A 57,671-nucleotide genomic window follows, 5' to 3' on the forward strand; every position below is an offset into this window, starting at 1 on the left:
CCTCGCTCAATTCCGCTTCCCTAGCTTCCGTACGCGATGTGGGTGCCACTGCTCCGTGGATCGGGTTCGACGTCGACGACGTCTATCCGGTCGGCCAACTGTCAGTCCTAAGTGTCAGGTTGAACGGGGCTGACCGGACCGATGCCGGGGCACGGATCAGCGTGCGCGGACCTGGCGACATGGACTTCGGGGATGCCGTGGCGATGGAACCCGACGAGGACGGATGGAGCGTCAGAGTCGCTCCGCCAGAAGAGGGCTGCTACTCCGTGAAGGTCCAGGTAGATTATGGACGCAACCGCCAGATCATCACGGCATACGATTCCTACGGCGCCTATGCAGTGTGAGTTCGGCGTCGATGAGGATCCGAAGACGCTGGAGCAACATGCGTTCAGTCGATTCAGGTGCCGGGCCACGCCTTCTGCATCCGAGCGCGGCGGCGGTGACCGGGCCACGACGAATACGGTGAGCATCCGTTGACCTGGGCCGCCGACGAGGCCGAGGCAGCCGTCGCGCTGCGCGCGGCGCGTCTCGAACGGGCCGCAGTGATTCTGCGGGGCAGCGTGACCGACGCCCGCTCACGTCGCAATACTGCGACTCAGGTACGCGCGCTTTGCGCCCTCACCGAGGTACTGATTCGCACCGGTGAGCTTCCTGCTGCGAAACAAAGCGCTGGTTGCGCCTATTCGCTTTCCCGAGCACACGACCACCGGGCGGGGATCGGCATGGCCCGCAATACTCTAGCGGTGTTCGAATTGCGCGCCGGAAGGATCCATCAGGCGCGCGACCTCGTCGACGCGGCAATCGCCGACGTCGGTCCCGACGACGTCCCCACGGCACTGCCACGCTTCCTGTTCACCTCTGCGCTCATCCACCGCCGCGACGGAGATCTTCGACTCGCTCATACGTCCTATGAACGGGCACTCGCATTATCGATCCGATATGGCGATCACGCCCGGGTCGCCCGCTGCCACAAGGGATTGGCGGATCTGACCCTCCGGTTTGGGGACCCAACACTTGCCACTGAGCTCTACGAGCAAGCCGTCGAGGGTTCGCGTCGCGTCGGTGATCTACTCGGGGAGGCACATGCCTTGCGATGCATTGCCGAACAAGCCATGAGGGCATCCAACCTGAATGCTGCCACCGAACGATTCGAGTTGGCCGCCGTCGCCTACGAGCGGGCGCGCGACAGGCTAGGGCTGGCCTACACCTGCGTGGGTCGCGGTGAACTCGCGGCTTTGCGTGGGGATCCCAGCACGGCGCTGGCATCGTTTTCCATGGCGATCGAGCATGGCCGGGCGGTCGGCGATCGACTCGCTCAGGCCAACGCACACTTCGAACGCGGAGAGGCCCGGCGCATCCACGGTGACCTCGAGAATGCGGCTCGCGACTACACCATCGCGTTGCGCAGTTATCGAGAGTTGGGCGATGCCTTGGGCCGGGCGAATACGATGCGGGCCCTAGGCGATCTCGCGCTGAGCACTAACGCGCCTGGGCGGTCGGAGCCGCGCTACTACACGGCGTTGGCGGTTTACAAGCACCTCGACGCGCCCAACTCCACCGGCAACGCCGAGTACGGGCTGGGGTCGCGTTTCGCTGCCGAGAACGACGACGCCCGGGCCATCCGCCACTTCGAACGTGCGCTGCGCTGCTACGAGAAAGCACAGAACCTGCTGGGACAAGCGCGGACTCGGGAAGCGCTGGCAGGGCTTCAAGCGTCGCAGCACAAGCAGGCCGCAATCGCGACACTGATTACGGCGCTGGAGCTTTACGAACAGATCGGCGCGCCGTATGAGTACCTTCGGTGCGCTGAACGGCACGCCCAACTGGTCGGCGGCCACGACCGCGAACGTGAGCTAAAGGTGCTGGCCCATGTGCACCGACGCGGTCGCCAGATGGGCCGTTGGATCAGCAGCCCCGAGGGGCGCACGGCGTACGCCCGACGGCTCGATCGAGTACAGCGCGCTGCGCTGGAGTTGACGGTGCAACTGGATCGCAGCAGCGCAGCGGCGCAAATCATCGAGGACGGCACCTCGAGCACGTTGGCAGCCCTGCACGCCTTGTCGCAGGCAGAACATTCCCCCGACGACGACGTCGCCGCCACGCTGCGCGAGCGGATCCGTTCACTCGTCATCCAGCTGATGCAAGTGGAGGGCGCCGAGGTGATCACCGACAACCGGGGCGACGCCGGGCTGTCAGGAGTGCGGTCCCGCTGGAGGGCGCCGCTCAGCGGGCCCGCTTACACCCACCAGGACTTGGCCGCCCGGCGCGCCGAACGCGACCGGCTGCTGGCCCAACTCGAAGGGCTTGTGCAACGCGACGTCCGAGCTGTTCTTGAGCCACCCACCATTGATGTGGCAGAACAACTTCGGCTCGTCGCCGCTCGGCATCCGGTGATCCAACTCGCCTGCCCTGCAGGCCTGCTCGGCGGCGCACCGCTGTTCACCGTGTACACCAGCGTCGACGGTACTACTACCATCGACCGCGCCGTGATCGACGCCCACTCCGCTGCGGCGCTGGCGGCGATGACGCCGTCCGAGCCGACGGACCAACTCGTCCCCGTCTGCACGACACCGCCCGTGACAGTCGTCGAAGGTGTGGCATCGAGTGACGATGCGCCTGGGATCGACGCGCTGTTCGCACTGCTCGATGAGTCCGACGATCAGCGCTTGCGCGCATTGGGGGCCCTGTTGTTCTCCCCCAAGCTCATCGGTTACATCTCGGCGAACGCCCCCGAACCGTGTGGCGCCATACGCGTGCTGGTGATTCCCGACGTCCGCATCTGGAGTGTGCCGTGGGCAGCCCTCCCGTATGGGGACCAGTCGACGTCCCCGAGCCGACTGGCCGAGTCGGTGATGGTGTCCGTCGCCCCATCCCTACACGTAATTCAACTCAGCAGGACTGCGCGCTCGCGCGAGTCGGCGCCCACGGCGCGAGCCATCGCGTGGCTCTCGGGTGTCAGCGGGGAAGAGATGGAGCGGGCGGCTCTGGACCAGTCGTTTCACGGCCAGGTCGACCACCCCGAGTCGGCGCGCGACTTCCTGCGCAGCCTGGCGGACCGAAGTCACGAGTTCACCATCGCCAGCGTGCACGGACGAGCCCGCGTCGGGTTAAGCCACACGCTCGACTTGGGTCAGGACGTTCAGCTGTCGGCAGCCCACCTACTGGGCATCCAGCCGCCCCGGGTATGGGTGATCGGTGCGTGCTGGGCCGGCCGCATCGATCCTGACCCGGCCTCAGACCCACTGGGTCTGCCGACACTCGCGATGATCACAGGCTCCGACCACATCCTGGCCGGGGTGTATCCGTTGCCCGACGGTGACCACGACGGGAGCTCTCCAACTGCCGCTCTGCTAGCCGACGTCTACCCCAGCCTTGCCCGCGACGTGTCGCCCGACGTCGCACTATGGCTGGCCCAGCAAAGGATGCGCGCCTCCGGCGGCCCAGTACACCACTGGGCCGGGCTGGTTGACATTACTTCAGGCTACGCGGACGGCTGACTCCGAGCGGCCGCGCAAACAACCAGACGGTCGGACAATGGCGCAACGGTCGGTCGCTTACGTGGGCGCGCGGCGTTCGGGCTTGGGCTCGGGCTCGACCTAACGCCAAGATCGTATCCGCGCGCATCTGTTTCCTAACGCAGGGAAAGCCACTAGTGTGACTGTTCGCTGCGAATTTTGACGCAATGAGGGGGAAAGCGTGCGGATTCAGTTCACCCGATCGGCTGGGGCACCATGACGGCGGTCATCGGTGGATGACTTCGGCCGGCTATATCCCGGTGAGTTTCTTCGCCCCGACGAGAGCAACATCGACGATCTGGTCGACAAGATTGCCACGATCTCGCAGCGACTGAAGTCGGGCGCGGAATCGATTGGGGGAAGGCGGCCCATCGATTCGACGATGCGCTACCCCGAGGCCACGGCATACCCGGCGCTGCCGCTGCGAGGTTTGACGTCCGAGCAGGCGTTCACTCATTCGTTGGAGGCGTTCGAAGGTGCTGCGCGCTGGCATGATCCAATGGCGCTGTTCAACCTGGTTCCCTCGCCATGGCTGGACACGGTGGCACTGTCAACGTTCACGTCCTTGCACAATCCCAACGCCTTCTTCGACCTAACGTCAGGCAAAGTCAATCTGCTGGAGAAGCGAGTGAGCAGGATGCTGGGCGAACTCGCGGGGTGGCCGGACGCGGTGGGGATTGCCACCAGCGGCGGGAAGGGGACATTACTCTACGCTATCAAGGCTGGCTTAAATCGACTCGACCGCGGGTTCATCCGGCGCGGCATTCACGGTGCGCCCGTGGTCATCGCCAGTCAACGTTGTCATTTCTCGCTCGAAAGCATCTGCAACTTCTTGGGTTTGGGTACTGACAACTGCATCCGGCTTCCGACTGATACCGAGGATCGGCTGGACCTCGATGCGCTAGAAGCTGAGCTCTTGCGATGCCACCGGCAGGGCAGACAAGTCGCTTGCGTAATCGCTTCCGGTGGAGGCACGTTGAACCTGTCCATCGACGACGTCGGCGGTATCCGCTCGCTACTCGACGCTTACGACGCCCCGCCGTATCTGCACTTCGACACTGTGATCAGTTGGGCGTGGCTGCTCTTCGGTGCTGACCCCGGCCACTATCAAAGCACCGTTCGCGCCGCGGACGTGCTGCGCAAGATCGAGACGGCGTCGGCCGCAGTGAGGGCAGTCCGCTCGGCGGACTCCTTCGGCGCCGATTTCCACAAGACGGGTCTGTGCCCGGCAGTCAGTAGCTTCTTCGTGACCAGGACCGCCGACAACCTTGTTGGCACCGACGACGTCAGCCCACTCGATGAGCACACGCAGTGGGGCGATGCCCGCTACTGTGATGTCAGTATCGAGAATTCACGCTCCAGCCACGGCATCGTTTCGGCCTACCACGTGCTGATGCGACTGGGCGTGCACGGGATGCAGGACTACCTCAGCTACCTGCTGAGCGTCCGCAGCGTTCTAGGCGAGTTGGTCGAAAGGCATTGGAAACACAGGTTTGAAGTCGTAAATACCCGAACACTGGGCTTCGAACTGGTGATCAAGATCCATCTCCATGGCGACAGACACAGCTACGCCGAGCTCGCGTCTGCGCCAGCGAATGTCCAGCGCGATTACGTCGCGCGCTGTGAACGGTTCCGTCGCTTCATCACCTTTGATCAGCACCCCGACGGTCGCGCCGATCCGTTCATCGGCTACGTGGCGCGGTATCAGTACGGCACGGACTCCGAGGGCCTTCCAGCGTTCCTGCTGTATCCCATCTCGGCCTTCATCGACGGCACAGCTGCGGCAGAGATACTTAGCCGACTGGCGGGGGCATGCGAACAGTTCGAATCTGCGGTACCCGACGGCGACTGTGCGCACGACGGTGCCCGACTGCGCAGGGAACCTCCGAAATGATCGAGTGGCACGCCATGTGTGACGAGCTCCGCATCGATCGCGGAACGTTGGAGGATCAGATCGCGTGTGAGCTAGGCGACTTCGAACCGAGTTCACCCGAGGCGATCCGCAGGCGACGGTGCTGACCGAGTCGGCTCCTGCTCCCGTTATCTTTTTGAGGGTCCTTGAAACCGAGGGCCGCGGTCGCCAGACCTGGTATGACTTCTTTCCCCTGTCATCAATGATCCGGGGGCTGGGCGAGTATAGGATAATTGCATCTCACCTTTGAACCGAAGCTGGAGTGCCTCGTACTCCTCGTCCCACTCTGCTTGCCTAATCTGCGGCATGTCGTCGAGGATGGTGAGAAAGCTCGGCGGCTCCGATGCCAGCTCGTAGATCTGCTTCTGACTGAAGACGCGGACCGGTGCACGGTCGCACACGCGCCCAGCCTGTGCCTCCCACTCGGATCCATCCCAGAGCTCGATCGGGCCTTATCCCCGGATTGTGGACACGGGTGGTGGATTACGCGGCGGATGCCAGCATAGCGGTGTAGAGGGTCTCATAGGTGTCCGGGGACCGGTGTCCGCACCAGGAGTGCCTCCTTCTGGTGTTGTAGCGGGTGACCCAGCGGAACACCTGGCGTCGGCATGTGGCCTCGTCGGGCCAGGTGTTCGCGCTCTGGAGGACTTCTCGTTTGAGGGCGGCGTTGAAAGATTCGGCCAGACTGTTGTCGGCACTCGTGCCGACCATGCCCATCGACTGGGTGACGCCGAGACGGTCGCAGAGAGCGGCGAACTCCTTCGACGTGTATTGACTTCCGTGGTCGCTGTGAAAGACGGCCCCGGCCAGTCCATTACGAGCCTGGTCGGCGGCACGGAGGGCGTCGGCGACGAGGTCGGTGCGCATATGGTCGGCGATCGCCCAGCCGGCGAACTTACGGGAGTAGCAGTCGATGACTGTCGCCAGATACAGGTTGGCTCCGCCCTCGATCGGCAGGTACGTGATGTCGCCTACGTAGATGCGGTTCGGTGCGTCGGCGGTGAAATCCCGCTCGAGCAGGTCGGGCACCTTCCGGTCGGCAGGTTCGGGGACTGTGGTCGTGACCCGTCGTCGGCGCCGGTAGCCGACGATGTCGTTCTCGCGCATCACCCGGGCCACCCGCTTGTGATTGATCTTCTCGTCCGCAGCAACACCATCGTTGAGTTCGGCAGTAATCCTCGGGGCTCCGTAGGTGTTGTCCTCGGTGTGGATCACCCGGATTCGCTCGGCCAGCTGCGCGTCGTCCTCGGCGCGAGCCGCCCTCGTCGGCTCTGCGGACTTCCAGGCATAGTAGGACGAGCGCTCGATCTCGGGTGAGCTCGCATAACCGCTTCACCTGATAGGTGTCGGAGTGGTCGGCGACGAAGCGGAAGCGGTTCACCATTTCGTCTCCCCGATGCTTCTATGTCAAGCCGCCGCCGAAAACGTTGCATTCGCGACCTTTCCGAGTGCAGATTCGTCGGCACGCAGGACCTGAAACACGCGGTCGGAGACGCGACGGCGGAGCAGGCGCAGTGCCTCTCGCCGGCTCTTTCCGGCGGCCTGCAGCTTGTCCACATAGCCCTTGCCCTGACCGCCACGGGCGACTTGAGTGATGGCGATGGCGTGCAGAGCAGCGTTGACAGTGCGGTTACCACCACGGTTGAGACGGACCCGCTCGTGGGCCGACCAGACCGGGATCGGGGCGGTGCCGTTGAACTTCGCGTAGGCGTCTTTGGAGGGGAACCGGTGCGCGCCGGCGGTCTCCCCGATGATCACTGCCGCCGACAACACTCCGCACCCGGGAACGGCGAGCAAGGACGGCGCCAGCACCCGTACCCGGCCGCGGATCTCGCGTTCGAGGTCGTCGATCCGGCGGGTCATCTGCCGGCACCGCTGCAGGAGTTCACCGGCAATCTGCGCGACCACTCCGGTGAACTCTGTAATCCGATCGGCGAGTTCGTCCATCACACAGTAGCGTCGGAGCCCCCGTGCGGGGACGTGCAGTTCGGGATCGAGCTCGTGCAGATGCCACCGCAACCTGTTGATGAGTTTGGTTCTCTCACAGACCAAGTCGTGGCGGTGATCACTGAGGAGCTCGATCTCACGGGCAGGTCCGTCCAGTCGCGCGATCGGTAGGTTCGGCTCGCGTAGCGCGGCCATGGCGACCGCCTGCGCGTCGATCGGATCGGACTTGCCCGGCTGGCGGGCGCTGCGCCTGTGCACGGCCATCAGTTGTGTCTTGACGCGGACCACCGCGTAACCACGGCGCAGCAGATCCGCCTCCAGTCGGCGGGTCACGTGCCGGCAGTCCTCGAGCGCGAACCGCACCTGCGGCCACTGGGCGGCCCACTCGAGCGCCGACAGATGTCCCGCAGTGGTGGCCTTGACGGTCTGCTGCCCGAGCGTGCGTCCGACCTCGTCGACCGCGACGAAGGTGTGGGTGGATTTGTGGGCGTCGACTCCGATGATGATCACCTGACGACTCCGATCCGTGAAGGGGATGGGCCAGGTCGGTCGTCGTTGGGCACGCCTCAATCGGGCATCAGCGGCACGCTTCTATCAGGCCACACGAACGACCGCCCCGGGCCCGGCGGGACCGCACATCGGGACAAGCCACCGACCAGAGTCGGGGCAGCGAAATATCGAGCGAATCCCACCGGACCTGTCCAGGATGACATTGAGGCGAAATACTTGGCCGCCTGGCGGAGGATCTCGCGTTCGGTGGTGAGCTTGGTTGTCTCGGCTCGTAGGGCGGCGTTCTCGACTTCGAGGCGGGCGAGTTTCTGCTCGACGGTCTCTGGTGCGTCACCCGCGCCCAGGCGTGGGCTGTGGGGCCGTGCCGGTGTGTGCACCCGGGTGCCGTCGACGTGGGTTTTGGTGCCGGTCCCGTATTGGTCGATCCAGCCTGTCAGGGTGCCGCGCACGACCCCGAGGTCAGCGGCGATACCTCGGATCGTCGCGCCCGGTGTCGACTCGTACAACTCGACCGCCTGGCGCCGGAACTCTTCCGAGTAGTTCTTGCGTGACATAACTGAAGATCATCTCGCTTCCCCAGCGGTGCTGGATTCCGCGTGTCCAAGAACCGGGGTCAAGGCCCCAGAACGACGACGGCGTCACCGAACCAGTTGCCCAGGTCCAGGCCTGCGAGTCGGCACCGAACAGGATTCCGTGGGGGAGAGGTATTGCCTGCGAGCTCCACTATCTGCGGCGACGACCCGACCAACGTGCTCGCCGACTTCGCTGACACAGCGCACCTGACCCGGTGCAGCACTTGCCCACGCAACCGGATGGGCACCAAACCGTTATTGCGCTGCCGGACCACGGGGGCAAGTCTGCGGCACTGATTCCACGCCGCCGGTGCGCTCTCACCGGAGGAATACCGCACGTGTCGAATTCCGCACCTCCCACCAGCCGCCTGATGGGTACAGCGATCGTGCCCAGATTGTCTGGTCATTGATTGGCGGCGGTCTCCAGCATCTGGACAGACATCTCGCGCATCTCGATCTTGCGGATCTTGCCGGTGACCGTCATCGGAAACTCGTCGACGATGTGCACGTAGCGGGGGATCTTGTAGTGCGCGAGCTTGCCCGTGCAGTACTCGCGCAGCGACTGCGCGTCGAGCGGCGCCGCCCCCTCCCGCATCCGGATCCACACCATGAGCTCCTCCCCGTACTTCTCGTCGGGCACGCCGACGACCTGCGCGTCGAGAATGTCCGGGTGGGTGTAGAGGAACTCCTCGATCTCCCGCGGGTAGATGTTCTCGCCACCACGGATGACCATGTCCTTGATGCGGCCGGTGACCGAGACGTACCCGTCGGCGTCCATGACGCCGATGTCGCCGGTGTGCATCCACCGGGCCTTGTCGATGGCCTCGGCGGTCTTGTCGGGCTGGTTCCAGTAGCCGAGCATCACCGAGTAGCCGCGGGTGCACAGCTCGCCCGGTTCACCACGCGGGACGGTCAGGCCCGTGGCCGGGTCGACGATCTTGACCTCGAGGTGCGGGCCGACGCGGCCGACGGTGGACACGCGCTGGTCGATGGTGTCGTCGCTGCGGGTCTGCAGGGACACCGGCGAGGTCTCGGTCATGCCGTAGCAGATGGAGACCTCGGTCATGCCCATCCGCTCGATGACCTGCTTCATCACCTCGACCGGGCACGGGGAGCCGGCCATGATGCCGGTCCGCAGGCTCGACAGGTCGTGGGTCTCGAAGGAGGGGTCGGCGAGTTCGGCGATGAACATCGTCGGCACCCCGTACAGGGAGGTGCAGCGCTCCTCGGCGACGGCGGCCAGGGTCTGGGCCGGGTCGAAGGCGGGTCCCGGGATGACCATCGTCGCGCCGTGGCTGGTGCAGGCCAGGTTGCCCATGACCATGCCGAAGCAGTGGTAGAAGGGCACCGGGATGCACACCTTGTCGTTCTCGGTGTAGTGGCACAGCTCGCCGACGAAGAATCCGTTGTTGAGGATGTTGTGGTGGCTGAGGGTGGCGCCCTTGGGGAATCCGGTGGTGCCGGACGTGTACTGGATGTTGATCGGATCGTCGGCCGACAGGTCACGCTGGGCGGCGTCGAGCCGGGTGCGGTCGTCGGCGAGTGCGGCGCGTCCGGACTCGGCGAGTTCGTTCCATTCGGGGTATCCGAGCAGCACCACGTGCTCGAGGTCCGGGCAGTCGCCGCGCACCTCGGAGATCATTGCGGCGTAGTCGGACGTCTTGAAACTCGGCGCGGAGATCAGCATCCGGATCCCGGCCTGGGTGAGCACGTACTGCAGTTCGTGCGAGCGGTAGGCGGGGTTGATGTTGACCAGGATCGCGCCGATCTTCGCGGTGGCGTACTGGACGAACACCCACTCCGCCCGGTTCGGCGCCCAGATGCCCACCCGGTCGCCCTTGCCGATGCCGGCGCGCAGCAGACCGAGCGCGAGGGCGTCGACCTCCGCGGCGAGTTCGGTGTAGGTCCAGCGCCGGCCGGCGGCGCGGTCGACGAGCGCGTCCCGCTCGCCGTGCCGGGCGACGGTGCGGTCGAAGTTGTCGCCGATCGTGTCCCCGAGCAGGGGCACATCTCCCGTGGCGGAGGTGTAGCTGGGAAGTGGGGGCAAGGCAAGATTGGTCATCTCCGTGCGCTCCTTGTGAGAATTGTTTGTAGAAGAGTTCGTGTCGGGGTCATCCGGCGCTGCCGGGGTTCCGGTTCCGACGGGGTAGCCACTCGTATCGGCGAACGTCGACTTCGGTGCTGGCTCGTGGGTGTTTCAACGACGTGCCCATCCGTTCTCGCGTGGTACGCAGGTTGCGGACGTTGTGGGCGCGGGAACGATGGAAAGGGAACCCCGGACAATGTCGAGTGGGTCAACCCCGCGAGTCCGTAGTTGTTCAGTCCGTGTCGTTTGGCCGGGTTGCCGGGGGAGCCCGGGGCGGTGTATTCCGACATCGGTAAGGACCTGTGCCGCGACTTCGTTGCTGCGGCAATCCCCGGACAGTCCCTGTGCGGTCCTGGCGTCGGCGCTGTCTGGAGTTACCGGTCCAGGTTCCGGCCAGCTCTATGGTGGTGGAGTATTCGTTCTCGCCGTGAGGCACGCGAGTAGCGGCGTGGCTTCTTACGGGGGCCTCGAAGCCATTGCACCCGACGGTGGACGCTCCGTACGGTATCGCGCATTTATTGCTCCCTTTCCGAGCGGGTCGTTGTGCAGAAGGCGGTTCGTCTGCAGCGGGATTCGTGGTTCGATATCTGGATCGAAGCGCTTGGATGTGAAATGGATCGGACCGAAGCCCCCGTGACAGGTCTTGCGCATTCCTGTCATCCCCCAAGTCTTCGACGGAAGGAAGTCTTCGACGGAGAGGACCTACGCCGGTCGCGGGGCGGACCGGAGGGGTAGGTCGCCGTTGATCCGCCCTTTGACCACCCCTATCGGCATAGTTCCGTGACGGCTGCGACGGAAGCGCTGGCTGCGACACTTGCAGCGGTGATGGCCAGGCTCAGCCGACTGGGTTTGGGACAGTCCAGTGCGAGTGTCCGCTCGCGCTGACGACTGACCCAGGCCGAGACCAGGACAACGCACGCCGCGGCCAGGACTGGCGGCACGGTCTCGGCTCCGCCGTGCTTGGCAGCGCGATGAGCGAGCAGAGCGGTGACGACGAGCACAGAAAAGGCGGTTCGGCGCCAGGCCAGGGCCGTACGTTCGGGTTGCAGTCCGGGATCCCGTAGGTGCGGAGTGCTCATGACGCCACGATCACCACGCAAGCAAGTAATGCCACCAGGGCCAGTGCGGCCGTGACAGTCGTGACCATGGTCGTACCGCGGAGGGGTCCACCCCTACGAATCGCCTGCTGAGCGGTCCGCCAGTGAAAGTACGCCCCGATGGCCAGCAGAACCGACAGGACGATGAACGCCAGGGAAATCGCATTCGGGGCAACGAAATTCCCGGACACAGGAAGCAGCTCGTGGATCGCGACACCGGCCGCGAGTGTGCCCAACGACGTTCTGATCCAGGCGAGGAATGTTCGCTCGTTTGCCAGGGTGAAGCGATAGTCCGGTTCGGCATCGGCAACACCGTTTTCGCGTTCGTTGTCGGTCCGTGTTGTCACCTGTGCCTGCCTTCGCCAGAGTGATGAGGGGCTACCGCGGCATGGAATGTCATTGCAGCGCGTGGTCGTCGACTCTTGAGATGCAGCGGAACCCGATGTGGCATGTCGAGGTCTCTTCCGTTTCGCCTTGTCGTGCGGCGGGGCGGTAGCGCAGGCAGTAGTTCGGGGCGCACAGGTGCGATCCGCCTTTGATGACTCGGCGTGGGTAGGGCTCATGCGGATATTGGATACCGGTGGCGGTCTCAGCACGGGGGTTGGCGGGAATGCAGCACGAGTGGGTCGGCGCCATGTTCTTGCCGCGCGTGGAGTGGTCGCCGGTGAAGTAGTCGGCGGTCCACTCCCAGACATTTCCCGCCATGTCGCTGAGGTGATAGCCGTTGGGGCGGAAGCGGCCGACCGGGGAAGTACCGGCAAAGCCATCTTCGAGCAGGTTTTGCCAAGGGAATTCGCCTTGCCAGACGTTCCCGCCGGGCCGATCGCCGGGCTCATGTTCCTCGCCCCAGACGAACGGCTTGCGATCGAGACCGCCGCGGGCCGCGAACTCCCACTCCGCTTCGGTGGGTAGCTCTTTGCCGGCCCATTGTGCATAGGCACGAGCGTCGAACCAGGACACCTGGGTGACGGGATGGCGTTCCCGACCGCCGACATTGCTGTCCGGCCCTTCCGGATGCCGCCAGTTCGCGCCAGGAACGAAAGACCACCATTGTCGGTAGTTGTCGAGGGGAACCGGTCCCGTAGGAGGGTCGAACACCAGCGACCCCGGTACGAGCAAGGCCGGATCGGCATCCGGATACAGCGACACTTCCGGGGCGAGTTCGGCGGTGGTGACGTATCCGGTGGCCTTTACGAAGCGACGGAACTGCGCGACTGTGACCGGATGGGTGTCCATCCAGAAGCCGCCGACTGTGACCTGATGGACGGGGCGCTCTTCGGGGTAGAAGTCTTCCGAGCCCATCCAGAAGGTTCCTCCGGGAATCCAGGACATGTCTTTCGGGGATGTGCCGGGAGGGTGACCGGTGGCTGGATCCCGCTGCGATCTTGTGGAGGCCTCGTCGATCCGCGATGTCATCTGTCGCCCACCGCCAAGGTCGGGGCGGGGGACCGCTGTAAGGAGTGCTTTGCGGCGCGTTTGGCGAGGCGAGTGTGGTCGGACTGCGGGTGGATGAGCAGTCCGGCGATCACGCCGGCGGCGAGCAGGATGACCGCGCAGAGGACGAAGGCCAGGTTGAACCCCTCGGCGGGGTCGGCGGCTCCGTCGAGTAGGCGTCCGGTCAGGGCTGGGGCGATGATGCCCGACAGGGAGTAGACGGCCGCGTAGGCACCGAGGACGCCACCGTTGCGCCCGGGAGGGCTGAGTTCGGAGCACAATGCCTGCCCGATGGGTACCGCCACAGCCGACATTCCCAGCCCCAGGCACAGCAGGGCGATCTTCAGCCAGACGGTTTCAACGGCGAGTGAGGTGAAGATGCATGCTCCGCACAGCAGGAGGGCGATGCTGGTTACCGCGCCGCGGGTGATCCTGCTCGAGACGCCGCGGTTCATCAGCGATCGGCTCAGCGTGCCCTGAATGATCATGGACAGGGCCATCAATCCCCACGGGATCGCGACGAGCCAACCGATCACGGCGCCGCTGAAACCGAGCACCTTGGCGAAGTAGATGGGGATCCACGCAATCATGACGGCCAGCGCCCAGTATCCGGCGAAGCCGGCAAGAACCGAGCCGATCCACGTCCTGGTGGCCAGGATGCGCCAATACGGCACCGGAGCCGCGGTTGCAGTGCCGGTCACGGGTTCCACCAGTTTCTCCTTGGTGGCTTCCAGTTGCGGTGCGGGCCCGTCCGCGCCGAAGCGGAGCCACACCGCCACCCAGATCAGGCCTACCACCGCCATCACCACGAACGCGGCCCGCCACCCGAAGGTGCTGATGACCCAGGTCAGTCCAGGTGCGGCCAGGACGACGCCCAGGGGCGCCCCGATAGTCAAGATGCCGCTGACCAGGTCACGATCCCGGTCGGGGAACCAGGTGTGTGCCGCGCGGTTGGCCACCGGGTATGCAGGACCCTCGGCAGCGCCGAGCAGCACTCGGGAGCCGAGCACGACCCAGAATCCGAAGGCGCCGAGCGGGGCCAGCAACGGTAGCTGGGCAACGGACCACAGCACCGCCATGACCACCAGCATCCACTTGGTCGGGACACGGTCACTGATGATGCCGCCGACTATTGCGGAGATGCTGAACAGCAGAAAGAACCCACTGGCGATCAGCCCGTACTGGCTCGAGGAAAGACCGATATGTTCCATGATCGGTCCGGCGGCCAGACCCAAGACGGCCTTGTCGGCGAAATTGATGAGCATGAACGCGAGGAGGAGTCCGGTGATGAGCCAGGCTCGTTTCCGGTCGACGGGGAGAGCTGAGGTTGTCATATGACTGCCAAATCTGTGGGAGGGCGTTGTCAACGGTTGCAGATCCGGACGTCCCGGGACGGACGAAACGGGGCGGAGTGGGTCCCGGGCGGTTCAGGGGGTGACGATGTCGAAGAACCGGTCGAAGGCGTCGAGCAGCGAGAACAGTTCGTGCAGGGCGTCGGCATTGCCGGCGACCGAGGCGCTACCGTCAGCAATGCACCGGTCGAGGGGCGCGCTGCCGAGCGTCACAGATCCGAGGGTGGTGCGGGTGAGCGCGACCGAGACGTCCGCGTCCTGGGGCGTGCTCGTCGCCGTGTGGACGAGGACACCGTTGGTCACCTGCAGCAGCCGGCGCTCGTCGGTGTCGGTCACGTGCAGGTCGACCCGCAGGGCACGGCCGGCGGCCTTCGGTCCGTTCAGACGGATGGCCAGGTACTTGAGCATCATGTCCGTCGTCATCGCGGCCAGCACGTCCGAGGTGGCGAGCGCGGTCGATTCGATCACCACGCCGTGACGCAATTCCTGGGCGCCGGTGAGGTAGAAGTTGCGCCACGGAGCGGATTCGGCCTGGTAGCCGAGCTGTTCGAGCGCGTCCGCCTGCAGTTCCCGTGCCTGCTGGTTGTCCGGCTCGGCGAACACCACATGGTTGACCACCTGGGCCACCCACCGGTAGTCCCCCTCGTCGAACGATCTGCGCGCGTTGCGAAGCACGGCGTCGGCTCCGCCCATGTATTCGACGTAGCGTTTGCCCGCCTCGACCGGTGGATGCTGGTGCAAGGTGGCCGGATTGCCGTCGAACCAGCCGAGGTACTTCTGGTAGACCGCTTTGGCGTTGTGGTTCAAGGTGCCGTAGTAGCCGCGGCTCGACCAGGACGAGCCGAGTGGCTCGGGCAGCTCGATCAGTTCGGCGATCTCGACCATCGTGTGGCCGTGGGCGGCCAGACGCAGGGTCTCGTCGTGGATGTAGCGGTACAGGTCCCGCTGCTGCTCCAGGAAGTCGGTGAGCTCCTGCCGACCCCACACCGGCCAGTGGTGGCAGATGAACAGCACGTCCGACCGGTGCGCGTAGAGTTCGATCGCGGCATGGATGTAGTCGCTCCATGCGGCCGCGTCACGAATCTGAGCGCCGCGGGGGGTGTACAGGTTGTGCATGTGGTGAGAGACATTCTCCGCCATGCACAGCGCCCGGAAATCGGGAAGGTAGAAGTTCATCTCCGCCGGTGCCTCGGAGTCGGGCGTGTACTGGAACTCGAACCGCACCCCGTCGAGCACGAGCTCCTGACCGGTCTCGGTGATGTGATCGGTGGGCTCGAGCAGTGTGACGGTGCCGGTGGAGAGCCCGAGGCCGAGACCGGCCGAGACCACCCCGCTCGGCCCGTGGGGCAGCTTGTTGCCGTACATGTACTGCGCACGGCGGTTCATCGCGTTGCCGGCGTAGACGTTCTCGCTGACCGTGTGCGCCAGGAACCCCGTCGGCGCGACGATCCGCACGGAGCCCGAGGAGATGTCCGCCTCCGACACGAGCCCTTTCACACCACCGAAATGATCGACGTGGCTGTGGGTGTAGACGATCGCCGTCACCGGCCGGTCACCGAGTTCCCGGCGCACCAGATCCATGGCCGCCGAGGCACATTCGGCCGAGGTCAGCGGATCGATGACGACGTATCCGGTGTCGCCCTCGATCAGGGTCATGTTGGAGATGTCGAAACCGCGCACCTGGTAGATGCCGTCGACGACCTTGAACAGGCCGTGCACCGTGTGCAGTTGCGACATGCGCCACAGGCTCGGGTTCACCGTGTCCGGTGCCTCGTCGGCGAGGAAGGCATAGGTGTCGCAGTCCCACACGACATGACCCTGAGCGTTTCTGATCACCAGCGGATCGAGCGTGTCGACGAAACCGCGGTGTGCATCGTCGAACGCCTTCTTGTCCTCGAAGTCCAGGCGAGCAGACACGGCGCGGTTGGCGGCTCTGGTTGCAGCCGTCGCCGGTTTCCTGTTGGCAGTCATAAGGTCCCTTCCCGTCTTCACGAGCGGTCGATACAGGGGCGTCCGATCTAGTCGGCCACCGGATGCGTTGGTCGAGGTGCTCAACCTCGCCACCGTTCGTGTCGGACGGTGGCGGCGAGCCGTCGCCGACATCGCGACGCTTGAGTGTGATGTGCACCACGATGTCGATGAAGACGAGATTATGGTGTGACCATGAACAGATCAATGGGCCCTTCCCATAGCCAACCGCGCTGTACATTGTGCTCATGCACAGCCGCAACTCGGGTGGGAGTTCCGCAGTGATCGGCGAGCATCCCGATGTGGACCCCGCGGTTCGCCGCATCCTCGACAACGTGCAGTCCCGCATCAACGCACTCGCGAAATCACCCGCAGCGGGTGATCAGCACGCGTTCCAGAGTTTGCCAGTCGATTTCCGGCATGAAGAAATTCCGCAACTCCAACGCCGATACTTCCGCATCCTCGTGCAGGCCATCCGAAAGAACGTCCCGTTCGGGGAGCGGGACCTGCAAATGGCGCAGCAGATCGCCGCGGACAGGGCAATCGAAGGGGTCCCGCTCACCCTGGTGCTGCGCAACTGGCAGAACGCCACAAGCATTCTGTGGAATGCCTGCACGGAGGCGGCACGAGACGACGAGGCGAAAGCCCTCAGCTACATCGGGCGCACGTTGATGGCGCTCGAGCAGGAGATCCTCGGCACAGTCACAACCTCGTACCTGGTCGAACGGGAGGCCATTGCCAGCGGTGAACGGGGTGCGGTGCATCTGGTGGCGCAAACGCTTGTCAGTGGTCGCGATCCTCATGCCGAAGCCGAACGGCTCGACATCGAACTCGCGCCCGGATACGACGTGATGGCCGTCCAATTCGACGCGTTCGAGGGGGAAGTGGACACGCAGTATCCCGGTCGGCAGATCGCGCACCGTCGCAAACTGCGGAAGATCCTGCGCACCCTGGGCGAGTACCGCGGTGCCTACCCGGTGCTGGCCACCCTCGACTCCCACGGTGGGCACGTTCTTGTTCCTCAGGACGAGACCGCGACAGCCACGACGGAGGAGGTGGGGCGCGATCTCGTGGACCGTATGAGGGTCGCTGCAGGAGTGAATGTCACGGCCAGTCACGTAGATTCTGTCAGCTTCGACGACCTGCCCCGCGCCGCGAAACTGTCCACCGAGATACTGGAGATCGTCATCTCCACGAATCGCCCGCCCGGTCTCTACCGGCTATCAGACGTGGCCCTGGTCTACCAACTCGCGCATCCGACCGCAGCCACCCGCTACTTTGCCGACCTTCTCGCGCCACTCGAGCCGCATCCCGAACTGCTCGAGACCCTCGACCACTACTTGTTCCTCGATTTCGACCGCGGCCGCACAGCGCGGCGTTTGAAAGTGCACCCCAACACGGTGAACAACAGACTGCATCGCATCACCACTTTGACCGGATGCGATCCGAGCCGGTTCGACGGCATCATGTTGCTCGGAGCCGCATTGTCCATCCGCGAGGTGTCGAGGTGATCGCCGCACCGACGCCCTCATCCTCGTAGAGACGATCACACCGAGGTAGAAAGTCTTGACCAGGGGACCTGCCGATAGACGTGCGTCTCGGAGGCACTGCGCTGTACCAGGGCCCTGCGGATCGGATGCGATCGTCGGGCCGGCAGGGAGGAGAATGGCGTTGCACGGGTCAGCACAAGCGCGGCCAGAGATCGCGTTGTCATGGAGGCGCTCGGCGATGTGCGGTCTCAGGCCGACGTCCCGCCCTGCGTTCTGTCCCGGTCCGATCGATGAGGCCGCCAACGGTTCGTTGCTGCGGGCGGCCGAGCCGGTGCTCAGCGAGGTGACCGAGCAGATCCGTGGCACCGACACCGTCGTTCTCCTCGCCGATCGGGACTGTACGGTGATCCGCCTTGTCGGTGAAGACATGCTCGTCAAGACCGCCGTCGAACAGGTCGGTTTCGATGTCGGCGTCTGCCTGGGGGAGGACGTTGCTGGCACCAACGCAATCGGAACAGCAGCCGAGACACGTGGGGGAATCTTCGTCGACGGCGCCGAGCATTACCTGGATGTGTTCAAGCAGTTGAGCGGCTACGCCCAACCGATCGTGCATCCGGCAACCCAACGAGTGGAAGGACTGCTGGGGATCGTCGGACCTACCGAGACTACTTCTGCGCTGTTCAAATCCTTTGTCCAGCGTGTCGTCGACTCGATCGAACGCCGACTCTTGGACAGCTCCTACGAATCCGAAGGGCGGCTGGTCGCCGCCTTTCAAAGCGCGACGCGTCGTGTGGGTGGCGCGGTATGCATCCTGGGCGAAGACTTCGTGTTGAGTAACGCAGCTGCGCACGACCTGCTGGACATTGCGGGGGTACCCGAGCTGCGACACCTGGCTGCCGGCGTCCGCGCCGACGAGCCGCTTCGCACCACTATGCAGATCGACAACAACCGCGAAATCGCAGTCACGGTAACCAGGATCGTGGGGGCCGGTGCCCTCTACAGCCTTGAGCCGCTGTGGGTGCGGTCGAATCCTGTACCTCGTCGCCCCCTGTCGGTGGCCTCGTCTCGGTACGTCTGGGGACCGCGGCTCAAGGCGCTGCGCGATGCAAAGGGCTCGGTGTCCATCACCGGCGAAGCCGGCACCGGACGAACCGTCGGTGTACGTGCGCTCGCCGCATCGCACCCGTATGCCGTACTCGACGCTGCAGATCTGCCTCTGGAAGGCGAGAGCCGGTGGGCCAAGAAGCTGGTCGAGTTGTCGACCACCTTCGACGGGGTGTTGATCGTCGAAAACGTGGAACTGCTGCCGCCTCGGCAACGAGCACTCCTCGCGCGGGTGCTCGCCGAGCCTCATTCCCGCCCCCGACTGGTCGTCACTTCCCTGTCCGGGCGGGACTCGACGGGGCTCGAGCCCATCCTTGCCCGATGCACCCACCACGCCGAGCTGCCACCTTTGCGGGAACGGATCGGCGATTTTCCGGCGTTGGTGGCCGCGTTGACCTACGAAATCACCGGTCACCACCGCATCACATTCACCGCCAGTGCGCTCAAGGCGCTGTCCACCCAACCGTGGCCCGGCAATCTCATCGAGTTACGGACTGTCTTGGCACGCGCCCTCGACGGCCGTACCACGGGCGCCGTCACTGCAGCCGACCTGCCGGAAACACACCGCGAAAGTGTCCACAGCGCGTTGTTGGGCCTCGACCGCGCCGAACGCCAGGCGATCGTCGAAGCTCTTCGCGCAGCCTGCGGCAACAAGGTGCACGCCGCGAGAGCCCTCGGGATCAGCCGCACCACCCTCTACCGACGTATGCGGATATTGAACGTGCCGGGTTGATGCTCCGCTCCTCTACGCGGTGTGTCAAAAGTGAACACTTACAGGTCTTGCCGACACGGTATTATGGTGTCCGTCACGTTCCGATTCATGGCAAAACCCTGGAGAACCGCCGGCTCGAAGCTCGGCGCACGCGTGCCCGCATGAATGGGAATCGTGTTGTTCGGCAACGTATCTGAAAGAAACCTGGTCGAGTTCACTCGAGACCGGGCCTTCCGGACGCATCGTCGGAACCGGTCCAAAGCCCGGACGGTGGGGTAGAAAGCGCGCATCTACCGCATGCGCCAGTCTTCGGGCAGTACAGCCTCCGCCTCGACCGGGGCACGCACCGTCAAACGTAGGGAGAACAACGATGAAGACCAAAGCCGCAGTCCTGCTCGAGGCTGGCAAGCCGTTCGAGATCATGGAGCTCGACCTCGACGGCCCCGGCCCCGGCGAGGTGCTGATCAAGTACACCGCGGCCGGGCTGTGCCACTCGGACCTGCACCTGACCGACGGCGACCTGCCTCCCCGCTACCCGATCGTCGGTGGTCACGAGGGCTCCGGCATCATCGAGGAGGTCGGTGCCGGAGTGACCAAGGTCAAGCCCGGCGACCATGTCGTGTGCAGTTTCATCCCGAACTGCGGCACCTGCCGCTACTGCTCGACCGGACGCCAGAACCTGTGCGACATGGGCGCCACGATCCTGGAAGGATCGATGCCCGACGGCACCTTCCGGTTCCACAGCAATGGCAAGGATTTCGGTGCCATGTGCATGCTCGGCACCTTCGCCGAACGTGCGACGATCTCGCAGCACTCTGTGGTGAAGGTCGACGACTGGCTGCCCCTCGAGACCGCGGTCCTCGTCGGATGCGGTGTCCCGTCCGGGTGGGGTACCGCCGTCAACTCCGGCAACCTGCGCGTCGGTGACACTGCCGTCGTCTACGGCGTCGGCGGCCTCGGCATCAACGCGATCCAGGGCGCCGTCGCCGCCGGCTGCAAGTACGTCGTCGCCGTCGACCCGGTTGCACTCAAGCGGGACACCGCCCTGAAGATGGGCGCCACCCACGCCTTCCCGGATGCAGAAAGTGCCGCGGCGAAGGTATCCGAACTGACCTGGGGGCAGGGAGCAGATGCCGCGCTGATCCTGGTCGGCACCGTCGACGAAGCTGTAGTGTCCGCGGCGACTGCCGTGATCGGCAAGGGTGGCACGGTTGTGATCACCGGGGTCGCCAACCCGGAGAAGCTGACCGTCCACGTCTCCGGCTGCGACCTGACGCTGAACCAGAAGACCATCAAGGGTTCGCTGTTCGGCTCAATGAACCCGCAGTACGACATCGTCAAGCTGCTCCGCCTCTACGACGCAGGCCAGCTCAAGCTCGACGAACTTGTCACCACCCGGTACAGCCTCGAACAGATCAACGAGGGCTACCAGGACCTGCGCGACGGCAAGAACATGCGCGGCGTCGTCGTGCACAGCTGATCCAGTCGCCCCCGGCACGAGCGTGCCTCGGCCTGCGCCGATGCACGCTCCTCGGATCGCCGATCAATCGACCTACCGAAGCCAAGGATTCCCATGAACCGCTACACATTGCCGATCGACAATCGCGGCACATCGACGGTCTCGGCTGCAATCGACTACCGAGACCAGACCGTGGTCTTCCGGTTCGACTACGACGGCGGTATCGGGCAGGGAGGAACCGGGACGATCGAAGTCGACGGCACGAAGACGGGAAGCGCTCGCGTGCCGCGCACCACCCCGTACTTCTTCTCGATCAGCGGCACCCTGGACGTGGGAATCGACCGCACCACCCCGGTGTCCAACGAGTACGAGCCTGGGCAGGCGAATGCGTTCACCGGGGTGATCGACTTCGTCCGCCTCGACGTCGAAACCCCCGGCTCCGACACCACACGGGAAACTGCTGCAGCGGCGCTCCGGACCCACTGACCACCTCGCCTGCGCGACCGGATTCCCGCGGCGAGAAGACCCGCTCGACCAACCGGCCGTTCACCGGGGCCGTGTCCGAGAGACCCACCCACCTCGGCCGGCTGTGGCACCACTTCGGCACCAGGCCCGACGCCTCGCTCGGTGGGTACGCCTCGGTGCGTACCCACCGAGGGGGCACCGCCACCGTGGCTTCACCCCACGCCTCGGCGCCCCGGACAGTCGCTCAGGGAACCCGGACCAGCGCAGGTCCACCTTGTGAAGTACAGATCCCCCTCGTGAAAGGCCACGACAATGACCACGACACCGAGTATCACCAGACCGATCGGACTCGACCCAACCGTGGAGAGCTTTCTTTCCCAACCGAAGAAGATGTACATCAACGGGCAATGGGTCGAGGCCGCCTCCGGCCGCAGGTTCGATACCGTCGACCCTGCCACCGGGCAGGTACTGACCACCGTCCCGCACTCGGACACCGTCGACGTCGACCGAGCGGTGACCGCTGCCCGTACGGCGTTCGAATCCGGTCCGTGGCGCTCACTCACCCCGGCTGAACGGCAGCGAATGCTGTGGAAGATCGGCGAGGGCATCTTGGCCCGGGCCGACCAGTTCGCCCAGCTCGAGTCGCTCGACAACGGCAAGTCCGTTGCCGTGGCGAAGGCGGTCGACGTCACCTGGGCCGCGGAGATCTTCTTCTACTACGCCGGCTGGGCCACCAAAATCGAAGGCCGCACCGTCCCGGTATCGGTGCCCTGGGCCCCCGGTGCTCGGTTCCACGCCTTCACCACCCGCGAACCCGTCGGGGTGTGCGCCCAGATCATCCCCTGGAACTTCCCGCTGGTGATGGCCGCATTCAAGGTGGCACCGGCATTGGCCTGCTCGAACACCGTCATCCTCAAGCCCGCCGAGCAGACGCCACTGACCGCGGTGCTGCTCGCCGAGGTGATCGCCGAGGCCGGTGTCCCGGACGGGGTGTTCAACCTCGTAACGGGGTTCGGTGATGTCGGTGCCGCTCTGTCCTTGCACGAGGACGTCGACAAGGTGGCGTTCACGGGATCGACCGAGGTCGGTAAGAAGATCGTTCACGCTGCGGCCGGGAACCTCAAGAAAGTGTCACTCGAACTCGGCGGCAAGAGCCCACAAGTGATCTTTGCCGACGCCGACCTCGAGGCCGCCATCCCCGGGGTGGCCAGCGGCTTCTTGTTCAACCACGGTCAGGCCTGCACGGCCGGCACCCGCTTGCTCGTCGAGGAGACCATCTTCGACGACTTCACCGCCGGCATCGCCGAGTTCGCCGGAAAGCAGAAGATCGGTCCAGGCCTGGACCCCACAAACGACATCGGCCCTTTGATCTCACAGGAGCAACTGTCGAAGGTCACCGGCTACATCGATGCCGGTATCGCAGACGGCGCTCACGCACTGTCCGGCGGTAAGCGTCACGGCGACAGCGGATTTTACGTCGAGCCGACATTGCTGGTCGATGTACGGAGCGACTTCAGCGTCTACCAGGAAGAGATCTTCGGCCCGGTCGCCGTTGCCATGCCGTTCACTCGCGAGCAGGGTGTACGCGCCGCCGCCAACGACACCCCCTATGGTCTCGCAGCAAGCGTCTGGACCCGGGACGTGTCCAAAGCACACGAGGTCGCCGCCGACATCAAGGCCGGCACCGTATGGGTCAATTGCCACAATGCCTTCGACACCGCACTGCCGTTCGGTGGGTACAAGCAGTCCGGGTGGGGCCGCGAACTGGGGGAAGGCGCGATCGGCGAGTACACCCAAACCAAGTCGGTCAATATCGCCCTATGATCGCGTCTCGGCCGGCCCCGGTCGAGGGGCCGGCCGAGACCGACGCTCACCGCTGCTCGACGCAGGAGACGTTCCGGCCCGAGTCGTGAAACCGGCGGCGCACAAGATTCATGCCCTTCCCAGCGTGACGATCACCTCTACCGCGCACACAGAGCAGAATCGGCGCTAATCGGAACGCACTTCGGCACAATTGAACTCATTATTTTGGAAGCGTCGGAACGCCCACACCCCCCTCAGGGAAGGAATTTCGATGACCACCGAGACCACCGCGCGTGCGCATTCCGGGCAGGAGGCACGAGTGCGGGAACTGCTGGACCGCTACGACACCGCCGACGCGTGTGCCGCACAGCTGCTGTGCGACGGGCATCCCGCGGACGCCGTCGCGTTCACGGTGGTCGAGGCGGACCTGAGCGCGACCGATCTGACCTTCGGTTACCTGCGCGAGCAGTCCTCCCGCTTCGCCGCGGCCCTGGCCGACCTCGGCGTCGAGCCGGGCGACCACGTCGCCACCCTGATGGGCAAGTCCGCGGACCTGGTCGTGGCGCTGCTCGGCATCTGGCGCCGCGGTGCCGTGCACGTGCCGCTGTTCACCGCGTTCGCACCCCCGGCGATCGGTTTCCGGCTGCAGGCCAGCGGCGCGAAGGTCGTCGTCGCCGACGCGGACCAGGTGGGCAAGCTCGCGCCTGGCGAGGACATCCCCGCCGACGCGCCCTGGCAGATCGTCGTCGCAGGTCACACCGAGGGCGGTGCCGCCGGCATCGGAGTGAGCTTCGCCGACCTGGTGGCCTCGCACGACGCGGACGATCCGCGCGGTGCCGCGGTCGCCGTCGGCGGGCACGGCGGACTCGTGCAGCTGTTCACCTCCGGCACCACCGGCACCCCGAAGGGCGTGCCCGTGCCGGTACGGGCGCTCGCGTCGTTCCACGCCTACCTGGACTTCGGCCTCGACGTGCGTGAGGACGACGTGTTCTGGAACGCCGCCGATCCCGGCTGGGCCTACGGGCTGTACTACGCGCTGCTCGCGCCGCTGGCCGCCGGTGTGCGCAGCCTGCTGCTGCACGCCGGGTTCTCCGCCCCCCCTCACCTGGCAGGTGATGGAAAAGTTCGGGGTCACCAACTTCGCGGCCGCGCCCACCGTCTACCGCAGCCTGCGAGCGGACTCGGCGCCCGTGCCGGAGTCGATCTCGCTGCGCCGCGCGTCCTCGGCCGGCGAGCCGCTCACCCCGGACGTCGTGGCATGGTCCGAGCAGACCCTCGGCGTGATCGTGCGCGACCACTACGGCCAGACCGAGCACGGCATGTTCGTCGTCAACGCGTGGGCCGACGGGCTGCGCGAAGAAGTGCGGCCCGGATCGATGGGTAAGCCCCTGCCCGGGTGGTCCTGCGCCGTGCTCTCGGACGACTCCGACGACATCGCCGCCCCCGGCGTGCCCGGACGGGTGGCGATCGACACCCACGCCAGCCCCCTGCTGTGGTTCACAGGGTACGTGGACGCGCCGGAGAAGACCGCGCAGCGGTTCACCGAGGACGGCCGCTGGTACCTCACCGGCGACGCCGGACAGGTCGACGAGGACGGGTTCTTCTACTTCTCCGCCCGCGACGACGACGTGATCATCATGGCGGGCTACCGGATCGGCCCGTTCGACGTCGAGAGCGTGCTGGTGATGCACGAGCACGTCGTCGAGGCCGCCGTCGTCGGCATGCCCGACCAGCTGCGCGGCGAGGTGCTCGAAGCGTTCGTGGTGCTGCGCGACGGCGTCGACGGCACCGACGAGCTCGAGGTGGAGCTGCAGCAGCTGGTCAAGCGCAAGTTCGCGGCGCACGCCTACCCGCGGACCGTGCACTTCGTGCCGCAGCTGCCGAAGACGCCCAGCGGCAAGATCCAGCGCTACATCCTGCGCCAGGGCTGAGCCCGGAGTCGGAAATAGTGTGGCTGTTGCATTCGGTCCCGTTGATTCGGCGCCCGGGTCTTGGCCTATCTGGAGGCGTCGATCGAGGCGCGACGGAAGGGAAGTACCGCCTGGGAGCTCCGATCGACCATGATGGATAATTCCGGTTATCCATCATTAACTGGCGCCCGGATGCGCTGCGCAGCACCAGGTATCAAGTATGACGTTCTGTCACGGTGACGGAACGTGGAGGTACTGCCGGCGCACGCGTAGCGCCCGCCTCAACATTGCCAGCTCGCAACGCCGGCCCGCGGACCCGACCAGTCCGCGGGATGCACCCACCGACAACGCCGCCGGCGCGCCGGCACCGACGGGCCCGTGCATGTGCGCTCGCGCAGCACCTCGTTCACTTGAGAGACTGCGCCGATTTCACCTGAAAATCACTGTGGCACAATCGGTCACGAAACGCCGATAAGCGTGATTATGTCAACTCGCACGCCCGTTATTGCATCCGATGCATCATTCGGCCTTCCCTGCGGCATCGCTTCGGTACCTCGGCTGCCGTGTGCAGACCGTCCGTGACCAGCGGAGAGGCAAGGTTCTGCGTTCCGGCTACCCGATACCAGTCGCACACCGCTTACCGCGCGTACGCGGCATACCGCGAGTCCTGCCAGGACGCCGGGTGCGAGCATCGCCTGCAGGCAGGCGCTTCGCGGTGGTCGAGGCTGTCCCGTGCTCCCACCAGTGAAAGGGGCGCATGGGCTGGTCACAGTGTGCCGTCCCTGTCGTTTCTGCATGTCATAGTGAGCGCATGCGGTCGACCTGCTCGCTCTACATCGATGCCGGATATCTGCTTGCCTCGGCTGCAACTCGCGTGACCGGCACGTCGCTACGCAGCGGTATTCACGTCGACTACTCCACGCTGATCAGCTCGCTGGTGGACACCGCGCAGGACCGGTCGGGGCTGCCGGTGTTGCGGGTGTATTGGTACGACTCGGCCCGCAACGGCATCCCCGACGCGCAGCAAGAACGCATCGGTGAGCTTGCCAAGGTCAAGCTTCGCCTCGGCCGCTTCGGTGTCAACGGCGAGCAGAAGGGCGTGGACCTGCGTATCGGCCTGGACTTGGTGGCTCACGCTCGCAACGGAGCCTCGGATGTGTTCTTCCTCGTCTCCGGCGACGATGACCTGACCGAAGCCGTCGAAGAGGCTCAGGTTCACGGCGTTCAAGTCGTGCTGCTCGCCGTCCCGACCGCGGTGGGCACCTCGCACGGGGTCAGCCGGCACCTGATCCGCGCTGCCGACGAGCTCGACGTCATCGACGGCGGAGTCGTCGATGACGCGGTGCTCAAGGTCGACCGTCAACCGGTGCCCGCACCGATTCCCACGCCACCGGCGCCCACGCCCGCCGTGGTCCCGGCGGTCCGGCCGGCTGGCCGGACCCCTCTGGACGTGGCGGCGCGGGTACCGGCCTCGTCGGCCCCGCGTCGGACCAGTGTGCTCGCCTACAGCAGCACCACCGGCTCCCCCGCTCAGGTGCTGCCGGGCTACGACCGCAACGACGAGACCGAGGACGACCACGCGATCGACGAGGTGGTGATGCGGGTGCTGGCCTCGTTCCGGGAAAGCGCCACCGCCGACGAGAAGCTCGAGCTCGATCGGGCCAGGCCCTCGATCCCGCGGGAGATCGACCGGGCCCTGCTGCTCGACGCGTCCGTCGCGATGCAGCACTACGACCTGGACGAGGACAGCCGGTACCGGTTGCGGGCCCGCTTCTGGGAGAAGTACGACGAGGGCTGAGACCCACCCGTAGGCATCTCCCAGCTCGTCCGCATCCGACCGGATGGTCGAGGTGCATGTCCGAATCCCCGCACATCCGAGAAAGAGACTGCACATGGCAGGTGGCAGGAAGCGGAAACGCAGTCAGGACCCTGCCCGGGTAGTCCGCACGAAGAACGCCGCACGTCGCGTCAGCACTGCCGGCACCGCGCGACACCGGTATGTCATCAAACGCGCCAGCAGCGGCCGGTGGGAACTGCGCATCTACGAGCGGGAGACCGACAGCCCGAAAGATGCACCCGCGCCGTTCGCCTCGCACATCCTCACACGCGACACCAGAGCCGAATGTGCCGCCATCGCGCGTGCCTTCCAGAACCTCGGCGACAGCTACAATGAGTTCAGGAACGGCTACCGCAGCCGACTGGACCAAGCTGTCGCCGATGCCGCCGCGGCGTTGCACACGGAGCAATCCCGGTCGGCGTCCTCCGGCGCTACCCGCGCCCCAGCTTCCCCCAAAGGGGCTGGTATTGCGCCCCCGGCCCGCCACTCCGGTACGAGCCCCGTCCCTCACGGTGGAGAGAAGTCCCCGGCACGGCGACCCGGCGACGCGGCATCTCCTGCTTCTACTCGTGGGATGTCGCCAGCTGCACCCGATGAGCCACGGTCTCGTGACGACCACGTACCGTCTCGACGTCGGAACGGGGCGGTCCCTCCACCCCCGAGGGCGAACCCAGCGTTCGCGCGTGCCGTCGCCGAACGACTCCGCCGGCCGGTGTTCGTCGACGCACGCGCCGGGCACTACCACGCGCACGACCACTGCGTTTCCAAGAACACGGTGCAGCACCGGTGCACCGCGGAACAAGCTCATCACAGCCGATTAGCTCCCTGCCCGAAATGCACCAGGTCACTGGTGCGGTTCCTGAACCGATGCCTGGGAGTGATAACGGCCGAAACCCGCATGCGGCATCCGCTGCCCCCGTTGACACCTCATGCCGCGAAGCCGGCACCCAAGCGCCCCAAGAGCGCTCAGCGGAGCGCAGGACACTCCGATACCGGGCGCCGACACGGTCGTGCGGGAGGTCAGGCACGAGAGATCCCCTACGGGCGGCCGTCCCGTGCCGACGATCTGCGATTCAATCATCGTTCACGTCTGGACTGGGGTAGCGCCTCGTACGGTCAGAACCCCGAAGAGTTCCTCGGCAGCCCTACCGACGACGACAACGACTGGCGCGGCAACAGCGCGCTCTACGAATAGCGCTCCACCCCCCTTGGTGACTTCTGCGCCCTTTGCGACGAGTGACGGCCGGTCGTACCGTGCTGCTTCCGGGCGGTCCCTCACTGCGCCGTGCCGGTGTGCATCGCGTGGCGCGCAGCCGCGGGGTGCTGACTCTCCGCTACGACTGGGTGAATTCCTGCATCCAGTCGCAGAGCGGCGTGACGGTGGCATCCGGGTCGTGTTCTCGCTCCTGCACCGTTCGGATCACCGGCGGGAGCTCCTCGGGGACAACAGGTTCGACCTGAACGAACGGTTCCTTCGTTGGGGCCGCCAGGTGCCACTCACCGGAGATCTTCACCAGCGCCACGACCTTCTCACCCGATATCGCGGCACCGGTGTCGAACTGCAGGGCACCGGCCAGCGCCGCCAAGGTCAGTTCGAACTCGTCGTCGCAGGCGTGACCGGAGCGCAGCACCGCCGCGGCCGGGCGCGGAACGTGACTGTCCTCGGCGGCGAGGAACGCCCGTAGGTTGGCGCGCAGGGTGAGCACCGCACGCTCGGGCTCAGCCTCGTGTTCGGCGAGGGCCAGCGCCACCGGACGCAACTGCGGGTCGGGGGCAAGCAACGGCAGCAGCGACATGCGGCGCTTTTTGCGTTCACTCGACAGCAGGCGCCGCAGCCCCGAGAACTTCTTCTTCACCACCACGGCGACGACGGGCAGGTCGTCGACCAGCCGAGCCGCCTCCACCAGCGGATCGAGTCGTGTACCGACCGCATCGTCGGGTAGCTCGACCACGACATTGCGGTACGCGAAGTCCCCGTCACGGGTGTAGAGGAATGCATCCGCAACCATCGAGCCCGCCTCCCTGCCCGGGGGCAGCGCGAGTTCGATCCGGTCGAGCACCGGGCACACGGTGGACACCGCTCGGCGGGTTCCGGTACTGCTCAGCACCGTCACTCGGGATTGGGCGGTCGCCGTCGTGACGGGCAGGGTGAGCCGGTCCGGCACGGCGAGTTGCAGATCGGCGCGACTACGCGCGACCTGCGCGAATTCCTCGGTCGAGACGTCGACGTCGCGGGGCCGAGCGTTGATCCGGTCGGGGCTCGAGTAGCCGTTCTGTCGGGCTCGACCCCACAGATTTTGCATGCGCATCCGCCGGTTCTCCGGATGCAGCGTGCGTTCGAGCATCCACAGCAGACGACCGGAGCCTCGCTCCGGGCGTGGGGACAGGGTCCACCACGACAGGCGGCGGGCCAGATCACCGGCCACCGCCGGCGCCCAGGTCGCCGACCCGAGGTAACCGAGGGCGCTGATCCACGCGAGGTACCGGGGCATCTCGTCGATCGCGCGCCGGAAGTCGGCCAGGGACATCCCACGTGGGGGCTTCGCGTGGAGCCTACGGGGATCGCGCAGCGCCAGATGCGCGGCCGCCAGGCAGAATCGAGACCCGAAGTGGCTGCCCAGACGCGAGGTCACCCGCCGCGACCACGACGAGAGCGCCTCCTGGACCACCGCCTCGTAGGTTCTCTGATTCACCGGCCACTCTCGAAGCGAGCGAACGCCGCTCGCCGTCATCTGCAGCACGTACTCCTCGGCCTCGGCCGCGTCGGCGGGGACCGGGACTTCGGCCAACGCAGCCAGGAGCTCGGCGGCGGACTCGACATCGATCATCAGCCGTGAGGTCAACGCACCGATCTCCGTCACCGCCAGGCCGTCCTCGGATTCGGTCACAAAGCCGCGGCGGACCAGGAAGTCGAGGGCCTCGTCGACGTCGTGAACCTCACGGGACTGGGCGTAGGCGAACGTCTCCTGAAACCAGGTCGACGCGTCGGATCGGTGTCGGATCGACCGGAGCAGGATCTCGGCGAGGACGGTATCGGCCAGCCGGTCGACGACCCGGCTGCGTGCTGTGTACCCGTCGGCGAGTTTATGACGCCAGAGGGCTTCCTGGTCGCGTGGTACCAGCATGAACCCGAACCCCTCGGGTTCCTGTCCGGCCCGTCCTGCCCGGCCGAACATCTGCTGAGCCTGACTAACCTCCAGAGCAGAGATTCCCAGCTCGAGATCCCGGATCACCACGAACCGGGCGGGGGTGTTCACTCCGGTCGACAACCCGGACGTGGCGACGAGAACGCGGATGTCTCGCTCCTTGAACGCGGTCAGCGCGCGCCCGGCCCGGGGCGCATCGCGAAAGTGGATTCCCACCCCACGCGCGAAGGCCGCATCGATCAACTGTTCGTCGTCGACCTCGCGGAACTCGACGCCGGCAACAAGCGCCGCGGTGCGTCGCACCGCGTTCTTGCTCCCACAGAAGACCAGGACACCGCCCTCTGCCGTCGCGGCGCTGAGGCCGACGGTCGTCGACTGCCCGGCAGTATCGACCAGCTCGCCGAGCAGATCCCGCAGAGCCCGGTCTTTGGCGGCTTCGTGCAGCTCCCGTCGTTCCTCGGCCGCTGGGGCGTCGTAGGCGACGAACTGGGTGTTCAGGATTGTCGGCCGCCACGCCGACCGGATCAGCTGAGCATGAAACCAGGAGGCGAGCTCGTCGGCATTGGACACGGTCGCCGACAGCGCCACGATCCGGGTGCGGGCTTCGGCGGCACGCAACCGGGCGATGAGCGATTCGAGGGTGGCGCCGCGTTCCGGATCGCCGACGAGATGCACCTCGTCGATGATCAGGCAGCCGACGCTGCCGATGAACTCGCGCAGCGAGGACCGCCGGTAGAGTGCCTCGAACTTCTCCGTCGTCGCCACCCACAGTTGCGCCTTGCGGACCGCCTCACTGGACATGTTGGTCTCGCCGGTCAGTTCGATGGCACGGATCCCGTGCTCGTTCCACCGCTTGGCGGTCTCACCGATCTCGGCGGCCAGAGCGCGTGCCGGCAACAGCCACACCGCCGGCCTGCCCTCTCCGACGATCGACCGCAACGCCGCAACTTCCCCGATCAACGTTTTCCCCGCGCTGGTCGGAGCCACCACCATCACATGCCCCGGACTCGACAGCACCACGGGCACGGCCTTCGACTGCAACGGATTGAGCCGGTCGTAGCGTGTCAGGAACTTCTGGAAATCCGGGGGGATCAGCACCGAACTCGGTGTCCACTCCTCCTCGCCGACGCTGACCGCCTCCCGATTGTCCAGCAGCGTGCGGAAACCCGCTTCGAGGTCGTCGATCTCCTCGGGGGTGTCGAAGACCGAGCCGGAGTTCTGGTTGCGCTCGATCTCGGTACGCGTGAAGTTCATCGAGTGGGTGACCGCGATGTCGTCGGCGATCAGCTCTTTCTCGTGGATGTACCGGACGCTGGTCAGGGAGATGTCGGCGCGGCGCAGCTTTCGCAGCACGGCGTCGTTGGACGCTTCGGGCCGGCAGAGCACCAGGACATCGACACCGCGCTGCTTGGCGGCGATCACCGCATCGAGGAGACGACGAGCCTGAGGGGAGGTGTCCCACCACGGGATCTTGATCCATACCCTGTTCTGGGCCGCGGTGATCAGTTCGAGCACCGTGTCGTAGAGGCTGTTCCCGTCGTCGTAGGTGGTCACACGCAGCCGCCGCACCGCATGCCCTCCTCGACTGCCTGACACCGTTGCCGTGCAGGTCAGACTACTGTGCCCGCCATGCGGCGGTGGTGGCGGCTCCACGCGGTCACGACGTCGGTCCCGTGCACCGGCAGCGGCGACATCCACCGGACGTCCTGAAAATGCTCACCACGCTCGCAGCCCTGCACGGACAGGTCCTCGACGACATTCGCCGCAAGGCCGGCGAGAAGCGGGACCAGCGCGGCGGCTTCGCCGACCGGACTTGATCGACCGAGGGCCCCGGATCCAGGCCGGTTCACCGGCGCCACCGCACCAACACCGGTGTCGTCACGCCGTGCTCCCCTCGCGCAGCTCGAGTTCGCGACGCAGGAACGCGACGTCTTCCTGACCCGGATCGAGCTGGTAGTACGAGAGTGTGATTGCGGCGGTGCCGGCAGGTCAGGACGAGCAGGGCGTCTGCTGACAGGACGCCGTCATGTCGGTCGCTCTTGCTATCGTGGCAGCAGGTTCCAGAGTGGCAGTTGTCGGTACCTGGCCGGCTGCCCGGCAACCCCGTCTCCATCGACTGTGGGTGCCCCAGGGGAAGAACCGGTTCGCGCGGTAACCGCCGGCGGACAAGTCGATGGAGGCCCACGCCTCCGGAAGGTAGAGGGGCGCGATGTCTTCGCACCACGACAGCGACACCTTGCGAAACGCGCAGGCGAAGTGGGAACCGATCCCGCCCGCCCGTCGGCGCGAATGGTGCCGGGTCCTGCTGGAGTTTCCGCCGATCTGGCTGGGCACGATCCCCATGATCGCCACCCAGACGGCGGTGCTCGACGGCGGGTACACGAACATCACCGACTGGGTCGACCTCGCCAAACGCGCCGAAACGGTGGGATTCACGCCGCACACCTGGCTGATCTTCCGGCTCGAACTCGACCGCGGCTATTTGGCCTTGGAGTTTCCGAACCATCCCGAACATCGCCCGAAGCGGCCGGGAAACGGCGGTCACGACACGACGATCGTCGACCCCGAGGACTTCGCGGCCTGGCCGAAACTGTACGAGTCGGGACACCGCGCCAGCGCGGCGACCAGACGGGTGTTGTCCGGCGAGGTTCCGGGCTTGTCCCCCTAGGTCCTCGCAGCATGGGTAGGTGCTTGGCCGCCGATCGGCGAAGCCGTCATCTGCGCTATACGCAGAGTACGTACTGCGTGTCCATTCTCGTCGACTGCCCGGTCACGGCCGATAGCGCTTCGTATTCCGCCTTTGGCGCCGAGGGACAGAGCTAGAGTGAGCCGCCGACCTTCCCGTGGGACAGGAGGACACGCCTGTGGTGCAACGACTTCGGTCCGGTCCCGTGACCATGGCGATGCTGGTTGCGGCGACGCTGGTGGCAAGCGGATGCGCACTGCTCCCCGGTGCCGGTCGTTCCGACGAGGCATCGGGGACGCCGGAGCCGTCTTCCTCGACCTCGGTGGCTCTGTCGGACAGCGAAGCTACCGACGTCCCGGTCACCGACGCCTGGACCGTGGCCGTGCCGCCCGGTGCGGGGCCGGCCGACTCGACCCTTACGGTCACCCCACTCGATGATGCGGACATACCCGGTGTTCTTGCCCGCGCGGAAGTGACCCTGTCCAGCGGTCAACCCCAGAAGCCGCTGACGTTCAGATACCGACTTCCGGAACCGCTCCCGTCCGGCGAACAGCTCTTCCTGATCAGTTACGACGCGCACGCGTCGAACTCGGCCGAACCCGCGGCGACACAGGTGATCGAGCCGCAGATCAGCCCTGATCGCCGCACCGCGACAGCTGAGGTCACCCACCTGAGCATCAAGGAGTGGCTGGTGGCACGCGTCGAAGACGCCAATCACTTCCTCACCTCCGCGGCGGGCCTGCGTGCACGCCCGCCGTCCTGCCCATCCCAACCTCGCCCGAGATGGATGGACGACGTCGTGTACGTAGAGGACAAGAACGCACCCATGCTCGTGTGCACCGGCTCCGACCCCCACGATTCCGACACCGCGGTCGTCAAGATCCGCAACAATCGCGGCGTTGCACTGATCGTCACCGCACCGGTCACCCCGACCTGGGCGTTCGTCGATCTGCATTCCGGCCAGATCAGCGCCCTCACAGCGGAAGTACTGTCCGCCACCACAGACGCGATGGGCGTGCCGGCCGACAGACGCTCCCGCACCTGGGTCCTGCCGCCCGGCGGCGGCGTCGACCTCGGATTCACCGAACAATCCCTGGCGCCACTGAACGGCAGCTCGACGATCACCGCGACCGTGTCGACCTCGTCACTGGCGTACGGCGTCCTATGGAACGCGATCGAGGAAGCCGCCGACGATCCTGCCGTCTTGACGGCCCTGGAACTCGGTGTCATGGGTGTGTGCGTCACCGACGGGCTCACCACCACCGTCAGCGCTGCCGACCTCGGTGCCCTCACCGGCGGAATCGCATCGCTCGTGATGTGCGGCGTCGAGAGAACCCCCGACATCCTCGCCGAGATTCAGGGCCGACTGTCGACTCAGATGTGGGATCAGCTCACCGAGAAGGGCATCACCCGCACGGCCGCCGTCGTCGCGGGCAAACTGATGGCGCTCCTGGGGATTGGCAAAGCCACCGTCGTGGCCGGCGATCTGATCTCGACCCTGGCGCTCTCCAGCGGCGCCTACGAGATCACCCTGTTCACCCAGGTAAAGCCGCCGCCGGCGACCGCGGAATCCATCTGTGGGGGCAGGGTTGAAGACACCCGCAGCGTGCCTCACCCGCACCTGGGCACTGTGCAGGTCTCCACCGTCCTCAATGGCGAACCAGGTCCTGGTGGGGGCGGATGCGTCGCGGCCATCAGCTCGTCCGGACAGATCCTGATCCGGGTCGATCTCGCCGTCTACGGCGACGCACTGGACTTCGCCGAGCCCACCACGGACGCCACCGGCAACGTCTTCCTCACCTACAACCCCGGGCGATACAACGGTGTCCTGACCCTCGTGCCCAACGTCGACGGCTTCGAGACGATCGAATGGGATGACGGATCCGGACCGAACTACACGAGCACCAGCCACGTCTATTACTACGCCGAGCTGGAAGGGCCGGGGGCCGATGGGCAGTACACGATTCGCCAGTTCGACAACGACTGCAACCCAAGCTGCGCTGCGGGCACCATCACCGACCGGATCCTTCGCTGGGACGGGCGCGCATACTCGTGACCAACGCGTTGATGTCAAAGAATGTGGTGTCGCCGAGCTCCGCAGGGGCGTCCCGACGTCAGGGAACGTTGTCAGCGGATTCCCCTCGAAGACACCCGCGGCGCCCCCGATCCCGGTGCGTGACCGTGGGCTTCGTAGTCGAGCGCGGCATACCGGTTACCGGCACCTGCAGGCGACCAGTCCCCCAATCCCCGCCCTGTCCCCCGCGACACCGAGTTCTACAGGCCCACTGCCGGGATCTGAGTGAGCAGATATGCCAGATCGTCGCGCACGACGACACCGAGCGGTTTCTGCGTCGGTAGACCCAGTTCGCTGACGATGACCGCGACCAGTGTGCCGGCTGGGTCCTCCTTGCGGAACCCGTCGATCACCGCGGCGACCGACACGGTGCGTGCGCGGTGGACGACCAATTCGGTCGGCTCGACAAAGTCGAGCACTTCTCGCACCAGAACCTGGTCCACCAGGACCTCGCCGGCGTCGCTGATCTGTGCAGCCAGCCATCGGGCGACGGCGTTGGTGGTCAACAGACTCAGGTATCGGCCGTCCTCGTAGACAGGCAGCTGAGAGTACGAATGCTCGGCCATCTCGTGCAGGGCGTCGCGAAGCGGCTCGTCCGGGGCCGCGGTGCTCACCACCGGTGCTCGCAGGCACCGTCCGATCTGGACGGGGTGGAGCAGCTCGTGGTGGATGCGGCGCAGTCGGTCGACGGTGTCCGGGCGCGGGGTAGCGATGGGAACGTCGCCGCGGTACGGATGGTGGACGATCGCGTTGCGCAGATCCCGGAACGCGGTGAGGGCGGGTTCGTAGCGACGGACAAGTGCGTCCCGAGTGCGGGTTTCGGCGATGATCTCGCCCATGGTGCGAATATGCCCGGGCAGCGAGTACTTGTGTCGTAGATGCTTTTCGATGTCGGCCCACAGGTCGAGAAACTCGCGGGCCGGATCCTGAGAACTCGATGCGTCCATCCTCTCATCGTGATCCGAGGCCGACGCCGCCGTACTGGATTCGGGTGCTCTCGACCGAGACGAGATCCTGCCCGGCACACGGTGCCGGCCGCCGACCCGTCAGGACGTTCGGCGGTCGCGCGGTAAGACGCCCCAGGTCCAGGGGCCGCATCACCCTGCTCGCCTGCCTCGCTTCGGCGTCGGCCGGAGATCACCGAGCCGGCGATGGCGGTGCCGTCACCTCATCAGTCCCTCGGTGACGTGGTTCCATACCGCGCCGACGAAGTCCCGCCGCTGCCGCCGGCGCGCCTCTGCGGTCGGACCGGTGGTTCCCATGGTGATCTCCAACGTGCGCCGCAGCGGATGCGGTGATCCTGCAATCGCGTCGTTGCGGTCCAGCAAGCGCTCCACTTCGTCGGCGGTGGGTAGCCGGTTGCTCTTCGCCAGGTTGCACGGTGCGCACGCCAGGACCAGATTCCAGACGTGGTTGAGGTCGGGCCCACACCAGCTGCCGGTGTTCATCCAGGAGAACGGGAAGACATGGTCGACGTGGATGTCCGCATCGAGCCGGTCGAGCTCCTGATGACAGTAGAAGCAGCGACCGTGCTGGAAGCCGGCGATTGCACCACGCACGGAGGTCAGCGGCACCCGCCGCGCCGGCGACACCACCACCGCTCCCTCGGCATCGATCTCCACGCCCCGGTCGATGAGGGTACGGCCGATCGCCGCATCGAACGACGCTTCGACGATCGACCACCGCGAGTCCAGTTCACGGCCGAGCACATCGTCGGCGGCAGCGACGCGGTGCAACTCCGGCGTCAGCCGCACAACCCCGTTACTCCCCCGGCCCTGCACCCGGTAGAAGGCGTGCGCGACCTCCCCGATCCCCCGCAGATTGTGGAACTTCTGCATCACCATGCCGGGCATCGACCTCACCGCGGCCTCGACCAGTGCCTCCGTGGGCCGTCCCGCAGCCGACGACGCCGACCGCTCCCGCTCCAGGATTGCCAGGAAATCGGTGTCGCGAAGCTCGACGGCGGCCGGAGCCTGCGGAAAGCCGCCCTCCCGCGCGAGCAGCGCCCAGGCGTATCGCTCGGCCAGCTCCCCAAGCGCCACGGCATCGCGCCCCTGTTTCGCCAGCTCGAGCAGCGCCGTCCCGAGGGCGAACTTGTACGTGCGGGAATTGACCCCCATCAGAACGGCCTGACGCCACGATGTGCGCGGTGTCGGCTCGACGCTGTAGAACGACATGCGGCCAGTATCACGCGTGGAAGGGACACCGATGGGAAAGCTGGTTCGCGACCGGATACCGGAGATCATCCGCGCCAGCGGCCGGACTCCCGACACCCGACAGCTCGACGCGCACGACTACGAAGGCGCGCTGCACGACAAACTGGCCGAAGAGGCCCGGGAACTGCGCGAGTCCGGTTCGCCCGAGCACGTGCTGGAAGAGGCCGCCGACGTCCTGGAGGTCCTGACCGCGGTGGCGGCATGCCACGGCTACACCCTCGACGACGTCCGCCGCAAGGCGGAAGAAAAACGCGGCGAGCGCGGCGGATTCACGGACCGGATCTGGCTCGAATAGCCAGCCACGACAGCCACAGAACCCTCCTTTTCCGTCGAGGCGATCCGACCACGTTCATCCGAAGTCCGAGCAGGCGCGGACCGCGGAATCCCCCGACATCATGGGTAATCGATGATCATCGGCATGAGTCTGCGTCGCGGCGGAGGGAGGAACGACATGGGTTTCGGTTTCCGGCTCGCACCCGGGGTGCGGCTGCGGGTGTCCTCGCGGGGGGTGAGCGCCGGACTCGGCCCGCGGATCGCCCGAGTACACGTCGGGACACGCGGTGTCGGTGTCTCCAGCGGCCTCGGACCGATCAGCGGCTACATCTCCTTGACCAGCGGCCGAGGCGGAACCTACTCGACCGGCTCGGGGTGGACGCAGACCACCGAACGACAGGCGCAGCGGGACGAACGACGCCGCATCAAAGAACAAGCCCTCGCGGTCGCCCGCGACGACGTCGAGCGCATCGACAACCTGCACCGGGTGCACTTCCCGCCGGCGGCGCGGTACACCGTGCCCGCTCCCGCCTATCCCTCCGCGCAGGCTCGCCGCCGAGGGGTGCAGCAGCGATACCGGGACCTGATGCAGACCCGTTCCCGGTTCTCGCTGTCCGCCCGGGCGGAGGCGAAACGACTGGCCGCCCAGCAGATCGAGTTCGAAACCGAGCAACAACACCAGTCTCTGCTGCGGTGGCAGGCCCAGGCTCAAGCCTGGTGGGACCAGCAGTGGAGCCGGCTCGTGGCCGGGGAGCGTGACACCGTCCTGGACGTGCTCAACGACGCCCTCGCCGACAACGCACAGCCCTCCGCGGTCGTCGACTACCAACATGGCGAGGCCTCGGTGGTCATCTGGGCGCCACCGTTCGAGCAGACCCCCACCCGGCACCCGGACCTCACCGCCGCCGGCAACCCGACCGTGCGCACCTACACCAAATCCGCGCGCAACGTCCTGTATCGCCGGTGGCTCGCGGGACATGTCGTGGTGACCCTCAAGGAGGTCTTCGCCGTCGCCCCGTCGGTGATGCAGGTCCGCTCCGTCGTTGTTCGCCCCGCACCGACTCACGGCTACGAGTTTCTGCTGGCGGGGGTGCATTCCCGGCAGGTGATCGAGACCGCGAACTACGCCGTGGACGGTGCCGAAGAGATCTGGCAGCGGGGGACGCACCTGCGCGTCGCCACCGGCGGGCGCACCCAGGAACTGCTCCCCCTCGATCTCGACGACGAACCGGACCTGCGAGCCCTGCTCGGACACCTCCAACGCGGAGCCGAGGCAGCACCACCGGCCGTCGACGACCCGCCCGAGGACCCCGAGCCGGCCGTCCAGACCTTCCGGCTGCGCGATCTCATCGGACCGCTGAGCTCGCTCGAAGCCCGCGATCCGGCAGTGGCCTCCGTCCCGGTGGACTATCCCGGCCCGGACCTGTCGGCACTGGCGCGACGGACCGGTGTGCCCATGCTCGCCACCGGTCAGGGCATGGGCGTCAGTCTGGGGATGCTGCAACCGGTGAACGGCCGAGTCCGGGTGAGTGCGTTCACCGTCGATGCCGGAGCACCTCCGGCAGCTGCCGTCGCGCAGGACGCCCAGCACGGTGTCACCTTCGGGTATGTCGCGGACGGTGCCCTGACCCGCTGGCCGCAACTTGCTCGCAGTCCATCCTGCGTGGGCCTGTGGTGGACCACCGACGGCGCCGGCCGTCAACTCGTGCACATACTCTTCCGGCCCGATCACTTCCCGTCCGCCTGATCCGGTGCCCGAGCCCAGTCTCAGGCCGATCCGCGGCGCTTCCTCATGTCGCGAATCGGCGCGGGGCGGGGGCAGTCGTCGGTGGACCAGCGTTCTTGATCGCGGGGACCACTCCAGCCCGCGCTCGTGCTCACGACGCGTGGCAAGTCGGGAAACTCTTTCGGACACCGATTCCGGCTTGCTCCTGTCAATCTTTGTGCCGTGGGACAAGCATCGCGACGACAGACAGTGGAACACTCACGGCGGGGTGCGCGATAAGCAGAACATCCGGATCGGACCACGAAACCGCACTCGCGCGTATTCGTCCACGGGACCGCCGGGCCTGTAGGGAGACTGCCCGTGAACACCAAGAGCGCCCTGATCGCAGTGGCTGCACTCGGTGCCTTCGGCGTGACCGGCTGCAGCACCGACGATGCGGTCGCTCCGCCACCGGCGACCACCACTGTCACCGTAACCACCGAGGCCTCGACAACCCCGCTCACCACGACGTCCACCACCACCGACGCGCTCCCACCGCCGCCGCCCGGTGAGCCGGCACCCGAGCCGGTCACCTTCTCCTGCGGCGATCTTCCGATGTACCAATCGGGCACAGCCATCTATTCGGACGGGAGCATCGGCTACGAGGCCACCTGCGACACCTACGCCGCTCCGGAACCACCGACCTTGTGGTACTGCGACTACCCGGGCGTGGCGGTCTACACCGATGGGTCCTCGTCGTCGACCGACCCGGCATGCACCCAGCCCGCCCCCGGAACCAGCGAAGCGGAGACCGGCGGCGATGCCACGTCGTATCCGTACAACGCCGACGAAGATCGCAACGAAGACGGGGTAGTCCAGGGGTACGAACGCTGCGGTCTCGCGTGCGGGGAAGCCCCCACCAGCGGCGACATCCAAACCCAGTACGGCTGCGAACAGGGGTACATCACCGGACCGCAGTGCAATTGAAAGTGTCGGGAAACATCGGGGCACGGAAATCTCGGCAGGATGCGCAACGCCGAAACGCGAGACTCGCCCGCACGACCCGGATACATACCCGTCCACCCCTCGCTTCGCCAACCCAGTGACGCACATTCGTCCGGCTCCACCGGGGAAGTCCGTCGAAGCTACCTCGCGACCTTCCGGAGGTGCCGTTCCCCGCATCCGGGCTGTGGTTGCGGACATCTCGCCGCACCAGCGGAGGATCCGATCCGGCCATTTCCCTTTCCGGAATCTGGCTCGACCGCCCGCGGCATGCGGCCGCGGAGGCGGAGGCGGAGGTCAGCAGGTACTGCCGACGGTGAGGGCGGCCAGGCGCGGCGCCAGCCAGGAGACTACGCGGTCGAGGACGGCGATGCCGTCCTCGAAGACGCCCGAGGTCGGGACCGCGGCCACGGCGATGGCGACCTGCCCGGCCGCGGTATCGGCGACCCCGAACTGGCGGACCAGGTAGCCGCCGGAGGGGTTCGGCCCCCAGCCGCCCTTGAACCGGGCGCCGGGGAGCGCTCCCAGCCCCCAGGATTGATCCGGCGAGACCTGCCCCATCAGCGTCAGAACCTCGTCGGCGGCGTCGTGGCAGGGTAGCGAGGCCGCGAACTGTGCTTGGGCGGTCAGCGGCCAGATCGTCTGCCCGAAGGCGGTGAATCCGGGGCGGGTGACCTGGGGTTGGACCACGGTGCCGGGGTCGCCGAACTCGGCCAGCACCTGCTGTACCGCGGCCCCGGCCGCCGTTCCGGAACCGAGATCGTCCCACATCGCCTGGGCGGCATCGTTGTCCGAGGCGGTAATCGCGGCGACGGCGTTGCCGGCTTGGGCGGGATCGGCGGTCAGCGCGGCGATGGCCAAGGGCACCTTGATCGTCGACCAGGCGACATCGGTCATCACGGTGCCACCGGTGATTACCTGCCCGCCGCCGACCGGGACGATCGCCAGACCCACCTGAGCGGGCAATTGCCGGGCGAAGGCATCGAACTCCTCCAAACCCCCGCCCACCCCCACCCCCACGCCCGGGCCGGCGGTCGCAGGGGGAACAGCCGGAGCGGGTCCGACGGACTCGGTGATCGTCTCGATGACGATCACATCCGGTTCGTCGTTGCCCGGTGGTGGGCTGCACGCGCCGACGGCGGTCGTGACCACGGCCGCGACGGCGACCGCAAGCAGGTGAGTGCGCGTGTTCGAGCGCCGAAACTCGGCCATGTCAGTACAGATACACCACGGCGTCGTTGCCGCCGGTGCAGGTGACCACCGTGTTGCCCGAACAGGTCATCGTGTAGGTGCGGCCGGTGACCGGGCTGTAGGCGTCGACCGAGACGACACCGCCCCGCACACCCTGGCGTAGGTATTCCGAACGCACCTCCTCGGCGAACTCGCACGAGGTGACACCGCTGCCCACTGCCGAGGTGCCGAAACTCGGGCTCGTGAACACACTCGGACAGGGCGTGGAGTACGCCGGCACGCTCTCCCCGGTTGCCGGTGCCGGGCCCGCGCCGCCCTGCGCCGGGGCCGGGCCGCCGGGTGCGGGCACGACCACGGTCGACGTCGAGGTTGAGGGCCCGGACGCCCTGCTGTCGTTGACGATCTGCGGCCATAACCACAGGTAGCCGACCAGACCGAGCACGATGACGGCGAGCACCGCGACGACGATCCACACGGCCGCGTTGGAGTTCTTGGGCGGCGGTGCCGGATAGCTGGGCGGCGGCCCGTAGGCCGGTTGTTGCCCATAGCCGGGCGGCGGGATCTGCCCAGGCTGATGGGGCTGCGGGATCGGCTGGGGCTGTTGCGGCGGCATGTATGCGTCGCGGGCATCGTCGATGCGCGGGTACTGCGCGGTCGGCTGATCCTCGGGCGGAGGCCATCGGTAGTTGTGCTCGCCTGGCTCGGGCCCCCACTGCGGTGGCTGAGTCATATTTTCTGATGGCCCCTTCTTCTACCTCGACCCGCGCCGGCAGGTCGACTCACCGGACGCCCTGCCGGTCCGGCCCTCGAGCACGCGCTCCCCGGAGAAAATACGTGCGTTCCCCGTTGTCAGCGCTCCCCGGGTCCCATTCGTTACCGACCGTCTTCGATGCGAGCGTGCTCGTCTGTCACGCGTCACCGCCCGAAGCCCGGATGAAGTGGTGCCTGCAACACTGGGCGGACTGACCTCGTGCGTCCTCGAAGCGGTGTGAACCATCGGCCTACGCCACCACCCGTGCGTCGTTCCGGTCGTCAACAAGGTGGCTGACGTGGGCGGCGTCGAGAATCGCGATCCCGCTGACCCGTGTTCCGGAACCGAGTCACCATCGCCGATCCTGACCGGTCGAAGGCGTCTGCCGGAGTGCCTATCCGGCATAGGGCTCGATTCCTATTAAGGTCGACTAATCACTCATTCAGGACAGGACACTCGACGTTGATTTCCAGAAGTACCGCTCTCGCTGCGGCAGCCGTGGCCCTTGCCGCTCCCTCCGTGATGCTCGCCCCGACCGCCGCAGCGTCACCGGCCCCGGTGATTCAGCCCTTCGGCACCGTGATCCGGGGCAGTGGGGGCGGCACCATCGCTCTCACCGAGTACGCGACGGCCCCGAACCTCACTATCCTGGGTATCACGTTCACTCCGGGCGACAATCCGCTCGAGGGGTACTCCATCTCGACGCCGACCCTGACCTACGGTGAGCGCGGTTACCGCGCCGATGTCGACTACTCGGAGTCGGATGCGTTCTTCTCCGGGGTCGTGGCACCCCACACCTCGGTCACCCTCGACTACGCGTACGAGGTGGACAAGTCGCAGCTCAATCCAGCCACCCTGACCGTGCACATCGGACTCGAGGACTTCACGTGGACCGGTGATCTGGCCGGCAAGCTCCTGCCCCCGCCGCCGCCGCGGTTCGGAAGCAGCTGATCGATTCGTCGGACGCCCCGACCTTGCGGACCGGGGCGTCCGACATCACCAGTCGCTTCCCCGTCCGGGCCTACCGAGGTGGGAAAGCCGGCGGTGCCGACCACGGTGAGGTGCTGGCCTTCGCGTGTGTATCCCGCAGGCAGTCCTCGGTAATGAAATCGGAAGCCGCGGCGGTATTGCGGGGGTGAAAACACTGCGTTTGCTGCCGATCCTAGCGATCGCGCTCATCGTGTCCGGTTGCGGAAATGGCGATTCCAGCCCTCCTGCGGCTACCACATCTGCCTCGACCTCGGCGCCGGTCGCGACGACGAACGCAGCGGTCCTTTCGACGACCGCGTCGTCCGTCCCCGATTCGACCTCTGCGGAGATCACCTCCACCGATACCGAGACTGCGGTCGACGAACCGGTGATGGTCGAGGAGCCCTACATCGTCGACTGCCAGCTGGGGTTGGGGCCGATCGTCACATACTGGTCCGACGGCACGGTGACCGGGTATTCGGACTACTGCCAGTCGATCCATGACCAGGTCCTCGCAGACGAAGTGGCCGCCAACACTCCGGTGTGCGACGGCACCACCTGCCGATACCCCTCCGGAGCAACCCGACCGGACACGAATTCCTCGCCCAGGTCTCCCTCGCCCTGGGTACAAGGCCAACTCGACTGGCAGGCATGCAGAGAAGCGGGAAACTCCGACGAATACTGCCGTCTGACCCTCAACTGACCGGTGAGCTCCAGCGGGAGGCGACAATCAGGTCCCCAGATTCTGTCGCTGTGTCGGTCCTGGGAGGCCAGGGGCCATCACGGGAAGCGCCACGAGGAACGACGCAGAAAATCACGAAGAGGACCGGGCGATGTGGCCCTGGACCAAGTCGCCCCGACTCGCACCCACCGAGACACAGTGCGGTGTCGGCGGTTCGATGATGCACCAGATGCCAGTAGCGATGCTGCACACTTTGATCGAGGCTACGACCGCGCACAGCCTCATCTGGTAGGTGGCCGCCTTGTCGCCGGGCCGATCACCGGTGCCTCGGTCCGGCAGGCGATGTACTCATGGGATCCGAGGCGGGCATCGGCCTGTCACAGGCAGGACAGAGGCGGATCCCAGACCGAGTGTCGGTGGCGCCGCCACAATGACGGATGACGCGCTGCACGCGCTTCCACTGCGACGGCACCGCCTGCACGTACACCACCGACCATGTCGACGACTGGTGCAGCGCCCAGGCCCAACTGTGCACCATGCTCGAAGACTTCCTGCTCACCTCCGCGCGCCAACTCTCCCCCACCGGGTTCGTGCGCTTGTCCCGGCAGGGATACACGCTCGTGCTCTCCCCCGACCACAGCGCGATCACCGCGTATTCCACCGTCCACCGCGAACGCACCTGGGACCAGGTCAAACACGGTATCCCATCCCGGTTTCACCGCCACCAGCCGCGGCGACCCTCGTCCGAGACGCCCCGCCAGACGGAGCCGGTGGTGCCGTTGACCGGGTTCGCCGACGCGTTCGATCAGGCCACCCTGCATCTGACCGCGCGAGTGCAACGGTCCTGCGCCAAGATCGGTGGCCTGCTCCACGTCTCGGACGCACACCTCGACGCCACCCATTCGCGCCTGCGCCGCGCACCTCCCCAGCGGCACCATCGTGCAGCGGGAGGACGGACTATTCGAGGTCGAGCACGCCGAGCTGTCTGGCTCGTCAGACCGGACTGCCGCGCCCTGATCGGCGTCAAACCTGTCCGGCCCCCGGCCCCGATCCCCGCCAGCCCCGACCTGCCGCAGTGTCCACTGGAGTGATGAGCAGATCTACGCGGCCGCCCGTGGCTACTGGGGCGCCACCGGTGTCGTGGATGTCGACGGGTTTCTCGGGTTCGTCCTTGTCGGTGATGTGATCCGCGTCGAGTCGTGGACCCGGGTCGGGGACACAGGGCGGTTTACCGCTGCGATCCACCCCGAGGCCGATGCTCGTGACCGGTCCTCTGCGAACCGGTCACTTCGATCATGCTCAGTGGATGCGGATGGTCGATCGCTCCTCAGTCGATCTGGCGAGATCGGTTCTGAATCAGTGATCGATAACGTCGTCGGACGATAGGGGCGCCAGGGCGAGCAATGTCTCCAGGTTGCCGTTGAGTGCGTCGACCAGTTCGTTGATTGCATGGGTGAGTGTGGCGGCTTCGTCGGATAGTCGGCGAAGATGATCGGTGGCGAACTGGTCTCCGACGGCGTCGACCAACAGATCACCGATTTGATCGTTGAGGCCGAGAGCGCGTCTTGCCGCGTCGGCGTTGTCGAGTTCGATGTCGAGTGCTATCAGGTGACGGTAATAGTCGTCGAGCGCGGTGACGCGTTGCAGCAGTCGATCCCACACCAGGTTCAAGGGTTCCCGCGCCAGGTCAACCGCGCGCTGAGCCACTATCGCGGACGCAGTGGTGCCCTGCGGGGCAGGTCCGAGTTCACTGATCGCCTTATGGAGGGCGTAACCGTGTCGCAGAACCTGCCCTGCTTCCTTCCGAGGGGCGAGTTGCACACGGTGGGCGTCGAGGTAGGTACTCGACCATGACCGGGTTTTCGTGATCTTTTCGGCCACGTCGAGTGCGACCGCGACGAGCATCAGCACTCGTTCCGGTCCGAATGGTCGCGCGGCGACCTCTCGGAGCGGGCACGGTGGGGGAAGCTCCAGCTCTTTCAATGCAAACCAGAGTTCGGTCTTGTCATCGTTGGTGATCTTCAGATCGTTGTTGGGATCGAAGATGGCCAGGGCCACGGACAACAGTCCGAAGACAATCGCAGTGACGATGGCGGCGGTCTGGTTGAACACCAACCAGACCACACCAGCGACGAAGATCGTGAGGACGAGCCCGCCACCCAGTACCGCCGCTTCGTCCTCTTTGGCATCGAGGTAGGTCCGGTCGAGCAACGACTTGTTGTTGCGGTGCGCCGCGACCTTCTTGCGAAGAGCTGCAGAAAAATGTCGGTCGTCGAGGAACCGCACCCGTCCCTGCTCGACTACGTAATCCATGAATACCCCGCCTGATGATGCACGAGCAGTCCTTCCGTGCCCGGCCACTGCGGAATGGTGTGAACGCCGTCCCGGGTGAGCGTGCCCTGGTCCGCTAATGCGGGTCTTGTATAAGTACTCTCGAAGCGCTGACGTGCGTTCAGCCCCCGCGTCGGAGAAGGACTCCTCGTCACCGGAGTCGCCCAGCTAGGAGATTGCGGTGCGTCCCCAAGAGATCCTCAGCGAGTGGGGCCTTTTCGGAACTCATCGAGTGCCTTCTTGTACTTGTCGTCGTTCTTGGTCGCTACCACTGCCACGACGACGATGTAGGCAACGAGTGCGAGCCAAAAGGCCCAGTGCACGGTCAGGGCTGCACCGATGAGCATCAAACCGATGAGGACATGTCCGAGTGCTGTGCTGGGAGGATTCTTACGCACTGACGACTCGGCGAGGGGAAGGGTCGTGCCAGCCTCCGACGTGAGCGGCCACGTTCGCTTCGACGCCATCTCCAGCTTGGCCATGAAGTCACGGGCGACGCGCTCCATGCTGGTGGGCGCCTCTTTCACGTGGACCTGGCCGTCGGGCGTGCGGACGGTCAGGTAGATCTTGCTGGTGTCCTTGGACTTCTTTGCAGCTCCGCCGACCAGTGCTCCTCCGACGCCGGCGATCATGGTACCGGCGACCACACGTGTCACGGTCGTTCGCGAGGACGTTGTCTGTGCGCCCAACTCCATCTCGACTGTGACCGTGTTGACGAGATAGCTTTTCTTGCCGACACGGAATACCGGTCCGTCGATCGAACATCCGGCAAAGCTGGCGTTGTACTGATTGACGACCTTCGCTTCAGCCCGTGCCACGGCGCGTGCGATCTGGTCGCGAGAAGGCGCAATTTCAGTCATATGGGTCCTGTCTATGGCGCTGACTCCATGCAGCGGTGAATGAAACCAAACTCTCAACCGTTCCCGGATCGGCGAATGTTACTACTGTTACCGATTTCTGGTCGCGTGTTACTCGCTCGTGTGTCCCTGAACGGAGGGTTTTCTCCCACAAGAGTCGATACGTGGTCTCGTCCTGGAGGAAGCTTCCGGCGTGGTCGTCTCCGGTTGAGAATGTCCGTCGAGACCGTTCGGTGTCAGTCGAGGTGGACGAGGCAGACCGGCGCGGCACTGGGCGTCGCGGTGTATTCGGCGCGGTTTTCTCGGAGCGTCTGGCCGTTCGCGACATTGTGGACACCACAGGTGACAAACATTCCCGGAGCCAGTTCCGGCTCCAGCCCGCCCCACTGTCCCGCGACTGCGGGAAAGTCCCATTCGATGACACCGCCATCCGGTTGGTCGCAATGGGTGCCCCGTCCGAGCGAACCATCGGCCCGCGTCCAGTGGAGATTCACACAGGGCGTGCCGGACCAGGCGACGATCGAACGAAGGCGATCTCCCACGGTGTATGTGCCGTCAGCGCTGGCGGTCGGGACCGCGAACACCATGGTCAAGGCCAATGCCCCACTCACCAGGGCAGGTCGCACAAAGCTGCGGAGGGAGATCATTTCGGTGTCTGTGTCCTGTCTGCAAGCGCCCCTGGATAGATCACCCCCAGACGGAGAGCGACAGATTCAGAAAATACACCACCGGTGATGGATGGAGGCATTGGGATATCCGGCATTTCCCAGGAATTCATACCGCCGCACCGCGGCACCGGTGGGTGACCTCGGAGAGACCGGCTGCATCGGCGTGGTCGACTGGACACGTCGACCGCACGGAAGACCTCGTTCCTGCGGAATTTTGCGTCAAGCCCGAACGGGAAGTACTGCGACACCACAGCTGTCGCGGGGAGACAACTGCTTTGGCAACTCTAGGTCGCAGCCGGTCCAGCTGTCGAACCGCTCTCGATGTCGACGCTCGCATCCCCGGTGACTGGGCCGTGTTGTTGCGGGCCAAGGTCGACATACCGGTTAGGGTCCGGACGACGCGGTCCTCGGGCACCCCGGGGCACTGGCCGGAAGGAATGCACATGTACGAGGTCAAGGCCACGCACCTCACCAATGCTCGGCGTCTGGCCTGCGAGATCTATCCGGAGGTGTTCGTCGTCAAAGGCGGTGCCGTGCTCTCGACGTATGCAGGTCCAGCCAACGGGCGCTGCCCGTGCGATCCCCTGCCCCCGGATGTCGATGCCGTCTTCGAGATCGACGACGCGCAGCTCGAGGACGCAGTCCATTGGGCCACCTCGATCTACCGGCCCCGGAAGAGGTGGTAACCCTTCACGGAACCGGGAACAGTCCCGACCGGGGCTGAGGCACCTCGGGGTCGGGACGCCGACCGCCGCGCCCCGAGGTCGCCGACCGGTCCTCGTGTGGCGGCCGGGGCCCTGACCGAAGGTGCGCCGCCCGACCCTGCGGCCGGGCACGTGCAGTGCGAGAACAGGAAACCCCACGACGGCCCCGGCTGTGACGCCTCGTACCCTGCGCCCATGGTGGTAACCGGTGCGCCCAGTGATGATCTCGCCCCGCGGTGGTCGGGCCACGCCGACGTGGCGCGATGGGCGCTCGACCAGGGCTACGGCCACCGTCCGTACCCGTTCACCCGCGACGGCCTGACGCAATTCAAGGCCGACTTCCCGCGTGGGCGGCGCGGTCTGTACCTGTTTGAATGCACCAACCACGACATCTACATCGGCATCGGCATCGGCGTCGCCCAGCGACTCCCGCAGCACCTCAAAAAGCACCCCGATGTGCAAACGTTGTATTTCGGGGCCATGGCGTCGCCGTGTTCGTTGATCAACTCCACCAGGCTGTCCATGGCCTGCATAACCGATGGGATGCTGCGCTGCGCCCAATACTGCCGATCGGTGTCCTGGCCGGGTTCGTCCTCCTCCTCCGGCGCCGGCAGGGCCAGGTCGAGCACCTTGGTCGCGTGCAGGGTCATCACGCCGTTGACCTCCAACGCGCTGATCTGGATGGCGATCAGAGGAATCGCCTGGTTGAACAGACCGATCACATTGAGGAACCGTCCGGTGACCTCCTCGGCCACGATGACCGCTACGTGGTCGTACTGAGGGAATCTGCGGCGTTCGTTGTCCCAGTATTCCAGTGTGCGGATGATGTGGCTCTCGTCGGTGGCGCCGAGCTGGAGTTCGACTTCGTAGCGCGTATTGCTGTCCGGATCGTGAAGCAAGATGTCGAGTCGCCCGGCTCGGGGTTGACGACGCTCGGAATCCTTCAAGATCAAGTTTTGGCCGAGGCCGAGTATCCCGACATCGGACTTGATCTGTTCTTGGAGCCATCGTTCATTGTGTTGCGGATGCTGACGGAGCCGGATGATTGTGGACTTGTGGTATTCCATCGCTCGAGGTCCTTTCTCACCCCACCTTTCGCGGGGATGGGCACGTCGGCACTCGGATGCGGGAAAGCCGCGGTCACCCTGATGTACGCGGAGAGTCCGGTACGGAGAGTGCTGCGCTACCGTCGGTCGCTGTCGGACGGATCGCCCCAACGGCCCCGTTCCGGAGCCCCCACCGCCCGGACCTGCAGAACGCGGGATCTATGAGACCAGCAGTTTCTTCCAGTGCGCCTTGCCGAGCCGTGTCGGGGTTATCCGGGTGGCGAGGATGTCGGCCAGGGCATGTGCTTCCTCCGGGGTCAAATACGACGGATTCGACATCTGACGAGCCCGGAACTGCTCGCAATGGGACAGTACCGGTTCGGCGAGCATCTCTCCTCTTTGAACGTATAGATCCTCGAGACGGATCGCGGCGTAGTCGACGGCATAAGTCGGCTGCGCTGCCTTCTGTGGGTCAACCGCATGCTTGCGATCGAATCCCTGGGCCCAGAAGATCGGGCCATCACTGGTAATCCACCCAATTTCATGAATGCCCGGCTTATGGGGTCCGGTGATCCACAACGCCATCAGATCGCCCTTTTTGATCAGGTCGTTACGGTAGGTGTTGCCCACGGTCCAATTTCCTTCGAAGACTCCAGGGCGCACTATCCTCGGCGGCTGGGCCCGGACTGCCCCGAAGTAGTCGAATACGTCCGGGTTGCCTTTGAGGATCCAGCAGCCCACACTCGTGCGGTCGATCGTCATGCCCTTCTCCTCGTGCATCGGCGCCGACGATGGTCGTCGGCGTAGCGGATCGATCGGGATACCACCTCCTCGGCACCGAAATCCTGCGACTGTCTTGCTCGATCCGATGTCGGCACCGTCTTGAATACTGGATCAGGATGATCGAGTGGCTTGTCGTCCAGAGCCAGCCCAGGTGAACGAAGCGTATGGGGGTGCGTACCGCTGCGGGACGCAAGTTATCCATTGCTCCAGTCGACGGGTATGACGCTGGAGAGGGTGGTGGGCACGCGCGCGCCGTTTCCTGCGGGTGATCAGCTGTCGAGTGACGTCGCGTTCGAGCCGGTGCAGGATCTGGTCGAATTCGCCCCGTTGGCGTGGCGGGACGACGGGGATGTCGCGGCGGAGTTGCCGCCGTGCGGTCACAAGCTCGGATTCACCCACTGCCACCGGCGCGGACGCAGGTCGAGGCGGCGGACGGCATCGATCAACGGCGACAGATCACCAGCTGCGACATGAGTGCACCGTAATCGCCCCGGCCACGCACAAGACCGTCATTGCCCCTTCGCAGCGGCACCGGGCCGAACGACACCGACGTCGACATAGTCGGCAATAGCCAATGCGGCAGTGCCGAGCGTGGGGAGATGACCACAATCGAAGAACGAGCACCCGCAGGCGGCGCGAGCACTCCTCCCCGCACTCACGAACAGGAAGGCGGTGACCGATGACCACCGAAGAGCGCGGAGCCGAAGAGCGGACGCAGATCCCACCTGTCGACCACCGATGCACCCTGTACACGCCAGGTCACCATGTGCACCCCACGCAGGCCCGCACATCCACGCGCGGCATCCCGGTGTGCGTCCGGGTACAGCCCGATGGGCAGGTCGACATCGAAGGCTCCGGAATGTCGCTGGTGCGCTGGAACCACGATCCGCACCGGCTGAACAGCGCTCTACGTGGATCGGCAGGTAAAGCGCAATGGCGCACGCACGACGTGCTGGCCGTCCCGAGTGGACCATCCGACTCGATGCATCTGTTCAGCCTGGGACGCAACCGCTCCGCCTCCACCCGCTGTGCTGACAACACTCGACAGCATCAGCCCGAGCACCCCGACGATCGCAAGGACACCACATGAAAATGCGCACCCTGCTCGTCCTTCCAGCCCTGCTACTGATCGCCGCCTGCGGTGACAGTGGTAGCGAGGACACCGCCCCAACGCTGGCGCCCAGCCCGACCGACTCGACCGCAACGACCGAAGCGGGCACTGCGGAAGCTCAGGACGATTTCGGCGAGATGATGGAGGACGGTGCCCGCCGTCAAGTTCAAGAGCGACCGGACGACGCAGCACAACTGGCCAGCGACATGAAAGACGTTGTCGGCGGAACGCTCGCCGGCAGCGAACTGACCCCGGAGCTCGCTCAGCAATTCGCCAACGTGACCTGCCTGAGCGTCGACGTCGAATCCGGCCCCGGTGCCGTAGACACGGTCAAGGAGATGACGGCCGGCGACTTCGGGATCGACGAAGACCAGGCATCCGAGCTCGTCGACCTCGCCGTCGCGTACCGCTGCCCCGAACTCGCCTCGAAATAAGAAGTCGAAGCGATCACCAGCCAGGCGTTCGTGTACCGGGACGAGCAGGCCGCTGCGACAGCGTTGGCGGCGTATCGGGACGTCGTCGAGCGGTGCGTGTCCTGGCAGATGGGCGCTGGGGCTGCTGGTTACACCTTCGATGTGATCCAGAAAACCCTCGACGCTGCGGTCGGCGACGAGTCTGTTGCTCGCATGCAAACCACGGCCATGGTCCGGTATCCGGATGCGCCTGCGAGCTCGAGCTATTGGGTCAGCGCCCGGACGGGGACATCGATTGTGCAGGTCACCTATCGGCCGGGGTCGCTGCTCGGCAGCGGGCAAGGCAAGAGCCAGGCGGTCGAACTGGTGGGGGCTTCCCCCTGAGATGTGGACACCAATTCCTATGCGGCGGTGGCCAGCATAGCCGACTGCTGCTCGAACTCGATCGGACAGATCTGACCGAGAGCGGAATGCCTCCTTCGTGTGTTGTAGCGCGTGATCCAACGGAAGACCTCGGCACGCGCCTCACCCGCACCGTTCCAGTACTTCCGGCCCTGCAACGTCTCCCGTTTCAACGTTGCGTTCCACGACTCGGCAGCAGCATTGTCCGCGCTCGTTCCGACCGCACCCCGAGACCTGGTCACCCCCAGTTCACGGCACACGTCGGCGAACTCCTGCGAGACATATTGGGCGCCGTTGTCGGAGTGAAAGATCGCGCCGTCGAGGCCGGCGGCACCGCGGGCGGCGGCCGCCGCCCGGAGCGCGTCGGTGATCAACTCGGTGCGCATGTGCGGGGCGATCGACCAGCCCGCCAGCCGTTTCGAATGCAGGTCCAATACCGTTGCCAGATACAGAAATTTCCCGTCCCCGATCGGCAGGTAGGTGATGTCGCCGACGTACTTGGTGTTCGGTGCGCTCGCGGTGAAATCTCGCCGGATCAGGTCCGGCACCGGGGTCGCGGAGGGCGCGGGGACGGTGGTGCGGACGGTCTTGCGCAGGTGCACCCCGACGATCCCGTGCTCGCGCATCACCCGCTCCACCCGCTTGTGGTTCACCTCGAGCCCGGCGTCGCGCAGCTCGGCCGTGATACGCGGGGCACCGTAGGTGCCGTCGAAGTCGTCGTGGATGGCGCGGATCCGCGTCGCGAGCTCCTCGTCGGCGCGGGCACGTTCGGCCCGGGCAGGCGCGGCGGCGAGCCACCGGTAGAAACCGGATCGGGACACCTCGAGGATCTGGCACAGCCACTTCACCGGCGCGGTGTTGCGGTGGTCGTCGACGAACTGGAAGCGGCTCACCAGTTGGTCTCGCCCGCGAAATATTTCGCGGCCCTCCGCAGGATTTCCCGTTCGGTCTCGAGCTTGCGGATCTGGGCTTTGAGCTGCCTGTTTTCTTCCTCCAACACGGACTCGGACGATATCTCGCCCGCCGGCCCCGGCTTCCGGGGCCGGTCCGCTGCGGACGCAGCGCCGGTGCGTTGGCGTTCGGCGCGGACCCAGTTGCGCAGGGTCTCACGGCTGATCCCCAGGTCCTTGCCGATGCCCTCGAAGGTGTGGCTCGGGTCGGACAGGTACAGCGCGACGGCATCGGCCTTGAACTCCGCCGAGTACGCCTTCATCGCCATCTGTGACATCACTTCCTCTGGATCCTCACGATCCAGTGTTCAGGATGTCCACACTTGAGGGGGAACCCCCGTGGTGGCCGCCGCGCAGTTGGCGCAGACCCAGACCGGATGGGTAAGCGGTCCGCTACTTCTCGGCATGAGAACCAGACGGATCAGCCGCGCCGAAACGATGGTCTCGTTTCTCCTTCGCATCCATGCCGTATTCCAGCGCTGTGGACGAGTGCGGCCGGTTCGACTCCTCTCCCTGCCGTCGACGGCCGACGCAGGTCGGTTTCGCAGGTTCCGAAGCGCCAGACAGTTACGGCACACGGATGTTCCCGGCGTCGATACCTTCCTGGATTTGCTGAATGCACACCTCACGGGACTGCCCGGACTTGGCCATACACGTCTCGATGAACGCTTCGTCCTCGGTCGGGTACGGACGGTTCGTAGTGGTGGATGGTGTGGCATTGGGGTCGGGCATGACTGCGCCGGATGGATACCGGCACACCGTTCCGTCGCAGATGGGGGTGTTGGCCGCGACCTCCGCCTCAAGCACGCTGTCGTGTTGGGCCTGGCAGTAGTCGGAGTATCCGGTGACCGAACCGTCCGACCAGTACGTCTCGATCGGACCCAGTCCGATCTGGCACGAGACGATATAGGGCTCGGCGGCGGTTTCTGCCGGTGCAGGCTCGACAGGTACGGGCGGTGCCTGCTCCGGGGCGGGGTCGGTAGTGGTCACTGCCGCGGGAGTCGGCGGCGCTGTCGTGATGCTCGTGACCGAGGTCGACGACGGGATCCTGGTAGTAGTAGGGGCCGTCTCGTCCGGGCTACTGCACCCTGTCGCCATCGCGGCAGCGAACACGGCGGTACAGATCAAAGTCTTCATACCCGAGTACACCGGATTTCGCAGCATGTGTGTTAGCTCGCACCTCGCACAGGGCAGCGGTACCCAAGTCGCCGGCAACCTGCGCGCCCCGAACCTCGACCGTCGGCTCATCACCGAACTCGGCACCTGCCGGTTCCTCGAAACGGCGACGAATATGCTGCTCATCGGCCCACCATGGGAGCAGCCAGGCATTCTGCCCGGATCGAGCAGAGCTGGACCCATCCCGCAATTGCCGCCACCTGCGTTCCCGTGCTCGATGACCACACGATCGGCCGGTGCCAATTCACGCGCCCCTCATCGCAGATCCTCGCACCAGCGGAGGGAACCCGCCCCACACCCGACACCGGGCCGAGGCAGCGATCCTGCACTGATCGCCCGGCCCCTCGCATACGGACCGCGCATGTTTGGTCCGCCAGACGAAACGGCAGACACCGCCAGCCGCGCGGGAGTGTCCGATAAACGGTGGATCCGGCCTGGCATCGGTTAGTTGATGCGTCCTTCGAAAGTGATCGCGAAGGCGTTCAAGGCAGGCTTCCACCTCGTCGCCCATCGTGCCCTACCCCGACCGGTCGGGTCCAGCGCTCGGGTCGCGAGATAGAGGCACTTGAGGGCGGCCTGCTCGGTCGGGAAGTGCCCACGGGCCCGGATCGCACGCCGGTAGCGGGCATTGACCGACTCGATCGCGTTCGTCGAGCAGATCACGCGTCGGATCTCGACGTCGTAGTCGAGGAACGGGACGAACTCGCTCCACGCGTTGTCCCACAGCCGGACGATCGCCGGGTACTTCGGTCCCCACTTGGTGGAGAACTCGACGAATCGTTCCTTGGCCGCGGCCTCCGTCGGGGCCGTGTACACCGGTTTGAGATCCCGCGACATCTCGTCCCAATGCTGCCGCGGCGCGAACCGAAAAGTGTTGCGGATCAAGTGGATAACGCAAGTCTGCACGACAGCGAGTTCCCACACGGTGTTGATCGCCTCCGGCAGACCCTTCAACCCGTCGCACACGACGATGCACACATCGGCGACCCCGCGGTTCTTGATCTCGGTGAGCACCGCCAGCCAGAACTTCGCGCCCTCACCGCCGTCGCCGGCCCACAGCCCCAAGATGTCGCGCTCGCCGTTGACGGTCACGCCGATCGCGACGTAGATCGGCCGGTTGGTGACCTGCCCGTCGCGGATCTTGACGTGAATGGCATCGATGAACACCACCGGATACACCCGGTCCAGTGGCCGGTTCTGCCACTCGGTCATCTCCTCGAGCACCTTGTCGGTGATCCGGGAGATGGTGTCCTTCTTTCGCCGTCGCCCCGTAGATGCCGAAGGAAGTGCGCCGAGATCTCCCCGGTGGTCAAGCCCTTGGCGCTGAGCGAGAGCACGATCTCGTCGATCCCGGTCAGCCGGCGCTGCCGTTTGCGCACGATCTTCGGCTCGAAACTCGACTCGGTGTCCCGGGGGACCTCGATCTCGACGGGGCCGATCTCGGTCAGCACCGTCTTCGACCTGGTGCCGTTGCGGGAGTTGCCGCTGCCACGGCCGGCCGGGTCGTGCTTCTCGTAGCCGAGGTGCTCGGTCATCTCCGCGTCCAGCGCGGTTTCGAGCACGTTCTTCGTCAACTGCCCCAGCAGCCCGTTCGGGCCCATCAGCTCGATTCCCTGCTCCTTGGCCTGGGCCAGGAGTTGCTGCGCAAGCTGCTGCTGCTCCACCTCGTCCGCCATGGGCTCCAGTGTTTCCGTCATGGTCGTTCCTTCCCGCCAAGCGCGCTGCTCGGCGTGTCAGGCCAACCCGGATCCACCGTTGTTCAGACAGTCCCGCATCTGGGTGGTCGGCCCAATCATTCGTACGTACTATGTTACGTACGTTACGAATGGTGTTACGATGCTGGATACGGGACGTCATCGGGTCGGGAGGGCGAGGTCATGGCCGAGGAAGCCAGAGGGGGACGGCGCCGCGAATACGCCACCGACGCCGAGCGGGTACGGGCCTGGCGGCAGCGCCAGAAAGACAAGGCCCGCGCCCAGCAACAACAGGATGCGCTGCCGACCGATCCGACCTCGGCGATCGGCACCCTCGCCGACGCGGTACCCCTGCTGCGCCGCGAAGCACAGGCGATGCTCGAGACGCTGACGACGATCGCGGCGTCGATCACCACCGCGACCGATCTGCTCGCCGATCCGGCGGCGATCGATGCACAGCTGCGGCGCGTGCAGGCCGATGCCGACAAGGTCCGGGCCGACGCCGCAGCCGAGATCGCGGCACTGCGGGACGAACTCGACACCGCTCGCACCGAACGCGCCGACGCCGATGCCGCCGCCACGGCCGCTGACGCCGAGGCCACCGAGGCCCTCGCCCAGCTCACCGCAGCCCGGGCCGACCACGCCGCGGCGCAGGACCGCTGGCAGCAGCAGCTCGATCAGGCCGCCGCGACCCACCGCGAGCAGATCGCCGGCCTCGAGCACCGGATCGAGCTGCTCACCGGGCAGCTCGACGAGCACCGCGAGCGGCTGACCCGAGCGATCGCCGAGAAAGACGCCGCGGCGGCCACCGCAGCCGAACACACCCGGCGCCTCGACGCCGAACTCACCGCCGCCCGCACCGCGGCGGCAGCCGAACGTGACCGCGCCTCCACCGCCCGCGCCGACGCCGCCGCCGCACACGCGCAAGCCGAAGCCGCCCGCGAACGTGTTGCCGAACTGCGCGCCGAACTCCAGGACCTGCGCACGCCCCCGGCCGGCCCGTGAACCCCCGGCCGGGGCTCTCTGTACTACCGGCTACGAAAGCTGTGGACCTCGAGGTTCGACGGGGTCGACCTGGCATACTTCGATGCGGCCATCCCCGCCGTACCCCTTGCGGCGGGGATGGGTTCTTCGGTCGGGCACTCACTTATCGCCGACCAGGGCGGCGACGTCGTCGACGGCCTCGGTGTCGTCTGCCCACCTGAGCCCGGGGCCCTGCGTGATCGCCTCCGTCCAAAGTCGATGCGTGTCGAGTCGTCAAGCGGGAGTGCATGATGAGAGGCCACCGACACGCACCGAGGGGAACGATGTTCACCGCACTACGCGGCCGATTCCGCACACGATCGACCACAGCCCACGCGCCGACCCCCGAATCGCACCGGAGCGGCACACCCGCGCAGGCGAAGGCCGACGCGGCAGCGCACACCCACGCCCAAGCTCGGATCGAGACATTGGACAGGTACCTCGGCTCGCTCACCGAACCCGACCGCGCCGAGTACATCGCCGCAGCGCAAGACCTCCACGATGCGATGAACGAGACCGGCACCCAGGATTTCCGCGCCTGCTCCCGAGGGGGCCGGCCACCCGCCGGCGGCAGCGTCCCGGACGGAATCCGATCTCTCCAGGATCTGCGGGCACTCGCTCGCACCATCCGCACCTCGAGCCGGC

43 protein-coding genes, 5 pseudogenes and 1 riboswitch (2 of these 49 cut by a window edge) are annotated in these 57,671 nt (G+C 65.9%); of the genes and pseudogenes, 26 read left to right on the plus strand and 22 right to left on the minus strand.

Annotated elements, in window-relative coordinates:
* The 3 genes from QNA09_RS00250 to QNA09_RS00260 all read left to right on the plus strand — a co-directional run.
* A protein-coding gene (locus tag QNA09_RS00250) for a hypothetical protein (RefSeq protein ID WP_064257621.1) crosses the window boundary here: on the plus strand, window positions 1-344 show its end. Its footprint begins 1,072 nt before the window's first position; the window shows 344 of its 1,416 coding nt (coding positions 1,073-1,416); the start codon falls outside the window, past its left edge; the stop codon is at window positions 342-344.
* Window positions 345-473: 129 nt separating this feature from the next.
* Window positions 474-3,497 carry a tetratricopeptide repeat protein gene (locus QNA09_RS00255; protein ID WP_156666270.1) on the plus strand — a complete coding sequence of 1,008 codons (3,024 nt, stop codon included), beginning with the start codon at window positions 474-476 and terminating at the stop codon, window positions 3,495-3,497.
* Window positions 3,498-3,747: 250 nt separating this feature from the next.
* Window positions 3,748-5,409, plus strand: a complete 1,662-nt coding sequence (locus QNA09_RS00260; RefSeq protein ID WP_064257623.1) for a pyridoxal-dependent decarboxylase — start codon at window positions 3,748-3,750, stop codon at window positions 5,407-5,409.
* 501 nt (window positions 5,410-5,910) lie between these two features.
* Here the strand turns inward: QNA09_RS00260 and QNA09_RS00265 are convergent.
* The 9 genes and pseudogenes from QNA09_RS00265 to QNA09_RS00305 all read right to left on the minus strand — a co-directional run.
* Window positions 5,911-6,823: pseudogene (locus QNA09_RS00265) on the minus strand (IS3 family transposase); the annotation flags it as partial.
* A gap of 11 nt (window positions 6,824-6,834) precedes the next feature.
* Window positions 6,835-7,884, minus strand: a complete 1,050-nt coding sequence (locus QNA09_RS00270) for an IS110 family transposase (protein ID WP_064257624.1) — start codon at window positions 7,882-7,884, stop codon at window positions 6,835-6,837.
* 209 nt (window positions 7,885-8,093) lie between these two features.
* Window positions 8,094-8,438 (minus strand): annotated as a pseudogene (locus tag QNA09_RS00275) (transposase); the annotation flags it as partial.
* Between the two features lie 421 nt (window positions 8,439-8,859).
* Window positions 8,860-10,518, minus strand: coding sequence for an AMP-binding protein (locus QNA09_RS00280; protein WP_071935984.1), 1,659 nt, complete (start codon window positions 10,516-10,518; stop codon window positions 8,860-8,862).
* Window positions 10,519-11,306: 788 nt separating this feature from the next.
* Window positions 11,307-11,621: a DUF202 domain-containing protein gene (locus QNA09_RS00285; protein ID WP_071935983.1), complete on the minus strand. Its 315-nt coding sequence runs from the start codon at window positions 11,619-11,621 to the stop codon at window positions 11,307-11,309.
* Window positions 11,618-11,986 (minus strand): YidH family protein, encoded by a 369-nt coding sequence (locus QNA09_RS00290; protein ID WP_064257269.1) that lies wholly within the window; start codon window positions 11,984-11,986, stop codon window positions 11,618-11,620. Before QNA09_RS00290 ends, QNA09_RS00285 begins: the two co-directional genes overlap by 4 nt.
* A 49-nt stretch (window positions 11,987-12,035) precedes the next feature.
* Entirely contained in the window at window positions 12,036-12,971 is a 936-nt protein-coding gene (locus QNA09_RS00295; protein WP_064257268.1) for a formylglycine-generating enzyme family protein, read from the minus strand.
* 80 nt (window positions 12,972-13,051) lie between these two features.
* Window positions 13,052-14,407 carry an MFS transporter gene (locus tag QNA09_RS00300; protein WP_064257267.1) on the minus strand — a complete coding sequence of 452 codons (1,356 nt, stop codon included), beginning with the start codon at window positions 14,405-14,407 and terminating at the stop codon, window positions 13,052-13,054.
* Window positions 14,408-14,500: 93 nt separating this feature from the next.
* On the minus strand, window positions 14,501-16,396 hold the full coding sequence (locus tag QNA09_RS00305) for an alkyl/aryl-sulfatase (RefSeq protein WP_064257266.1): 1,896 nt from the start codon (window positions 16,394-16,396) through the stop codon (window positions 14,501-14,503).
* Window positions 16,397-16,641: 245 nt separating this feature from the next.
* On the opposite strand from QNA09_RS00305, the gene QNA09_RS00310 reads away from it, so the two are divergent.
* The 7 genes and pseudogenes from QNA09_RS00310 to QNA09_RS00340 all read left to right on the plus strand — a co-directional run bounded on the left by QNA09_RS00310 (window position 16,642) and on the right by QNA09_RS00340 (window position 27,134).
* Window positions 16,642-17,904, plus strand: a complete 1,263-nt coding sequence (locus QNA09_RS00310) for a CdaR family transcriptional regulator (protein WP_156666171.1) — start codon at window positions 16,642-16,644, stop codon at window positions 17,902-17,904.
* Between the two features lie 154 nt (window positions 17,905-18,058).
* Window positions 18,059-19,720 (plus strand): sigma-54-dependent Fis family transcriptional regulator, encoded by a 1,662-nt coding sequence (locus QNA09_RS00315; RefSeq protein WP_064257264.1) that lies wholly within the window; start codon window positions 18,059-18,061, stop codon window positions 19,718-19,720.
* Between the two features lie 349 nt (window positions 19,721-20,069).
* Window positions 20,070-21,179, plus strand: coding sequence for an NDMA-dependent alcohol dehydrogenase (locus tag QNA09_RS00320; protein ID WP_064257263.1), 1,110 nt, complete (start codon window positions 20,070-20,072; stop codon window positions 21,177-21,179).
* Between the two features lie 93 nt (window positions 21,180-21,272).
* The gene (locus QNA09_RS00325) at window positions 21,273-21,644 is read left to right on the plus strand and encodes a hypothetical protein (RefSeq protein WP_064257262.1); all 372 of its coding nucleotides are present in this window, start codon (window positions 21,273-21,275) and stop codon (window positions 21,642-21,644) included.
* A 291-nt stretch (window positions 21,645-21,935) separates the two neighbouring features.
* Window positions 21,936-23,447 carry an aldehyde dehydrogenase family protein gene (locus QNA09_RS00330; RefSeq protein ID WP_064257261.1) on the plus strand — a complete coding sequence of 504 codons (1,512 nt, stop codon included), beginning with the start codon at window positions 21,936-21,938 and terminating at the stop codon, window positions 23,445-23,447.
* Between the two features lie 250 nt (window positions 23,448-23,697).
* Window positions 23,698-25,357 (plus strand): annotated as a pseudogene (locus tag QNA09_RS00335) (AMP-binding protein).
* 790 nt (window positions 25,358-26,147) lie between these two features.
* Window positions 26,148-27,134 (plus strand): NYN domain-containing protein, encoded by a 987-nt coding sequence (locus QNA09_RS00340; protein WP_010596688.1) that lies wholly within the window; start codon window positions 26,148-26,150, stop codon window positions 27,132-27,134.
* Window positions 27,135-28,507: 1,373 nt separating this feature from the next.
* On the opposite strand, the gene QNA09_RS00345 is transcribed toward QNA09_RS00340, so the two are convergent.
* The gene (locus QNA09_RS00345) at window positions 28,508-31,888 is read right to left on the minus strand and encodes a DEAD/DEAH box helicase (protein ID WP_161996973.1); all 3,381 of its coding nucleotides are present in this window, start codon (window positions 31,886-31,888) and stop codon (window positions 28,508-28,510) included.
* Window positions 31,889-31,959: 71 nt separating this feature from the next.
* Between QNA09_RS00345 and QNA09_RS00350 the strand changes: the two genes are divergently transcribed.
* From QNA09_RS00350 to QNA09_RS00360, 3 genes are all read left to right on the plus strand, one after another.
* The gene (locus QNA09_RS00350) at window positions 31,960-32,136 is read left to right on the plus strand and encodes a hypothetical protein (RefSeq protein WP_308071952.1); all 177 of its coding nucleotides are present in this window, start codon (window positions 31,960-31,962) and stop codon (window positions 32,134-32,136) included.
* Window positions 32,137-32,376: 240 nt separating this feature from the next.
* Window positions 32,377-32,497, plus strand: a riboswitch (SAM riboswitch).
* Between the two features lie 31 nt (window positions 32,498-32,528).
* On the plus strand, window positions 32,529-32,987 hold the full coding sequence (locus QNA09_RS00355) for a mandelate racemase/muconate lactonizing protein (RefSeq protein ID WP_072812475.1): 459 nt from the start codon (window positions 32,529-32,531) through the stop codon (window positions 32,985-32,987).
* Window positions 32,988-33,186: 199 nt separating this feature from the next.
* Window positions 33,187-35,061, plus strand: coding sequence for a hypothetical protein (locus QNA09_RS00360; RefSeq protein WP_308071953.1), 1,875 nt, complete (start codon window positions 33,187-33,189; stop codon window positions 35,059-35,061).
* 218 nt (window positions 35,062-35,279) lie between these two features.
* Here QNA09_RS00360 and QNA09_RS00365 read toward each other — a convergent pair whose 3' ends face one another.
* Both QNA09_RS00365 and QNA09_RS00370 read right to left on the minus strand, forming a co-directional pair.
* Window positions 35,280-36,026 (minus strand): CBS domain-containing protein, encoded by a 747-nt coding sequence (locus tag QNA09_RS00365; RefSeq protein WP_161996975.1) that lies wholly within the window; start codon window positions 36,024-36,026, stop codon window positions 35,280-35,282.
* Between the two features lie 216 nt (window positions 36,027-36,242).
* The gene (locus QNA09_RS00370; protein WP_161996976.1) at window positions 36,243-37,256 is read right to left on the minus strand and encodes an HNH endonuclease; all 1,014 of its coding nucleotides are present in this window, start codon (window positions 37,254-37,256) and stop codon (window positions 36,243-36,245) included.
* 31 nt (window positions 37,257-37,287) lie between these two features.
* On the opposite strand from QNA09_RS00370, the gene QNA09_RS00375 reads away from it, so the two are divergent.
* The 3 genes from QNA09_RS00375 (at window position 37,288) to QNA09_RS00385 (ending at window position 40,260) form a co-directional block, all read left to right on the plus strand.
* The gene (locus QNA09_RS00375; RefSeq protein WP_161996977.1) at window positions 37,288-37,590 is read left to right on the plus strand and encodes a nucleoside triphosphate pyrophosphohydrolase; all 303 of its coding nucleotides are present in this window, start codon (window positions 37,288-37,290) and stop codon (window positions 37,588-37,590) included.
* Window positions 37,591-37,746: 156 nt separating this feature from the next.
* Complete coding sequence (locus QNA09_RS00380; RefSeq protein ID WP_161996978.1) at window positions 37,747-39,315, plus strand: DUF4236 domain-containing protein; 1,569 nt, start codon at window positions 37,747-37,749, stop codon at window positions 39,313-39,315.
* Between the two features lie 339 nt (window positions 39,316-39,654).
* Window positions 39,655-40,260, plus strand: coding sequence for a hypothetical protein (locus QNA09_RS00385; RefSeq protein ID WP_238406604.1), 606 nt, complete (start codon window positions 39,655-39,657; stop codon window positions 40,258-40,260).
* 312 nt (window positions 40,261-40,572) lie between these two features.
* On the opposite strand, the gene QNA09_RS00390 is transcribed toward QNA09_RS00385, so the two are convergent.
* Both QNA09_RS00390 and QNA09_RS00395 read right to left on the minus strand, forming a co-directional pair.
* The gene (locus QNA09_RS00390; protein WP_161996979.1) at window positions 40,573-41,487 is read right to left on the minus strand and encodes a hypothetical protein; all 915 of its coding nucleotides are present in this window, start codon (window positions 41,485-41,487) and stop codon (window positions 40,573-40,575) included.
* Between the two features lies 1 nt (window position 41,488).
* Complete coding sequence (locus QNA09_RS00395) at window positions 41,489-42,196, minus strand: hypothetical protein (RefSeq protein WP_238406605.1); 708 nt, start codon at window positions 42,194-42,196, stop codon at window positions 41,489-41,491.
* A 483-nt stretch (window positions 42,197-42,679) separates the two neighbouring features.
* Between QNA09_RS00395 and QNA09_RS00400 the strand changes: the two genes are divergently transcribed.
* The 3 genes from QNA09_RS00400 to QNA09_RS00410 all read left to right on the plus strand — a co-directional run bounded on the left by QNA09_RS00400 (window position 42,680) and on the right by QNA09_RS00410 (window position 44,959).
* A complete protein-coding gene (locus tag QNA09_RS00400) occupies window positions 42,680-43,168 on the plus strand; it encodes a hypothetical protein (RefSeq protein WP_161996980.1) in 489 nt (162 codons plus the stop codon).
* A 124-nt stretch (window positions 43,169-43,292) separates the two neighbouring features.
* The gene (locus tag QNA09_RS00405; RefSeq protein WP_161996981.1) at window positions 43,293-43,889 is read left to right on the plus strand and encodes a hypothetical protein; all 597 of its coding nucleotides are present in this window, start codon (window positions 43,293-43,295) and stop codon (window positions 43,887-43,889) included.
* Between the two features lie 416 nt (window positions 43,890-44,305).
* Entirely contained in the window at window positions 44,306-44,959 is a 654-nt protein-coding gene (locus QNA09_RS00410; protein WP_161996982.1) for a hypothetical protein, read from the plus strand.
* A gap of 265 nt (window positions 44,960-45,224) precedes the next feature.
* Here QNA09_RS00410 and QNA09_RS00415 read toward each other — a convergent pair whose 3' ends face one another.
* From QNA09_RS00415 to QNA09_RS00425, 3 genes are all read right to left on the minus strand, one after another.
* A complete protein-coding gene (locus QNA09_RS00415) occupies window positions 45,225-46,181 on the minus strand; it encodes a hypothetical protein (RefSeq protein WP_161996983.1) in 957 nt (318 codons plus the stop codon).
* Window positions 46,182-46,399: 218 nt separating this feature from the next.
* Entirely contained in the window at window positions 46,400-47,059 is a 660-nt protein-coding gene (locus QNA09_RS00420; RefSeq protein ID WP_161996984.1) for a hypothetical protein, read from the minus strand.
* A 233-nt stretch (window positions 47,060-47,292) separates the two neighbouring features.
* Window positions 47,293-47,703 carry a hypothetical protein gene (locus QNA09_RS00425; RefSeq protein ID WP_161996985.1) on the minus strand — a complete coding sequence of 137 codons (411 nt, stop codon included), beginning with the start codon at window positions 47,701-47,703 and terminating at the stop codon, window positions 47,293-47,295.
* A gap of 464 nt (window positions 47,704-48,167) precedes the next feature.
* Here QNA09_RS00425 and QNA09_RS00430 point away from each other — a divergent pair, with 464 nt between their 5' ends.
* Window positions 48,168-48,410 (plus strand): hypothetical protein, encoded by a 243-nt coding sequence (locus QNA09_RS00430; protein WP_161996986.1) that lies wholly within the window; start codon window positions 48,168-48,170, stop codon window positions 48,408-48,410.
* Window positions 48,411-48,820: 410 nt separating this feature from the next.
* Here QNA09_RS00430 and QNA09_RS00435 read toward each other — a convergent pair whose 3' ends face one another.
* Together QNA09_RS00435 and QNA09_RS00440 are read right to left on the minus strand one after the other, a co-directional pair.
* Window positions 48,821-49,495 carry a hypothetical protein gene (locus QNA09_RS00435; RefSeq protein ID WP_161996987.1) on the minus strand — a complete coding sequence of 225 codons (675 nt, stop codon included), beginning with the start codon at window positions 49,493-49,495 and terminating at the stop codon, window positions 48,821-48,823.
* 198 nt (window positions 49,496-49,693) lie between these two features.
* A complete protein-coding gene (locus QNA09_RS00440; protein WP_161996988.1) occupies window positions 49,694-50,236 on the minus strand; it encodes a hypothetical protein in 543 nt (180 codons plus the stop codon).
* A 700-nt stretch (window positions 50,237-50,936) separates the two neighbouring features.
* On the opposite strand from QNA09_RS00440, the gene QNA09_RS00445 reads away from it, so the two are divergent.
* From QNA09_RS00445 to QNA09_RS00455, 3 genes are read left to right on the plus strand one after another with little or no spacing between them, the layout of a single operon-like run.
* Window positions 50,937-51,347 carry a hypothetical protein gene (locus QNA09_RS00445; RefSeq protein ID WP_161996990.1) on the plus strand — a complete coding sequence of 137 codons (411 nt, stop codon included), beginning with the start codon at window positions 50,937-50,939 and terminating at the stop codon, window positions 51,345-51,347.
* The gene (locus QNA09_RS00450) at window positions 51,344-51,802 is read left to right on the plus strand and encodes a hypothetical protein (RefSeq protein ID WP_161996991.1); all 459 of its coding nucleotides are present in this window, start codon (window positions 51,344-51,346) and stop codon (window positions 51,800-51,802) included. Before QNA09_RS00445 ends, QNA09_RS00450 begins: the two co-directional genes overlap by 4 nt.
* Window positions 51,803-51,832: 30 nt before the next feature.
* Complete coding sequence (locus QNA09_RS00455; protein ID WP_161996992.1) at window positions 51,833-52,165, plus strand: hypothetical protein; 333 nt, start codon at window positions 51,833-51,835, stop codon at window positions 52,163-52,165.
* 17 nt (window positions 52,166-52,182) lie between these two features.
* Here the strand turns inward: QNA09_RS00455 and QNA09_RS00460 are convergent.
* Both QNA09_RS00460 and QNA09_RS29155 read right to left on the minus strand, forming a co-directional pair.
* A protein-coding gene (locus tag QNA09_RS00460; protein WP_161996996.1) for an IS3 family transposase occupies window positions 52,183-53,402 on the minus strand; the annotation gives its coding sequence in 2 pieces (ribosomal slippage) (window positions 52,183-53,093 and window positions 53,093-53,402; 1,221 coding nt in all).
* Between the two features lie 298 nt (window positions 53,403-53,700).
* On the minus strand, window positions 53,701-54,123 hold the full coding sequence (locus QNA09_RS29155; RefSeq protein ID WP_161996993.1) for a hypothetical protein: 423 nt from the start codon (window positions 54,121-54,123) through the stop codon (window positions 53,701-53,703).
* A 232-nt stretch (window positions 54,124-54,355) separates the two neighbouring features.
* Here QNA09_RS29155 and QNA09_RS29160 point away from each other — a divergent pair.
* Window positions 54,356-54,445 (plus strand): annotated as a pseudogene (locus tag QNA09_RS29160) (AAA family ATPase); the annotation flags it as partial.
* Between the two features lie 308 nt (window positions 54,446-54,753).
* Here the strand turns inward: QNA09_RS29160 and QNA09_RS00470 are convergent.
* Window positions 54,754-55,985 (minus strand): annotated as a pseudogene (locus QNA09_RS00470) (IS256 family transposase).
* 201 nt (window positions 55,986-56,186) lie between these two features.
* Here QNA09_RS00470 and QNA09_RS00475 point away from each other — a divergent pair.
* Window positions 56,187-57,008 carry a hypothetical protein gene (locus QNA09_RS00475; RefSeq protein ID WP_161997250.1) on the plus strand — a complete coding sequence of 274 codons (822 nt, stop codon included), beginning with the start codon at window positions 56,187-56,189 and terminating at the stop codon, window positions 57,006-57,008.
* Between the two features lie 302 nt (window positions 57,009-57,310).
* A protein-coding gene (locus QNA09_RS00480) for a hypothetical protein (RefSeq protein WP_161995130.1) crosses the window boundary here: on the plus strand, window positions 57,311-57,671 show its 5' portion. The gene runs 119 nt beyond the window's last position; the window shows 361 of its 480 coding nt (coding positions 1-361); it begins with the start codon at window positions 57,311-57,313; its stop codon lies beyond the right edge, outside the window.

The organism is Rhodococcus sp. AH-ZY2 (assembly GCF_030916465.1).
Classification (GTDB): domain Bacteria; phylum Actinomycetota; class Actinomycetes; order Mycobacteriales; family Mycobacteriaceae; genus Rhodococcus; species Rhodococcus ruber.

What these genes read in the sequence shown, in the direction of transcription:
- QNA09_RS00280 (WP_071935984.1), bottom strand. Translation starts at nt 10,518, where the DNA reads ATGACCAATCTTGCCTTGCCCCCACTTCCCAGCTACACCTCCGCCACG.
- QNA09_RS00285 (WP_071935983.1), bottom strand. Translation starts at nt 11,621, where the DNA reads ATGAGCACTCCGCACCTACGGGATCCCGGACTGCAACCCGAACGTACG.
- QNA09_RS00295 (WP_064257268.1), bottom strand. Translation starts at nt 12,971, where the DNA reads ATGTCCTGGATTCCCGGAGGAACCTTCTGGATGGGCTCGGAAGACTTC.
- QNA09_RS00300 (WP_064257267.1), bottom strand. Translation starts at nt 14,407, where the DNA reads ATGACAACCTCAGCTCTCCCCGTCGACCGGAAACGAGCCTGGCTCATC.
- QNA09_RS00305 (WP_064257266.1), bottom strand. Translation starts at nt 16,396, where the DNA reads ATGACTGCCAACAGGAAACCGGCGACGGCTGCAACCAGAGCCGCCAAC.
- QNA09_RS00310 (WP_156666171.1), top strand. Translation starts at nt 16,642, where the DNA reads ATGCACAGCCGCAACTCGGGTGGGAGTTCCGCAGTGATCGGCGAGCAT.
- QNA09_RS00315 (WP_064257264.1), top strand. Translation starts at nt 18,059, where the DNA reads ATGGCGTTGCACGGGTCAGCACAAGCGCGGCCAGAGATCGCGTTGTCA.
- QNA09_RS00320 (WP_064257263.1), top strand. Translation starts at nt 20,070, where the DNA reads ATGAAGACCAAAGCCGCAGTCCTGCTCGAGGCTGGCAAGCCGTTCGAG.
- QNA09_RS00325 (WP_064257262.1), top strand. Translation starts at nt 21,273, where the DNA reads ATGAACCGCTACACATTGCCGATCGACAATCGCGGCACATCGACGGTC.
- QNA09_RS00330 (WP_064257261.1), top strand. Translation starts at nt 21,936, where the DNA reads ATGACCACGACACCGAGTATCACCAGACCGATCGGACTCGACCCAACC.
- QNA09_RS00340 (WP_010596688.1), top strand. Translation starts at nt 26,148, where the DNA reads ATGCGGTCGACCTGCTCGCTCTACATCGATGCCGGATATCTGCTTGCC.
- QNA09_RS00355 (WP_072812475.1), top strand. Translation starts at nt 32,529, where the DNA reads ATGTCTTCGCACCACGACAGCGACACCTTGCGAAACGCGCAGGCGAAG.
- QNA09_RS00365 (WP_161996975.1), bottom strand. Translation starts at nt 36,026, where the DNA reads ATGGACGCATCGAGTTCTCAGGATCCGGCCCGCGAGTTTCTCGACCTG.
- QNA09_RS00370 (WP_161996976.1), bottom strand. Translation starts at nt 37,256, where the DNA reads ATGTCGTTCTACAGCGTCGAGCCGACACCGCGCACATCGTGGCGTCAG.
- QNA09_RS00375 (WP_161996977.1), top strand. Translation starts at nt 37,288, where the DNA reads ATGGGAAAGCTGGTTCGCGACCGGATACCGGAGATCATCCGCGCCAGC.
- QNA09_RS00380 (WP_161996978.1), top strand. Translation starts at nt 37,747, where the DNA reads ATGGGTTTCGGTTTCCGGCTCGCACCCGGGGTGCGGCTGCGGGTGTCC.
- QNA09_RS00390 (WP_161996979.1), bottom strand. Translation starts at nt 41,487, where the DNA reads ATGGCCGAGTTTCGGCGCTCGAACACGCGCACTCACCTGCTTGCGGTC.
- QNA09_RS00395 (WP_238406605.1), bottom strand. Translation starts at nt 42,196, where the DNA reads ATGACTCAGCCACCGCAGTGGGGGCCCGAGCCAGGCGAGCACAACTAC.
- QNA09_RS00410 (WP_161996982.1), top strand. Translation starts at nt 44,306, where the DNA reads ATGACGCGCTGCACGCGCTTCCACTGCGACGGCACCGCCTGCACGTAC.
- QNA09_RS00415 (WP_161996983.1), bottom strand. Translation starts at nt 46,181, where the DNA reads ATGGATTACGTAGTCGAGCAGGGACGGGTGCGGTTCCTCGACGACCGA.
- QNA09_RS00420 (WP_161996984.1), bottom strand. Translation starts at nt 47,059, where the DNA reads ATGACTGAAATTGCGCCTTCTCGCGACCAGATCGCACGCGCCGTGGCA.
- QNA09_RS00425 (WP_161996985.1), bottom strand. Translation starts at nt 47,703, where the DNA reads ATGATCTCCCTCCGCAGCTTTGTGCGACCTGCCCTGGTGAGTGGGGCA.
- QNA09_RS00430 (WP_161996986.1), top strand. Translation starts at nt 48,168, where the DNA reads ATGTACGAGGTCAAGGCCACGCACCTCACCAATGCTCGGCGTCTGGCC.
- QNA09_RS00435 (WP_161996987.1), bottom strand. Translation starts at nt 49,495, where the DNA reads ATGGAATACCACAAGTCCACAATCATCCGGCTCCGTCAGCATCCGCAA.
- QNA09_RS00440 (WP_161996988.1), bottom strand. Translation starts at nt 50,236, where the DNA reads ATGACGATCGACCGCACGAGTGTGGGCTGCTGGATCCTCAAAGGCAAC.
- QNA09_RS00445 (WP_161996990.1), top strand. Translation starts at nt 50,937, where the DNA reads ATGACCACCGAAGAGCGCGGAGCCGAAGAGCGGACGCAGATCCCACCT.
- QNA09_RS00450 (WP_161996991.1), top strand. Translation starts at nt 51,344, where the DNA reads ATGAAAATGCGCACCCTGCTCGTCCTTCCAGCCCTGCTACTGATCGCC.
- QNA09_RS00475 (WP_161997250.1), top strand. Translation starts at nt 56,187, where the DNA reads ATGGCCGAGGAAGCCAGAGGGGGACGGCGCCGCGAATACGCCACCGAC.